Below are 54,627 nucleotides of genomic sequence, written 5' to 3' on the forward strand. Positions count from 1 at the left end.
GCCACCACCGGCACCACCCCCGACATCAACGAACTCAACGTCCTCGCCGACCAGGACGACACCAACATGCCCCTCGCCGCCACCCACAACTTCCCGCTCACCAGCGACACCCGCGTCCTCAACCCCCACCTGGGCAACTACCGCGCCACCATCACCGACGCCGTCACCTCCATGACAGCCGCCGGCAAGTAACCCCGACCACACCACCGGTACCCACCCACGGCCGGACCCGGGTGAGCGACGAGGTCACGGGCCCGGTCGGTGTTCCGGTGCGACGGTGATCAGCGGGTGGAAGTGAGCGAGTTCGGCGGGCTCGTCGACGGGTTCGCCGTCGGCCTCGATCCACGCGTGGGCGCGGAAGGGCGCGGTTCGCACGCCCGTGCGCCAGGTCGGCCAGGTGCCGCGCGTGCGGCACAACAGCGCTGCGGCGATCGAGCGTTGGAGACATCCCTGGCCGGCGCAGCGCATGCTGAGGGCGACCACGGCCTGCCGGGCGGCCAGTGCCTCGGCCCGGCCGGCGGGGCGGGCGCCGCGCCGCAGTGCGCTCATCAGCCGACGGATCCGGGCAGGGGGGAGCCGTTCGACCAGCCGCGCCGCGCCGATCGCCGCGAGCACGGCCGGCCGCAGGTGCCAGGGCGGCCGGCCCACGTGGTCGGCGTGCGCGTGCAGGCTCATCCGGTGACCAGCCCGGCGGTGCGCAGGCTCTCGTGCAGCCGGTCGACGTCGGAACGTGCCCGGGCCGCCGTGACCGGGAACCGGCCGCCGAGGTCGGCGGCGATCTCGTCGGCGGTCCGGTCCTCCAGCAGGGACCGCAGGATGAGCAGCCCAGTGCGGTTCAACTGGAAGTAGCGGCCGGAGCGTTCGTCCAGGACGACGGCGCCGTCGTCGGTCGGGGTGAGCGTCACGTCGGGGCGCAACCGAGTGGCCATTCAAGCTCCTTGGGCGGTGGTCGGGGAGGCGGGGTGCCGGCTCGTCCCGTGGGCGCGCAGCCAGTGCTCGCAGGCGAGCGTCGCGTCCAGGGCCGCGTAGGAGGTGCCGGGCGGGTACAGCCCGAGGCAGGCCTGCCGGAGGACGGCGGGGTCGACCAGTCCGGCGCGGGCCAGGGCGCTGTCGTCGATGAGCGCGGCGAGTTCGGCGCGGTGGCGGGCGAGCCCCTGGTAGGTGTCCGGACTGAAGTCGCCCTTGCCGGTGCGCCGGAGGAGGTCGGCCGGCACGTCGGGAGCGACGGCCGCGGTGAGCAGCGGCTTGTACGCGAAGGGCGTTCCGCGGGTGGCGGGGTCGGCGGCCAGGCAGGCGTCCAGGACCTGGTCGTCCAGGAAGGGCACGCTGTACGGCGTTCCCGCGCGGGCGGTGGCGTCGATCAGCTGCCGCATGGCCGCCGCGCTGTGCCGGACCATGCGCAGCGCCTGGTGCTGGGCGTGCTCCGGCGCCAGCGGTTCCGAGCCCTGGCCGGCCCGCAGCTGTTCGCGTACCAGTTCGGCGGTCCGGGCGGTGGCCCAGGGCGGCAGCCGGGGTGCCATCCCCCAGCCGAGCAGTTGGGTGGTGCGCGGCGGGTCGGGGTGGGTGAGGCGGTCGGCGGCGCGGGCGAGCCAGGCCGAATACGGCCGGGGGTCGCTGAGGGCGCTCAGGGCGTCCGGCAGCGTCCAGCGCAGGCGGGCCCGGTGTCCGCGCAGGTGGCGGGCGGCGGTGGCCGGGTGCCGTGGCAGGACGGTGCGCAGGTAGGCGGGCAGGGCCTGCAGCACCTCGTCGCCGCCTTCGCCGCTGATCCGCAGCCGGGCGCCGTGCGTCGCGAGCAGCCGGGCGACGGCTTCGTCGCGGGCTCTGGTCCGGGTCCAGGCGAACGGTTCGTCGCCCTGCGGTCCGGGTGTGTCGATGTCGGCGAACATCGCGGGAATGTCCTCGGCCGCCAGCACGAGTCGTCGGCCGGGCAGGTGGTGCGCGGCTCGCTGCGCCCAGGCGGCGTCCTCGTGGTGGGGGTCGACGGAGCCGATGGTGACGGTGAGCAGTTCGGCCGGGCCCGTGGCGGCCAGGAAGCACAGGGGTGTGGAGTCCAGCCCGCCGGAGAGGTCGGCGGCGATGAGCCCGCCGTCCCTGGTCCGGGTGTCGACGGCCCGGCGCAGGGCCTGGCCGAGCGCCGTCGCGGCTTCGGGCCGGGCTCGCCGCGGGGCCGGCGGGTGCCAGTGGGCGAGGGTGCGGGCGGGGCGTCCGGGGGCGAGCACGGCCGCGTGGTTCGGCGGCACGGCGGCGAGTCCCGGCCACAGGGGCAGCGCGTCGACGGGGTGCGGCAGCGGCTCGGCGAGCCTGAGGGCGAGCCGGTCGAGGGACGGGCTGAGGCCGGCGGCGGCGGCCAGGACGTCGGCCCGGTCGGACAGCACGGGGACGCCGTCGACCTCGGCCAGGTGGAGTCGGCGCAGTCCGGACAGCGAGCCGCGCGCGGCCACGGTGCCGTGCACGGTGGCGAGGAGGTGGAAGCTGCCTGCGAGGTCGCCGCCGAGGGCGAGCACGTCCCGCGGGTCGCGAACGCGTTCGGCGTGGCGGCGCAGGCGGTGCGGGTCGGCGTCGGAGGTGCCGAACACGGCCAGCGCGACCGGTCCGGCCTGGGCGGTGACCGGCTCGTCGGCCGGCCAGTGGCCGAGGATCCAGGGACGCCCGCTGGGGTGGTGCAGGGCACGGCACTCGGCCGTGCCCCACACCGCGGCCGTCGCGGCCCCGGCTTCGGTGTCCGGAAGGACCACGAACCAGGTCCGCGGGTGACCGCTCATCGGCCGGTTCCTCAGGGGGCGAGGTAGTAGCCGTGGACATCGGACTGGTTGCCGATGTCGAAGCCCCGGGTGAGGTCCGCGAAGTCACCGAGTTCGATCAGCATCGGGGGCTCGTACACGTCCAGCGTCGGGGGCTCGTACACGTCGGTCATGACGATGTCCTCTCGTTCACAAGGAGTGGGACGCGATCACCGGCCGGTCGAGTACAACTGTTCTCTGCCGACTCCCCGATGGACAAGCGGTGCCGGAGGCTTCGGCCGGAACCTGACGGTCTCCCACCTGGGCGGCCGGTGCCGCTCCCGGGGCTGCCGGGCACGTGAGTGCCGGTCCGCGCGCACGGAGGGCGGAGGGGCTGGATCCGGCCAGAGGGAAACGCGGGAGAACGCGGGCCCGCCGCTGCCGTGGCCGCCGGCGGGCGCCGCGAGCCCTCGAAGCCCCGGACGTCACCAGAGGACCGGCATGCTCCGCAGGCCGAAGACGATGTCGTTGTGCTTGAACGCGGACTGCGCCAACGGCTCGGCCAGCCGTAGCCCCGGCACGCGGCGCAGCAGTGTGGTCAGCGCGACCTGCAACTCGATCCGGGCCAGCTGCTGGCCGATGCACTGGTGCGGACCGAACCCGAACGCCAGGTGTGTGCGGGGCGGTCGGCGCAGGTCGACGGTGTCCGGGGCCGGGAACACGTCCTCGTCCCGGTTTCCGGACGGGATCGCGGCGACCAGCCAGCTTCCCGCCGCCACCGCGGTACCGCCGACGGTGACGCCCTCCGTGGCGTACCGCAGCAGCCCGAACTGGATCACGGACAGGTAGCGCAGCAGTTCCTCCACGGCCGTGCCGATGGTGTCCGGGGCGGCCCGCAGCGCGGCCACCCGCTCCCGGTCCGCCATCAGCACCAGGGCGCTGAGCGCGATCATGTTGGCCGTCGACTCGTGCCCGGCGACCAGCAGCAGTACGCCGAGCGTGGCCAACTCCCCTATGGTCGGGGGGTGTTCGGTCGCCTCGCCGCGGACGATCAGCCGGCTCAGCAGGTCGTCCCGCGGCTCGGCCCGGCGCCGAACGATCAGCTCGCCGAGGTAGCCCTCCAGCCGCCGGGTGGCCGCGTCGCGGGTGGCCGCGTCGGCCCCGAAGCCGATCAGCACCTCGCTGTCGTGTTGGAAGGACTCGTGGTCGTCGTAGGGCACGCCGAGCAGCTCGCAGATCACCAGCGACGGGATCGGCAGCGCGAAGTCCCGTACCAGGTCGGCGCTCGACCCGGCGAGCATCGCATCGACGTGCCGGTCGGTGATCCGCTGGACGGACGGACGCAGCGCCTCCATCCGTCGCACGGTGAACTCGCCGATCAGCAGCCGTCGCAGCCGTGCGTGCTCTTCCCCGTCCAGCTGGATCATCGAGCCCGGGGCCGGGTCGCGCCGGTCGTAGGAGGGCAGCATGTGCATCGATCCCGCGCCGCGGGAGCTCAGCCGGGGATCCGTGAGCACGCTCCGGATGTCCTCGTAGCGGCTGACCAGCCATGCGTCCATCCCGGCCGGGCAGCGCACCGGTGACACCGGCGCGTGGGCGCGCAGCCGGGCGTAGGTCTCGTCGGGGTCGAGGGGGCAGGAGTCCGGCCGGGTGACCGGGAATTCGGGGAGTCCGAGGAGTCCGGGAAGTTCTGATGCCGGGTCAGGGCTGGGTTTCGTCATGGGTGACGGCTCCAGGATGACGGAGGGAGAGCTCATCGCGCCGACGCGTACGGGGCCGGCCGTCCTCACGGACCGGGGTGGGTCCGGCGCGGCGGCCGCGCGGCCGGCTGAAGCGTCGGACCGCCGGGCGTTCGACCAGTGTGTAGAGGGCCGCCGCGAGGACGAGGCTGATCGCGACGGTGAGCAGGATGTGCACCAGCCGCGTCGACGCGGCGCCGCCCGCCGTCCCGCCCGTGGCGTGCACGCCGTCGATCGGGCCGTACTGGATCACGAGGTAGTGCACGAGGTAGAGGGCGAACGAGATCTCGCCGAGCCACACCATGGTCCGGCCGCTGAAGGGGGTGCGTGCGGTGCGTACGTCGGCGGAGGCGGCGGCCGCGATCAGCAGGGCGAGTGCGGCCGCGGTCGGTCCGGCGCAGAGGCGGAACACGCCGGGCAGGTGGGACTGGACCACCACGCAGGCGATGGTCAGCAGGAACGCCGGCGTCATGCCCAGACGGATCCACTTCCCCGAGATCACGATGCGCGCCATCAGGATGCCGAAGACGAATTCGAGCATCCGGTCAGCCCGCCGAGGGCGTCGAAGTCGGGAATCCAGGGCTCGATCAGCAGCAGCGGCGGGATCGTGTTGATCACCATGATCGGAACGCCCGCAGCGGCCATCAACGCCACGGTGGCCGTGAAGGTCGTCAGGTGATTCGGAAGGATCTTCACCAGGCGTCGGCGCCAGAACAGTCCGGCGGTGTCGTTCGGGTCGGCGACCCAGGTGAGGATGAAGCCGCTGAGCACGAAGAAGAACGCCACCCCGACCGGTCCGAGGGTCGTGATCAGGTACGGCAGACCGGGGTGTATCGATCCGACGATCTGACCGGCCAGGTGGGATACCAGCACGGCGAACGCCGCGATGAACCGCATACCGGTCAGCGACGGCAGGCGGCTCGGACGAGCGGACGGTTCCGGCGTCTGCATCACCGCTTCCCTGTCGATGACGACATCCACGCCACCAGGGCTTCCCGGGTGGAATCCGAGCATGTGCGCAGACTGTTTGGGCCACTATCAAATGGCCCCGCCGGAACGGTCAAGCGGATTTCCTCGATGCACCGCATCGCACCGTGCGACCCAGCGGATCGACCCAGCGGATCGGCCCAGCGGATCGGCCCAGCGGATCGGGCAGGCAGGTCGGCCCGGGCCGGCGGACAGGCGACCCGGCACACGTCCCGTCAGAGGCGGAGGGCAGGGAAGGGAATTCACCCACGTCAGGCCCCGTATCGGTCGGCGAGTGCGCGGGCGGTCGCGGCCAGCCGGGCACGCAGCTCCGGTGGTTCGAGGACCTCCACGTCGGTGCCCAGTCTCAGGAACTCGTTGTGGGCGTGGCCAAGGGACTCGATGGGCACGGACGCTCTGGTCCAGCCGTCCGCCTCGGTCACCCCCGAATCCGTGACCGCCCGGTCGAACGCGCGGCCGAGCTGCTCGCGGCCCCGGGCGACACCGCGCGGCGACAGTCGCACCGTCGCCTCCGCGGTGTGCAGTCGGGCATGGAAGTCGGCGAGCCGGTCCCGCCAGTGTGCAGCCAGGTCGAAGCTCGCGGGTATCTGGAACTCCTCTTCCAGTTCTCGCAGTTCGAGGATCTGGTCGACCCGGTACGTACGCGGGGTGGCACCGCCCGCGGCAGCGACCAGATACCAGCGGCCGGCCTTGAGGACCAGTCCGTACGGCTCCAGTCGCCGTTCCACCTCGGTGGGCGCCTTCCACCGTCGGTAGCGGACCCACACCCTGCGCCGGTCCCAGAGCGCGGCCGCGACGGCCGCCAGGTGCGGCGTCTCGTCCACGTCCCCGTACCAGCCGGGCGCATCGAGGTGGAAGCGCTCCTGGATCAGCCCGGCCCGCTCGCGGAGCTCCGCCGGTAGGGCGGCCCGCAGCTTGAGCTCGGCGGCCGCCAGGACCTCGCCCAGGCCCAACTCGGCCGCCGGGCCGGGCAGCCCGGCCAGGAACAGGGCCTGCGACTCATCGGCGGTCAGGCCCGTCAGCCGGGTGCGGTACCCGTCGAGCAGCCGGTAGCCGCCGCCGTGACCGGCCTCGCCGAACAGCGGGATCCCGGCGGCGCCGAGCGCTTCGAGGTCCCGGTAGACCGTGCGGACCGACACCTCCAGCTCGTCGGCGAGCTGCCGGGCCGTCATCCTTCCCCGGTTCTGGAGGAGCAGGAGCAGCGAGATCAGTCGGCTGGCGCGCACAGCTGTCAGTATCCACTGACAGGAGGTGTCAGTGGACCGGTTCTAGCCTGCGGCCATGATCGATTCCGACTTCCTCCACGGTTCCCGGGGCATGGCCGTCCGCAGACTCACCGGGGTTCCGGCCGGCGGTGACAGCCGGGCGCAGGAGTTCTCCGTGAACGGCGGACACAGCCGGGCGCTCGACCGGGTCACGGAACTCAGCCGTGTCCAGTTGCAGGACGCCTCGTGAGCATCGTCGAACTGCGCCAGTACACCCTGCACCAAGGTGCCCGCGACACTCTGATCGACCTCTTCGAGCGGGAGTTCGTGACCGGACAGCAGGCAGTGGGCATCACCGTCGGCGGCCGGTTCCGGGACCTGGACGACCCGGACCGCTTCGTCTGGCTGCGCAGCTTCCCGGACATGGCGTCGCGGGCACGAGCACTGCACGCCTTCTACTACGGGCCGGTCTGGAAGGAGCACCGGGACGCCGCCAACGCGACGATGGTGGACTCGGACGACGTCCTGCTGCTGCGCGGCCCGGGCTTCACCACCCCGGCCGACGCCGGTCCGGTCGTCGCGACCATCTGCCACCCCCTGGACCCCGCCGCCTTCGCCGACCACTTCGAGCGGCGTCTGCGCCCGGAACTGGCCGTCCGGACCCCGCCGTTGGCGGTTCACCGCACCGAACACGCGGAGAACGACTTCCCCGCCCTGCCCGTACGGGCCGGCGAGGACGTCCTGGTGTGGTTCACCACGGGCGACACCGCCCCCCTGCCGGACCTCTCGACACACCTGCACTCCGCCCCGCAGCAACTGCACCTCTCGCCCGTGCGGCAACACTCCCGCTGAAGCCTGTCGCAGCGGGCCGTGGGTGGGCAGGCCGACGTCCGGCCTGACCTGCTGCGTCACCCGCCGAGCACGGGGTCGTGCGAGGTGGCGACGGCCTGCACCGCGCTGGTGCGGGCCGTCGCTCCCCGCTTTCGGGCCGGTGGCCGGCGGGAACGGAGCAGTCCGGCTGGAGGACTACGAAGCGGCCGGTGGTTCCACCCGGGCGTGCGTCTCCGGCGGCACCGGGAAGCGCCTCAACAACTCCTCCATCCAGGCGGCCGGATGGGTGGCCTTCGCCGCCCCGCCGGGGAGGGCACGCGCTTTGCGGATGCCCTCGATCAGTGCCTCGACGGCGGCCCGGGTGGTGTACCGGTCGGCGACCCACTGACGGCCCGCCCGCCGCACCTCGTCCTGGCCGGGCAGGTCGAGCAGCTCAAGGGCCTTGTCCGCCAACCGATCCGTTTCGAGCTCCGGGATCCGCCACGCGGACGGCGAGTCGAACAGTTCCGCTCCGCCGCCGGCGGCGTAACCCGTCACCAGGCAGCCGCTGGCCATCGCCTCGGCCGGCGGCAATCCGAAGCCCTCGCCCTCGGGCGCTCCCAACGCGATGAACACCGACGTGTCGGACAGGACGCGAGCGACCTCCTCGTGGGGGACCGCGTGGATGTCGTACAGCTCCACGCCCTCGAACCGCGGGTCGGCGTGCAGCAGACGGCGGAGCAGAGTGGTCTCGATCGGGCGCTTGCGGGACATCCACGCGATGCGCCGAACCCGCTCGGTCGACGCCGGTCGGAACAACTCGGTGTCAATGACGTTCGGCACCAGGTGCGGTTCGAACTCGGGCAGGGCGCGGCGGAACATGTCGACGCCCGCCTTCGAGATCGTCCACAGAGCCGGCCGGTCCGACCATCCCGGATACGGGCCGGGTTCCGGGCAGGTCAGGAAGTTGACGTAGTGCCCCTGCGAGTAGATCACCTTGTGGCCGCCGGGCGCCGGGTCGTGGCCCGGGACCACGCTGACCTCGTGCAGCACCAGCACGTCCTCGGGCCCGAGGTCCAAGGTCATGCCGGACAGCGTCGGCACGTCGTCGTCGAACCACGTGTAACGGAATCCCGGCGTTGGCGTCCAGCGGAACGCCTCGACGCCGACGGCCCGCAGCAGCGAGACCTGCTGGTTCAGCACCCGAATGCCGCCCAGCGGGAACTGGAACTCGAACGACGCGTAGATCACTCGGCCGGTCATCGTGCCTCCCTGAGAAACAACGATCGGTAGGACCAGACCACGGGGGTTACGGGCGTGGGCGGTTGGGCCGGGGAGGCGGCATCGCCTTCCCGGTGCCGTGGAGCAACGTCCGTGCACAGCGGCTGGGCCTGGCCCGTACTCATACGCTCAGGGTGGCAGCAATGCCCCCGCGTGTCACCGGCCCGACGCGGTCGAGGGACCGGCGCTACCCGGGGCGCTCTCCGGGCTGCCGCCCCTGCCAAGGAGTGGGACGCAATCACCGACCGGTCGAGTACAACTGTTCTCTGCCGACCCCCCGATGGACATGCGGCGCCGCGGGCTTCGGCCGGAACCTGACGATCTCCCACCTGGGGGGCCTGTGCCGCTCCCGGTACCGCCGTCGGCGGACGGAAGGCAGAGGGGCTGCACACGGGCACGGAACCCCGTCGCGGCCAGGACCGGAGAGGGGCGCCGAGCGCAGGACCACAGACGAAGCCGCCGATGCGAGAGTTGACTCTCACGCCATGGCCTCCAACAATCGCCTGGACGATATCGAGATCACTGACCCCCAAGCCATGCGGGCCTTGGCGCATCCGGTGCGGCTGGCGATCCTTGACCACCTCCACCGACACGGGCCCGCTGTGGCGGGATCGGCGGTTCCGCCGCTTCTGGGCCGGTCAGTCGGCCTCACAGTTCGGCGACAGGACCGCCGAACTGGCCCTGCCCCTGATCGCCGTCAGCACCCTGGTGTGACTGGTCAAGGTAGTTGTCACCTGGTCGCGATGTCTGTCACCACCCCCTTCCCGGAAGCCTCCCGGAGGAGGGCGCGGGCAGCTTGGTGCTGAAGGCGAGAGCCGTGCCGCCGCCCTCGTCGGTCAGGTCGAACCGGACCCGCCCGTGCGGGTCGAGGTCCAGCTCCAACAGGGTCGGCGGATCGTAGGCCGTGACGGCGCCGGAGGCGATCACGGTGCGGCCGTCGGGATCGGTGGCCAGCAGCGCAGCACCACCGCGCCGCCCTCCGCCGGATCCAACCGGTCGGTGGCAGCCAGCCAGCGCCGCAGCAGGGTCGGGCGTGGCAGGTGCCGCCGTACCGCGGCCACCGGCTGCGGGTAGTGACGGTAGAAGCACACAGCCTGGTGACCTGCGTCGATGGCGACGATCATGCCGTCGGGCCTGGGGACGCCCGGGGAGCCGGTCACGCTCCGATCATCGCCTGCCACCACCGTTGCGGTACTCCGGACTGCGTCGTCGGAGAAGGCTGGACCCACCACGCGGGAGCCCACCACGCGGCTCACGAACGGCGAGTCCGTGAGCCGCGCGCGGGTACCGCCCCGCACCGAGCCGTCGGCCTACGCCCCGGACACCGCGCGCGACAGGCGCAGCGGCGCCTCGACGGTGTCGGCGGCGCCGAGTTCGCGCACCGCCTCCCGCCGCGTCGCCGCGACCGGAGCCGCGAGCTGAGCCAGGGTCGCCGCCGGAGCGTGGACCGTCAGCTCGAAGTCGCGGCGCGCCTTGGCGTCCGGGGCGAGCGGCAGGCGGATGCGGCCGTCCGCGACCATCCGGCGGACCCTGCTGCGGCTGAGGCCGAGGCCGGACATGAGCAGGCGTTCGACCCGGACCGGGACCGGCAGCTCGAAGCTCACCAGCACCGTCAGCGGGGTCGGATCGTCGATCGCGTGGAGCGGCGTGCGTGCCTCCAGCTCCCAGGTGCCGCTCCAGTCCAGGCGGTAGCCGTTCTTGGCGGCGAGCGACGCACTCATCGTCAGTTCCCGCACCACGGCGAGGTCGTTGTTCTCGTACGCCTCCCTGCGGGCGGGTTCCAGCGATGACGTGTGGACGCGCTCGTGGACGGGCACCTTCGAGGTCCGGTCGCAGCCCGCGCAGCTGAGCAGCAGCCAGACGTCGATGAGCTTGCCGTTGGCGTTGACACGGATCTTGCCTGAGGGCCGGTGCCGTGTGCTGGAGCAGTCCGGGCAGCTGCGGACGACGGTGGGCAGCGCGGACTGGCGCACGGCCCAGCGGGCCTTGCGTTCGGTATGCATGGTGGTCTGTTTCCTGGTTCAGCAGGAACGCGCGCAGGCCGGATCGGCTGGATCGGCCGGGGCTCCTGGGATCTGACGAGTGCTCACGAGGGCGCGTGTCATCGCCTCGGGGCGGGTGGCCGCATGGCGGGCGCCCCGAGGTCGATCGCGCGACAGGTGTGTCTCTCCGTGGCAACTCTCGACAGCGCGTCTCATCGCCTCGGGACATGGCCACATGGCGGCATGGCCGAGCGCCGAGGGCGGTCGATCGCGTGAGCGCGCGTGTCATCGACTCAGCGCGCGGCCGGTGGCCCGGCGCAGAGGTCGATCGCGTAGGGGTGAGTTGCTACGTGGCAGTCGTCAGCACAGGTACATGCCGCACATCGTGATCTGGGCCGCGCTCCCCCGCAACCGGTTTTTTCGGACCAGCGCCGTCAGACCAGCGCCGCCAGTTCCCCGCGCGAGCCGACGCCGAGCTTCGGATAGGCCTTCCAGAGGCGGTAGGCGACCGTTCGCGAACTCAGGAAGAGCTGGGCGGCGATGTCCCGGTTGGACATCCCCTGGGCGACGAAGCGGACGATCTGCGTCTCCTGGAGCGTCAGGTCGGCGTAGTGCTCTGGTGATGCACACGGCGGCCGTCCCCCGCCGGGTTGGAGCGCCGGCCTTGACCGGCCGGTTCGCTGCCCCAGGCGGTGACAACCGCCGTGACCAGGCGAGGCAGGTGACCCGTGCCGAGTGTGATCAGCGTGATCACGCGGGCACTGCTGGCGGACAGCCAGGACTCGGTCGACAGAGCAGACCAGCCGACGAGGATCGGTAAGAGGAACCGGTCGAGTGAGTCGGCCTTGGCCAGTCGGAGGTAGGCCCCCCATCCTGCGCTCCGGGCGTCGGCTACAGGCAGGGTGTTCATGGTGCGACACGAATCATCGACATAACCGAAAGTGATACATCACACGCTCTTAGCAATCAACCGAGGTGGGAGGCAATGATCGAGGCGCGGCGACGACGGCGAGCGGCGCCGGCAGGCCGACGCCGAAGCCGTGCAGGCTCTGCGCCGCGAAGTCGGTGTTCCAGCGGGTCCAGCGGCCCCTCGTCTCGCGCCGGTAGAACAGGACCGTCGCCGGCCCTTGCCAAGGTGGGTTATCACCTAATCCGCCGGTGGGAAGCCCTGTAAGTGCCTATTCCTAAAGATTCCAGCGACGTTTGCCCAGGTCAGAAATCGAACGCCGAAGTCAGGGGTTGTCGGCGAGCCGGACCCTCACCTTGATCTGTGGGGCCAGAGGTGGCCGCCGGACCCGGCCGGAGGCAGCCGGAATGGAGTCGCTCCGCCGGCCAGAGACCGTTACGGTGCGCCATTGTGGATGCTGAAGATCCGAAGGACTTGGTCCGGCGTGGGTACGATCTGCTGTCCGCGCATTACGAGCGGGTGTTCAACAGCGAGACGAAGTACGGATCGTGGATCGAGGAGTTGCTCGGGCGGCTCCCGGAGGCGGGCGTGGTTCTGGATGTGGGGTGCGGGACAGGAGTCCCCGTGGTCCGGTCGCTCGCCGCAGCGGGGCACCGTGTCACGGGCGTCGACATCAGCGACGTCCAGGTCCAACGGGCTCGGGAGCTGGCGCCGGAGGCCGAGTTCATTCGAGCGGACGCCACGACCCTGGCGTTCCCGTCGGGGACCTTCGACGCTGTGATCTGCTTGTACGCGCTGATCCACATTCCTGTCGAGGAACAGCCTGCCCTGCTGGGGCGGATCGCATCGTGGCTGCGGCCGGGAGGCTGGCTTGTGGTCACCACCGGGCATCAAACCTGGACCGGGACCGACGAGAACTGGCTCGGTGGCGGGGCTGCGATGTGGTGGAGTCAAGCGGACGCGGACACGAACCGGTCCTGGCTGCTGCAAGCCGGTTTGGAGGTATCGCACGAGGAGTTCGTCCCCGAGGGCGACAGCGGCCATATCCTGTTCTGGGCACGGCGACCCGGGAGCTGACGGGCCGTGCGGGGCCTGACAGAGTGGTCGCGGGGATGTGCGCCGCGGACGAGACCGGGCCCTGGTGGTGGACGTAACCGTGAGAACGATCAGTCCCGCTGGGCTTCGCGGGACGCCGGCTGGCCTGCCCGCCGGGGCAGAACCACGAAACCCTAGAACACGGCCCGGCCGGGATTCGAGCGGGGCAGGAGAGGGTCGGTTCATCCCGTCTGAGGCAGTGAGGCGATCCAGCGGCGAACAGGATGACATCCAGCGCCAGCAGACACGCCACCACGATCGACGTGCCGTTCGAACGATCCGACCGACCAGCCCGTCGAAGGAGTGATCGTCAATTCCTGTGGATCGCTGAGCCGTGGTGGTGGCGGGATGGTGCTCTGGACACGTGCCGGCCGGTCCGCGATCCCGTGTTGGCTCGTAGCTGTCAGTCGGCTGGCAGGACTTCCAGGCCGAGCGCTTTGAGTTGCTCGACGACCGCGTCGTGAGGGTCGGCGTCGGTGATCAGTCCGCTGACTTTCTCCCAGGGCAGGACGCGGAACCGCGAAGCGGTGCCGATCTTCTCGGAGGAGGCGAGGATGTAGGTGTCCGCGGCCCGTGCGGCCAGGGCGCGCTTCATTGCGGCCTCCTCTGCGTCTGCGGTGGTCAGTCCCGCTTCGGGGTGCACGCCGGTGACGCCGAGCAGGCAGAGGTCGGCGGAGATGTTCTGCGCGGCCTCGACCGCGGCGGCACCGCAGGCGACCGCCGAGTGCTTGAAGATCCGGCCTCCGAGCAGGAAGAGTTCCGCCTGCGGATGGTCGAGCAGGGCCGCGGCGATCGTCGGGCTGTGGGTGATCACGGTGCAGGCCAGGTGTGGCGGGAGTGCGTGGGCGACGGCGAGGGCGGTGGTGCCGCCGTCGAGGATCAGGGTGTTGCCCGGCCGCACCAGGGCGGCGGCCGCCGAGGCGACCTTCCGTTTGCCGTCTGGGGCCACGCTCTGTCGGGCGGCGTAGTCCACCACCGCCGGCGAGACAGGCAACGCGCCGCCGTAGACCCGCTGGCAGAGTCCTTCGGCGGCAAGATCGCGCAGGTCACGTCGCACACTGTCCTCGGAGATCCCCAGGTCGGCGGCGACGTCCTTGGCGACGATCTTGCCCTCGCGGGCGAGCAGACCGAGCAGGTGGTCGCGCCGTTCAGCAGCCAGCATCCGTAATCTCTCCTGTTCTTGCACGTTTCTGCATGTATCGTAGCGCGTATGCCCGACAAGCCCATGCTCATCCTCATCGCCGGCCCCTACCGCTCCGGCACCGACGGCGATCCGCAGGCCATGGCCGTCAACCTCGCCCGCCTCGAAGCCGCCGCCTGGCCCGTCTTCGCCGCCGGCCACCTGCCCGTGATCGGGGAGTGGATCGCCCTGCCCGTCCTGCGCTCAGCCGGCGCGGGCCCCACCGACCCCCTCGCCGACCAGGTCCTCTACCCGACCGCCGACCGCCTGCTCACACACTGCGACGCTGTACTGCGCCTGCCCGGCGACTCCGCCGGAGCCGACCAGGACGTCGCCACCGCCCGCCGCCTCGGCCTGCCCGTCTACCACGACGCGGCCGAGATCCCCCGCCGCACCCCGCCGGAGACCGCGTGAGCAGCCGCCCGGGCATCTACACCCCCGACCACCGCGGCCGCACCGGCCTCGACCAGGCCGGACGCGGCCTGGACCGCAACCCCGACATCCGGGTCCGCGACGTCGAGCTCACCTCCCAGGGCTGGCACGTCCTGCGGCGCACCACCTTCGACTACCGCCGCCGCGACGGACGCTGGGAGACCCAGCAGCGCGAGACCTACGACCGCGGCAACGGCGCCGTCGTCCTGCCCTACGACACCGAACGCGGCCGAGTCCTGCTCTCCCGCCAGTTCCGCTACCCGGCCTACGTCAACGACCACCCCGACGGCATGCTCATCGAAGCCGCCGCAGGCCTGCTCGACGCGGACGACCCGCCCACAGCCATCCGCCGCGAGAGCGCCGAAGAACTCGGCGTCACCCTCGGACCGCTCACCCACATCCTCGACGCCTACATGAGTCCCGGCTCCGTCACCGAACGCCTCCACTTCTTCGCCGCCCCCTACACACCGGCCGACCGGACCGGAACCGGCGGCGGACTCGAGGAGGACGGCGAGGACATCGAGGTCCTCGAACTGCCCTTCGCCCAGGCCCTCGCCATGACCCGCGAGGGACGCATCACCGACGGAAAGACCATCCTGCTCCTGCAATGGGCAGCCCTGGACGGGCCCTTCGCCCCAACGAGCGAGCGCTGACAACGCCGCCACTGCCTGGCCAGCCGGGTCACGGTGGCCGGTGACAGGCCGGCCGCCGAGCCGAGGAACTGGTCCAGCGCAGGCACGAAGCCCCCCGAGGACAAACCGTGCAGGTAGAGCAGCGGCAGCACCTCGCTCACCTTCGGAGACGGCGGAGGCTCTGTCGCCGAGGATCTTGCACCGTGACGCGACCGCGGATAATGGCCGTGGCCGCGGGCCGGCGGCGCCGGCGGCCTCGATCGATGGAGAGGCAGAGGACGGATGCCCCTGAAGGAAGGCCGGCGCGTCAGGTTGGCCGAGGACCTCGGGATCGGTGAGGCGGTCGCCGGGGAGCCCGGGGCCGTCGTCGGGTTCCTCTCACTGGGATCCGGGATGGAGGGCACCGTCGAGCGGGTGGACGGGGAACTCCCGGAGAGCCATGAGGTTCGCGAGTACCAGCGGCTCAAAGCGCTGTTCGAGGACTACGGGCACACCATGCCGGTGGCGAGCCGCGAGCGCCTGGAGGCGGAGATCGCCGCGCTGGAGCCGCAGTGGACCGCGCACCGGGAACGGGGGAACCGGGTGACGGTCCGGGTCCGGCTGGACAACGGCTTCGTCCTCGACGGGGCGGACCAGGACATCCTCACTCCACTGTGAGGGAGGACGTCTCCGGGGCCTTCGTCGGGACGGGCGGCCGCCCGGGTGCTCGTACGCCACGCCAACTGACAAACGATGGACGGGCGTTGCGAACGGTGCGGTGAACGGCGCGAGCCGCACCGTCCATCGTTTGTCTGTCGGCGCGGCGCATCGTTCACCACGGCGCGGGACACCGCCCGCGCCACCCACCGAAGGCACACGGAATCGAGGGAACCATGCGTACCTCCGCACGCTTCGCGGCGCTGGCTGCGGTAAGCGCCATCGGGCTCGGCACCATCGCCACCGGCACCGCCCAGGCCGCCCCGGCCACCACCCAGGCGGCCCGGAGCACCACGGTCCACCTGCACAACGGGACCGGCTGCTCGCTCTACCGGACCGGCTACGCTCTGGCCCACGGCATCTGGACGCAGGGCCAGGAGCCGCCGCAGACCCTGGGGAACACCGGCGACGCCACCTTCCAGTCGGAGAGCAACGGGTTCCTGACCGGCACCGAGGGCTGGGCGACGTTCAGCACGTACGGCTGCGAGGAAGGCTGGCGCAACAACAACACCGTCCAGCTGCACTGGGCCAACCCCTACACCGGTTCCAACAGCTACGACGAGAATGGCACCAGCAGCGTCTTCCGCACCACCCGTGAGAGCGGCTCCGGCGACAACGCCGACGTCTACTGGGGCGTGTGGAAGAACTGATCCCGGCCGTCGGGCACCGCCAGGGTCGCGCAAGCGCCGCCAGATAGTCCAGGATCTGTCCGGCCCCCGCCCCCCGGCGCCTGTATCGGGTGATCCGGCGCCTGTACCGCCGCACCGCTCGCCGCACGCCGCCGCATGAAAAGCATGAGAAGACGGTGCCCCGCCACTGGGTGCCGAACGGCCCGGGCCGTTCGGCACCCGCCGGCCGGCACCGCCGGGAAGCGGAGGAACCCGGGAACACCTCCACCACGCGCTCACCGCAGGTGCCGCAGCGACCGCCGAGCGCCGCACCAGCGGCCTCGCCGGCGAGGCCGCCGAGCGCTACGCGGAGCAGTGGATCGTCTCGATCGACGACGTCACCGCACTCGCGCACACGGTCCAGGCCCAGGTAAGGGACGGGGCTCTGGATGCCGCCCGGCAGCTCCTTCCCGCCGAGCGCCCCTATCCGGCGGGCGACGCGCTGCTGAACCACCTGCGCGGCTGAGCCGGTCCCGAGCGCTCGGGGCCACGGGCTGCTCGTTCCGTCGCCGTCCGCCAGGGCAGCTCGCGACGGTCCGAGACGTGGTGCACCATCAGTTGACACCGGGACCGGGGTAGCGTTGCCCGTTCCAGCCGCCGGTGGTCAGCCGTCGGCGGCGAGGCGGTTCAGCCACTCCCCCAGCAGATGCTGCTCGGCGCCGCTGAGCGTCGTCTGTTCGGGCAGTGCGGCGCGCAGGGCGCGGGCTGCGCCGGCCGGGCCCGGCTCGTTCACGGCCGGCTGCCGGTTGGTGACGGCGGCGACCATGCACTCCCGAAGGGTGGTCAACAGGGCCGGGTCGCGCCGGTCCCGGGGCAGGGACAGCCAGGTGAGCACGGCGCCGCGCGCCGTGGCGTGGATGATCTGGGCCGCGAGTTCCTCGTCGACGCGGAGCCAGCCGCCGGCGGCGAGGCGTCGGATGCGGCCCATCAGGATCTCCATGCCGGCCTTGAAGGCGGCCGAGGTGGTCCCGGTGGGTTCGGTGTACATCAGCGTGTACAGCGCGGGGTTGGCCAGACCGAACTCGACCGCGACGTCCCACCCGGCTCTCAAATCCTCGATCGGGTCCCGGGGGTCGGGGTCGACGTGCTTGGTGGCGAGGAACGCGGCGAAACCGTGCTCGGCCACGGCGTCGAGCAGCCCGTCCTTGTCGCCGAACAGCCGGTAGATGGCCGGCGGCTGCAGGCCCGCCGCATCGGCGACCGCGCGGGTGGTGACCGCGTCGCGGCCCCCGCGCGTCAGCAGCCCGATGGCGGCCTCGATGACCCGCTGCCTGGTCTGCTCCCGGCCCGGGGAGGCGGGGGCGGACTCAATGGTGGACGCGGTGGCGCCGTCCCTGTCGCGTGAAGGCGATGGCATGAATCAACGATACCGCACCACTGGTTCCATCGTTATTATCGGCGATACCTTGAAAGTGTTTCCACTGGAACCATCTCGTCGCGACACGGGAGCACATCATGATCATCGTGACCGGAGCCACCGGACAGCTGGGGCGTCAGATCGTCGAGAGGCTGCTGACGCGCGTACCGGCGGCACGCATCGGCGTCAGCGTCCGCGACCCGCAGAAGGCGCAGAACTTCGCCGACCAAGGGGTACGGGTGCGCCAGGGCAACTTCACCGACGCCGCCGGCCTCGCGCACGCCTTCGAGGACGCCGCGCAGGTCCTCGTCGTCTCCGTCGACAAGATGGGCGAGGAGTGCGTCAGGCAGCACCGCACCGCGATCGAAGCGGCCGTCACGGCGGGCGCCCGTCGCATCCTCTACACCAGCCAGATGGGGGCCGGCGCGACGTCGCGCTTCCAGGCCTGCCGCGACCACGCCGCCACCGAGGAGGCCCTGCGCACCTGCGACGTGCCGTTCACCTCGCTGCGCAACGGCTTCCACGCCACCAGCGCGGCGCACTTCCTCGGCAACGCGGCACAGTCCGGCCGGCTCGCGCTCCCCGCGGACGGGCCGGTCGCCTGGACCGCGCACGCCGACCTCGCGGACGCAGCCGCCGCCATCCTGGCCGACGAAGGCCGCTTCGACGGCCCCACGCCGCCGCTCACGGGCCGACAGGCGCTCACCTTCGACGACATCGCCGCCATCACCACCGAGCTCACCGGCCGCACCGTCACGCGGACCACCGCCCCCGACGACCAGTTCCGCACGCAGCTGACGGGCCAAGGCGTCCCCGCGGAAACCGCCGACCGGTTGCTCGGCATCTTCGCCGCCAGCCGCGCCGGCGAGTTCGCCGCCACCGACCCCACCCTGGCCGACCTGCTCGGCCGCGATCCCGTCACCCTGCGCACGGTGCTGCGCGAGCAGCTGTCCGAAAGCTGATCCACCGAGGGCGCCGGGTGCCGGATGCCGGTGCCCGGTCCTGGCCGCTCGGCGGCGGTCGGGCTTCGGGCCGCCGTCCGCGCCCCGCCTACACCGCCGTCCGGGACCACCTCCCGGACGGCGGCCCGGACGGCAGGGCACCCCGCTCCTGAGGGAGCGCCCCGGGTGTGCCGGCCCAGCGGAGTCGCCCGGTCAGGAGACGCGCTTCAGCTGCCAGGCGTTGTTGTTGAGGCTCGGGTTCGACCAGGCGACGCAGCTGCTGGTGTAGTACGAGCCGGTCTGGACCCAGCCCGCCGGCGGGTAGGTGGTGGAGCAGGCCTGGACCACGGTGCCGACGGGCAGTCCGGTGAGCTGCTTCATCTGCTTGATGTTCGGGCTGAAGCTCTGCGTGCCGCAACTGCTGCTGTAGCCCCAGCTCACGTCGACGTAGCCGGCCGGGGTGAGAACGCTTCCGCACGAGGTCGTGACGTCGCCCGGGGCGGCCTGGGCGGGCGCGGCGGTCAGGGCGAACGTCGCCGCGGCGCCGGCGATGGCCATACAGGTGCGAAGACGGATCATGGGCGAAAGCTCCTTCTGATCACGGGTGGGTGGCCGATCAGGCCGTGGAGCCATTCCTACGGTTTGATCACCGGCTTCGGATAGCGGCTTTCAGGCCTAAAGGCCCCCCGGGCAGGACGGCGTCCGGGCACCGGAACGGCGGCGTGGCAGGGGCGGCGTTGTGGTAAAGGGCGTTGTGGTCGACGCCGTCGGGCGGGACTGCGGGGAGTTGCGGATCCGCTCCGCCGCGGGGGTCCGGACGCTCCGGGCATCGGGATTTCTCCTGCGGTATGCGAACTTGTGCGGTCGTATCCGAACTTGATGCGATTTCCGGCCCTTCACCTGTCACACACACCAGTGAATGCGCCCCGAAACCAGGACGTGGACGACCGGTTGTCGCTCTCCTGGGGGTCCTGTCCGGATCGGGCAGATGTCCGCCGACCATGAGAGTGGGGATCAGGTGGGGACGAGAAGGAGAAGGAAGGGCGTCGCGCGGGCCGCGGTGCTCGCCGCCGCGCTGTGCGGCGGCGGGGCGCTGACGGCGCCGGCGGCGTTCTCGCAGACGGAGGACGGGACGGTGACGGTCCGGGTGATCCGGGCCGTGGACTCCTCCGGGGTGTGGACGCCCGCGCTGGAGCCGGGGCTGGCGGGCGTGAAGGTGACGCTCACCGGCGAGGCGCGGGCCCACGTCGAGGGCACCACCGGGGCCGACGGGACGGTGACGCTGGCGCCGCCGCGGAGCCGGGAGCACGGCGGCACGTACCGGGTGCAGGTGGTGAATCCGAAGCCGGGCGTGCTGTTCCCGGCGTTCGCCTCGCGGCAGGGGCTGGACGGCGCGCCGAACCAGCTGAGCTCCAACGAGGAGTTCGTCGACCTCTCCGACGGCAAGAACGTCTCGTACACCACCGGGCTGTGGTACCCGGGGGACTACTGCCAGCAGAACGCGCCGCTGGTGACGACCTGCCAGAACACCACCTGGGGAGGCGGCGCGCAGCGCACGCTGGTGTCGTTCCCGTACCGCGCGCGCGGCCAGGACGGCGTGGACGTCAACGTCACGAACCTCGCCACCGACGCGCAGACGGGCACGCTCTACGGCATCGCGTGGAACAAGGCCGACCGGCGGATCTTCTCCTCGGCGGCGGCCAAGCGCACCACGGACTACGGCCCCGGCGGCGCCGGCGGCATCTACGTGACCGACCCGGCGCAGGGGCGGACCACGCTGTTCACCACCGTCCCGGACGCCGGCAGCACGGCGCACGGACCGGGGACGGACGACGCGTTCCTCGTCGCGCCGGGCAAGGAGAGCCTCGGCGGCCTCAAGGTGACGAACGACGGCAGGGACCTGTTCGTCGTCAACCTCAACACCCGCACGCTGTACCGCTACGACGCGACCGCGCCGACGGCCGCGCAGCCGAGGGGCGTCTACCCGGTCCCGGACCCGGGCTGCGCCTCGGCCGGGGACTGGCGGCCGTTCGGCCTGGGCCTCCAGGACGGCGTCGGCTACCTCGGCGGGGTCTGCTCGGGCGAGTCGACGGGCAAGGCCTCGGACCTGCGGGCGGTCGTGCTGCCCTTCGACCTGGCCACCGGCCGGTTCCGCGCGGCCGTGCTGGACCAGCCGCTGGACTACCCGCGCCAGTCGACCGTCGGATCGGGCCCGTGCGACGGCGCGGGCTGGTTCCCGTGGACGAACACCTACCCGACCACGCAGAACGGCCAGACCTGCGCCGGTTTCCGCGCGCAGCCGGAGCCGGAGCTGGGCGAGGTCGGATTCGAGACGGACGGCTCGATGCTGCTGGCCTTCCGCGACCGCATGGCCGACCGGGCGACGGGCCAGTCGGGGTCGGGCGCGGCGGTGGGCGAGGTGCTGTCGGGCGGTGACCTGAACAAGGCCTGCCTGAGCGGCGGCACCTACGTGCTGGACGCCAACACCGGCTGCGGGCTCTCGCCCCGGGGCGCCCGCTTCTTCGACACCAGCCGGATGGGCGTCCACCACAACGCGGCCTACGCCGGGATGGCGCTGTCCAAGGTCGAGAACACCATCGGGACCTCCGGGTTCGACCCCAACAGCACGGCCTTCGGCTACGGCACGTCGTTCGTCCAGCGCGACGGCAGGCAGGACCCGGCGTTCGGCCTGCGGCTCAACCCGGCGAACGTGCCCGCGCCGTTCGGCAAGGGCGCCTCGATGGGGGACCTGGAGGTGCTCTGCGACCAGGCGCCGCTGCAGATCGGTAACCGGGTCTGGTACGACGCCGAGCACAAGGGCATCCAGAAGCCGGGCCAGCGCCCGGTAGAGGGCGCCACCGTCCACCTGTACGACGGGCCGGGGAAGCTCGTCGGCACGGCGCGGACGACGGCGCGCGGCGAGTACTACTTCGACGACTCGAACGTGGACGGCGGGCTCAAGCCGCACACCAAGTACACGATCCGGCTGGACAATCCCGCCGACTTCGCCGAGGGTGGCCCGCTGTACCAGTGGGTGCCCACCCGGCACGACGTCGGCGACAACCCGTTCATCAACTCCAAGGGCGTCGTCCCGCCGGGCGGAACGTACGCCGAGCGGGAACTGACCACCGGCGGGCCGGGCCAGGACGACCACACCTTCGACTTCGGCTTCCGGCCGCAGGAGGGCGCGCTGACGCTGGTCAAGCACGACCAGGACGGCAGGCCGCTGGCCGGGGCGACATTCCAGCTGTGGCGCTGGAACGGCGGGCCCGGCTGGCCGCAGACCGCCGGCGGGCACCAGGACTCGCCGGTCGGCGATCCCTGCACCACCGGGGCGGACGGCATCTGCCGGATCGTCGTCGGGCCGGGGACGTACTACTGGGTGGAGGTGAGCCCGCCCGACGGCTACGCGGCGCCGGCCGTCGCGGTCTTCGGGCCGCTGGTGCTCACCTGCGAGACCCTGGACGACGGGATCACGGTGACGGTCGTCAACCGGCTGCTCCCGTCGGCCGGTTCGGGCGCGGCCCCGTCGTCGCCGGATGCGGTCTCGACCCCGCCGCCGACCCCGCCGCCGAGCCCGACGTCGTCCTCGGTGGCGGCGGTGGCGTCCTTGTCGCCGCCGTCGCCGCCGTCGCCGAGCGCCTGGCCGTCCCGGCCCGAGGAGCGGCCCGGCGGCGCGCTGCCGACCACCGGGGCCGGCAGCGTGCTGCCGCTCGGCGTGACCGGTGCGGCGGCGCTGCTGGGTGCGGGCGGCGTGCTGGTCGTGGTCGCGCGCCGGCGCGGGGCGCGGCACGCGTAGTGGAACCAGGCCGGGCCCGTGGCGAGTTCGACGGCCACGGGCCCGGCCGGGCGGCCCGTACGGCTTCACCCAGGGCAGAACGCCACTCCCTTCCCCTGGTGCCCCGGATCCCTAGGCTGGAGGGGTGAGCACTCATGCGCCGAACGAAGCCCGCGTCATCCCCCTGCGCCCGCACACCTCGTCGCCCGGTTCCGGCGGGGCGACCCGCGCCCCGCAGCGGCCGGCGGGAGCGTCACCGGCGCCCGCGCCCGCGCCGAGGGAACCCCTGTGGCGCGACCTCGTCGGCGACGCGTTGCGCCGCGAACGGCTCGCCCAGGAAAGGACGTTGAAGGACGTGGCGGAGGCGGCCCGGATCTCGATCCCGTACCTGTCGGAGCTGGAGCGCGGGCGCAAGGAGGCCTCCTCCGAGGTCCTCGCGGCCGCCGCCCGGGCCCTCGGGTTCGGCCTCGCCGACCTGCTCTCGCTCGCGCAGGACGAGCTGACCCGGCACACCCGGAGCCAGATGGGCCGGGGCGCGGTGGGCCGAAGCCGGTTGGACCGGAGCCGCACGTCGCCCACGGCGCAGTACGACGGGCTCTGCCTCGCCGCCTGATCGGACCTGCCCCGACCGACGGCCGGTACGACGGTGGCGCGCCCCGCCGTACCGGCCACGCCCGCGCGGAGTCAGCCGAACGCGAGCCGTCGGCTCAGCACCTCGTCGGCGAGCCCGTAGGCGACGGCCTCCTCGGCGGTGAACACCTTGTCCCGGTCCATGTCCGCGCGCAACGTCGCCACGTCGTGGTGCGTGTGCCGGGACAACACCTCCTCCACCTGCGAGCGGGTGCGGACCATCTCCTTCGCCGCGAGGCTGAGGTCGGACACCGTCCCCTGCCGGCCGCCGCTGGCCGGCTGGCCGAGCAGCACCCGCGCGTGCTGGAGCACGAACCGCCGCCCGGGGTCTCCGCCGGCCAGCAGCACCGCCGCCGTCGACGCCGCCTGACCGACGCAGAACGTGGAGATCGGCGCCTGCACGAACGTCATCGTGTCGTAGATCGCCATCAGCGAAGTGAACGATCCACCGGGCGAGTTGAGGTAGATCGAGATCTCGCGTTCCGGGCTCTCCGACTCCAGGTGCAGGAGCTGCGCGATGACCACGTTGGCGACCCCGTCGTCGATCTCGGTGCCGAGGAAGATGATCCGCTCGTTCAGCAGCCGGCTGAAGACGTCGTAGGAGCGCTCGCCCTGCGCGGTCCGCTCGATGACGTAGGGAACCGTGTACGACCCCATGTCACAGCCCCATCCGTCGGCGCGACGCGGCCGGGCGGATGTCGGCGACCGACTCCACCACCCGGTCCACGATCCCGTACTCCCTGGCCTGCTCGGCCGTGAACCAGCGGTCCCGGTCGCCGTCCCGCGCGATCGTCTCCTCGCTCTGACCGGTGTGCTCGGCGGTGATCCGCTCGATGGCCTTCTTGGTGAACTGGAGGTTCTCCGCCTGGATCTCGATGTCCGCGGCGGTGCCGCCGATGCCCGCCGATGGCTGGTGCATCATGATCCGCGCGTTCGGCAGCGCGAACCGCTTGCCGGGCGCCCCCACGGTGACCAGGAACTGGCCCATGCTGGCGGCGAACCCCATCACCAGCGTCGAGACGTCGTTCGGGATGAGCCGCATGGTGTCGTAGATGGCGAGCCCCGCGGTGACCGACCCGCCGGGGCTGTTGACGTACAGGCTGATGTCGGTGCGCGGGTCCTCCGCCGACAGCAGGAGCAGCTGCGCGCACACCCGGTTGGCCGACACGTCGTCGACCTGGGTGCCGAGGAGGACGATCCGCTGGGCGAGCAACTGCGCCGCGAGGTGGTCGTCGAAGCGGCTGGGCGGCGTGCCGCCCTCCTCCGCGCGGGGCGCGAGCGTGGTGAGGGGAGTCATCCGGTCTCCTTGTCGAGATGCCGAGGTGTCGAAGTGTCGAAGTGTCGAGTCGAGGTGTTGAGGCGGGCTTGCCCTCGACTCCACTCTTGACCCCGGGAGACCTCCGGATGCGTTTTCTCTGCCCGCCGCAGATTCGCCACGGGCAGAGGCGACGGCCCGGGCCCGGCTGCGCACGGCCCGGCGGCCGGCCGGGAGAGCCCCCCGACCGGCCGCCGGGCGGGACCGGTCAGAGCGGCAGGCCCTGCCAGCCGCCGAAGGTGGTGGGCGTCGTGCCCGTGCGGTAGTAGACGCGGCCGTCCGAACCGATCGCGAACACGTGGAGGACGCCGCCGCCGTCGACGAGTGCGGCCGGGTAGTCGAGGACGGTGCCGCCGAGGTCCTGCCAGGTGCCGTAGCCGGAGTTCGGGGCGGTCTGGGCGGTGGTGCTCACGCCGCCGCCGCGGTTGCGCTCGAACAGGACGACCCGTCCGCCGACGGTGGCCGCCGCCGGCTCGCCCACTCCCCCGTCTCCGCCGAGGGGGGCCGGGGACTGGCTCCACTCGCCGCCAGGCCGGGTCTGGTAGCTGACCAGCATCGCGCCGGTGCCGGCCTCGCGGTAGGCGAGTTCGATGCGGCCGTCCTGGTCGAGCGCGGCCTTGGGCGGGCTGGCCGGCCGGGCGCCCGGGATCGGGCCCGGGCCGCCGAAGGCACCGTTCGGGGCGCCCTGCCACCAGCCGAGGATTCCGGTGCGGGTGCTGGCGAACACCTCGATCGCCCCGACGCCGTTGCGGATCGCGGTGACCGGGTCCTGGAGGTCGGTGCCGCCCAGGTCCGTCCACGTGCCCGTCCACGCCCCGCCCGGGGTGGTCTGCCAGATGCTGCTGAGGCCGCCCCCGCCGTTCTTGACGAACAGTTCCAGCCGCCCGTCCTGGTTGCCGGCCACCACGGGCACGCCGACCTGGTCCTCGTTGCCGAGTCCGGTGTTGGGGTTGCCGTGGTCGGCCCAGCTGTTCCACCACCAGCCGTTGGGCGCACCCTGGGGCAGGGAGATGATGTGGTGATCGGTCAGGCGGCGGGCGAAGACCTCCAGCCGGCCGTCGGCGTTGGTCCCGACCGCGATGCCCGGCGCCAGTCGCCCGCCCGGGTCGGCCATCCGCACCGGACCGCCCCAACTGCCGTCCGCCTGGCGCCAGTAGGTGTAGAGGGCGCCGGCCCGGACGACGAAGACCTGAGGCCGGCCGTCCTGGTTCAGCCCGGCCCAGGAGGTGCCCCGCGACCAGCGGTAGTACATCCGGGAGAACCAGGCGTCGGAGTAGTTCCCCGAGTGGTCGTGGCTGGCGTACTCGGAGACGAACACGCCCTTGGCGCCGGTCGTCGCCGGGTCGAGGTTCACCGGGGAGTCGCTGATGTTGTAGTCCCGGTAGTTCACCTGGATCAGCGGGCCGCCGTACAGCAGGGCCGCCTGGCCGGCGAACTTCGCGGCGGAGACGTGGTCCGAGTGGTCGCCCGAGTAGCGGCTGTCCGGGAGTTCGTCCTGGGCCCGGAGCACGGTCGGCTGGTACGTCACCATCAGCTGCCGCAGCACCTCGACGACGTCCGCCGCCGTGTAGGTCGACGGCCCGGACAGCGGGCTGCCGACCGGGACGACCGTGGTGTCGGTGCCGCCGGCCAGGACTGCGCCGAGCCCGGCGTCGTGCAGGTTGAGGAAGATCAGGTGCACCGGGCGGCCCTTGAGGACGTACCGTTCGACCTGCTTGCCCGCGACCGTCCACGCCTCGGCCGTCCAGTGCCCGACCTCGTCGGTCGCCGGGTCGGTGTCGCCGACCCCGGTCATCCGGGAGTAGGCGTTGATGGCGCCCATCTGCCGGTTCCAGGTGCGCAGCGGCTCGCCGGCCGTGTCCCAGCAGGACGTGGCGCACGGGTCGCCGGTCGCGTTGCCCGCGGTGACGAACACCGTGACGGACGGGGTGCCGATGGCGAGCGCGTTGGACAGGTCCGGGTTCATGAACAGGATGTCGTCGTCCTCGTGCGCGACGACCTGCATGAACAGCGGCCCGGAGGGGGCGGCCGGGGCCGCCCCCACGGCCGCGGCCGCGCGGGTCGCGGTCCCCTTGGCCAGGACGGGCGCGGCGAGGGCGGTGAGCGCGACGGAGGTGAGGAGTTGCCGTCGTCCGATTGCCATGTGATTCCCCCCAATTCGAGATCGGCATGTGATCACGCCAGGACGAGGCTAGCGCATATCGGGAAGGCAATACCCTGGACCGCATCGCGCAAATTGCCATCGGGGGAAGTCAATTGACGCATCATCAAATTACTTCAACCGCTCCCCGCCCATCGGGCCTCTTTCCGGACGATCCCGTTCCTTTCGGAGATGGAATCGGCCCAGCGAGCGATAAGACGACAAGCCGAGTCCAACCCGTGCGGCCGGGTGGGGCAGGAGGCCGGTCGCGCGAGGTGACGGTGTGTCGGCAAATCCCGCCGGTCGATCCTCCCGAGCACCCGGCGGCGCCCCGCGGCGGTCAGCCGAGCGAGTCCACCAGTTCGGCGATCGCCGTCAGCGGCTGGTGGGCCGCGAGTTCGGCGGCCAGGTCGGCGGCGTTGGCGCGGTAGGCCGGGTCGGCCAGGACCAGGTCGACGGCCTCGCGCAGCTCCGGCTCGCCCGGGCGCCCGGTGCGCAGGTCGATGCCCACACCGCGCCAGGCCACCCGGGCGGCCACCTCGGGCTTGTCCTCGCTGCCGCCCGCGACCACCAGCGGCACCCCGAAGGCCAGCGCGGTGTGGACACCGCCGTAGCCGCCGTTGCTGATCAACACGTCGGCGTGCGGCAGGAGCCGGTCGAACGGCAGGTAGCCGGCGGCCCGCACGTTGTCCGGCAGGCCGCCGAGCGCCTGCGCCAGCAGCTCGGGCCCGTCCGGGCGGACCGTGGCCGCGACCACCAGCAGGTCGGGGCGGTCGGCCAGCGCCCGCACCGCGGGGACCAGCAGCTCGGTCAGGTCGTCATTGGCCAGGGTGCCCTGGGTGACCACCACGACCGGGCGGTCGGAGGCCAACTCCGGCCACCACTGCGGCAGTTCCACCTCGCTCCGGTTCTGCGGCGCCAGCGCGCCGATGTAGCGCAGCGAGGCCGGCGCGTCGCTGCGCGGGTACTCGAACCCCGGGACGGTCAGCTGCAGGTAGTGGTCGGGCCCGGTGACGGCGGCGTTCACCCGTGGCCCCGGCGGCAGTTCGGCCCCGACCCCGGCGAAGACCTCGGCCGCGTACTGCCGCAGCGGCTCACCGCGCAGCGCCGCCTCGGCGTTCAACTCCCGGTTGCGGGCCAGCCCCTCCGGTCCCGCCTGGGGCGCCAGCGCAAGCCCGAAGGGCGCGGTGTCGACACTCTGCAGCATCGGCGGGGACACCCCGATGCCCACCACGGCCGGCCGCTCGCCGCGCGGATGGGCCAGCGCCAGAGCCACCGCGCCGTGGAAGAAGCAGTCACCGAGCACGACCGTGGCCGGGAACTCCGCCAGCAATGCGCGCAGCGCCCGGTACTGCACGGGCACCGGGTCGATGAAGATGTTCCGGGCGTCGAAGGCCAACCGCTGGGGCCCGGGCGGCAGTTCGGCCCGCCCCGGGAAGGAGTCGTTGATCCGGCGGTCGTCGAAATCCGCCTCCGGCGGCAGGGCGACGAAGCGCGCCCCGGTCTCCTCGGCGGCCCCGGCGAACCGCGCCCCGCCGAGGAAGACCACCTCGTGCCCGCGCGCCACCAGGTCGGCGGTGATCGCCAGCATCGGCGCGGTGTGCCCGTGCGCGGGCATGGCGGCAGTGATGATCCTGGACATGTGAAACCCCCCATAGTCGTTCGTCGGCCGGTCCGTACGCACCCCGTGGTCGCCCCCGCGCACCCGGCCCACAGCGCAGGCTAACCCACCACGCCGCGTCCGCCCGGCACCGACACCGGCGGCGGGACGGCGGGGCGGCGGGGCCAGGCGGGACGGGCGGGGGTACCCGTCCCGCCGGCTCGTCAGGCAGTCAGGCAGTCAGGCAGTCAGGCAGTCAGGCAGTCAGGCAGTCAGGTCCTCAGCTGGTCAGCTCCTCAGCTCGTCAGCCACGGTCGTCAGGAGACCACGTCAGCCGGGCAGAGCCGCTGGGTGCCAGGGCGTCCGCGCACGGTGGCGTCCACGCAGCCGCCCGGCAGGCCGTCGTGGACGGTGGTGCCGAAGTTGGCGGTGACGGTCAGCGTGCCGTCGCCGAAGACGGTCCGCTGCACCAGGTGGTCGCCGGTCAGCCAACGGAAGGAGGTCAGCTGCTGGGCGCCGGCCGCCTGGTGCAGCGGCGCGAAGTACTGCTGCAGGGCGGCCAGTTCCCGAAGGTTCTGCCCGTCGTGCGGGTCCTTGTCGCTGAGCACGAAGTTGAGCGGGGTGTTGTCGAGCATCGCCAGCAGCGCACGCGTGGTCTTCTGCTCCGGCAGCTTGCTGAAGGGCAGTTCCCAGCGTTCGACGTTGACCAGCGAACCGTGCAGCGCCGTCTCGTACAGCGGCACCCGGTACCGCGGGTCGTACATCGCCTTCAGGGCGGCGGCCACCCGGGCCTGGTGCTCGGGCTTGAAGTCCGTGGTGCGCACCGGCTTGAAGAAGGTGGCGGCGGCCTGTTCCGGGGCGTAGCCGCCCCAGGCGCCGTCGTCCTTGGGGTCCTGCGGCCCGTTGTCGAAGTGCCCGGACTCCATCGCCCACAGCCGCCCGTCCACCGGGGTGCCCGAGCCGTGGTCGAAGGCCAGCACCTGGTTGGCCCAGGAGCCGGCGGACTCCGAGCCCAGGACCAGCGGGGCGGGCCGGCCCGTGGACGCGTCGTACGAGCCGTCCGTCAGGCGCCGCATCCGGGCGAGCCGGTTGGCGCGGTCCTCGTCCATGGTCATCGCGTGGCCGGGGTCGAAGTCCTGGAAGAGCTCGCCCGCCGCGTCCACGTCGAGGAAGTAGCTGTCGGCCCCGTTGGCGACCAGCGAGCGGGTGCGGTCCGCGAGGTAGTGCTGCTGCGGCTCGGCCTGCTCGAACGCCTGCGAGCTGAGGTAGCAGCCCTTCTTGTGGAAGCCGGGTTGCGGCGTTCCGTCGGCCCTGAGGACGCAGAACCGGGGGTAGACGTCGTCCGGCCAGACGGAGTTGGGGGACGAGTCGTCCGTCTTCTGCTGGCCGTTGGCGAAGGAGTCGTACGGCCCGACCAGGTAGCCGGCGGCCTCGGCGGCCTTGACGTCCTCGCCCGTCATCGGGGAGTCGTCGGAGTCGTAGCCGAGCCAGAGCCGGGAGACGCCCAGTTCCTTGAGCCGGTCGAGGTAGGCGGGCCGGCGGGCGCCGCCCCAGGCGTAGGCGTGGAAGGCGCCGAGCAGCTTCGCGGTCTGCGGGTTCTGCTTGATCTTCTCGCTCAGGCTGCCCAACTGCCCGTGCTCCGAAAGCCAGTTGCGGTAGTCCACGGCCGGGGCCACCGGGGAGCCGTCGGTGAGGGAGAAGGCCACGGTGTACGCGCCGGTGCCGTTCCCGGCGGAGAATCCGTGCTCGGCCGTGGCCCGCAGCCGCCCGTCCTGGGAGGCGAACGTCAGCGACGTGCCGATGTCGGTGGGGACGATGTAGCTGACGCCGGCCCGGCCGGAGCGGAGCGTGTAGCCCCACATCGGCATGGACAGCTGCGAGCTCAGCTCCTGCTCCTCGCCGACCAGCGCCCCGTCGGAGGAGTTCCAGAACGGGTCGTCGACGGGAACGGACAGCCCCTCGCCGCGCGGGAGCTGGACCTCGGCGGCGGCCGGATCGGTGGCGGTCACCGGCCACCGCACCGAGGTGTCGCCGCCGCTCCCGGTGAGGGCGGTCCCGGTGAGGGTGACCAGCAACCGGCCGTGATCGGCGCGGACTTCGGCCCGCAGGCCCTTCTCCGGATACGACCAGGCGGCGCCGCTCGCCGTCCTGACCGGGGCGCTCGCCCTGCCCAGCCCCTGGGCGGCCGGAGCGGACAGCAGGACCACCCGCCCGTCCTCGGTCCGGGCCTCGGCCCGCAGCGTGGCCGCGTCGATGGTGGCGGTGCCGCCGCGCACCGGCACGTCGACGCGCCCGTCATGGACCCGCACCCGCATCGGCGAGGCGGAGCTGCCGGTGGCGCTCGCCACGGTTGCGGACACCAGCGCGGTGGCCATGGCGAGGACGAGAACGGCGCGCGGAACGTGCCGGCGGGCGGGGCCCGCAAGGGATGACGTATGAGTACCGGTGTGCATGACACAGTGATACGGAGGACTCCTAAGAAGTCCTTAAGAAACGACCATTGACCACCGGTCATGCTGACGCGGCACCCGAGCTTGGACCTGCTGGTCCGGCAGTCCGGCGGTCCGGCGGTCCGGCAGGGCGCTCGGTGGGGTGAGGGACGCCGTCAACGCCTCCGCAGATCGAGCGAGACGACGGTCAGCCGACGCAGTTCCTCCGGAGCGTCCGGGTGCCTCCCGTCGGTGATCTCCGAAAGGGTGCCGAACGAACCGGGGTAGACCATGACAGAAAGGCCTTCCTGGACAAGACACGCGAATATTGCGGACTCCTCCAGAAAGTACTGTGCGGACATTTCGACCCGCCTCTCCAGGTCGGCCTCGGCAAGTTGGCCGGAATGCCTGGTGTGGAAGCTCCGCCCGAACGCGTCCACGGACTCCCGGAAGTTCCGGTCGGCCCGGTGGTAGTCGGTGAGGCTTCGATGCTGCTTTGCGTAGGAATCCCACCGCTGCACTTCGGAGCAGCGCAGGAACGTGAATTCGGTCTGCTCGCGTTCGGCCGCGAACAGGGCCCGGGTGTCGGCGATGAAGCGGTCGCCCAGGGCCAGCGCCCGGGAGAGCGCCTCGTCCTCCGGCAGGCCCCGGGTGGACGCCAGGGTGATCCGGTGGATGCTGTCCCCGACCAGCACCGTGCAGCGGGGGAACCGCCTGGCTATCCAGCGGAGCATCGCGGCGATCTTGCCCGGAGCGAAATTGCCGTTCTCCAGACTGACGCCGAGGAAGCACTGCCCCTGATCCGCCAGTCCGGTCCGCCGGGCCGGAGGGGAGACTGAGTCAACACTCGCCTTGTAGGAGGTTTTCGGTTGATTCTCGGAAATTCCTGATATGCCGACAGGGGTCTGTTCGTAAGGAGGCATGCGAAAACCCCTCCGGGCCATCGAACGAGTGAGCGACGATCGGTACGGGGTCGACGTTAGATTTTGTCTGACTGATCGTCAAATTGCTTCAACTCACCTACGAAACAAGGGCGGTGGGGCATGGGCGTGACAGAGGCCCTGACCTTGACAGACAGCCGATGACAACGGGGACGACCGTCGCGGGGAAGCCGGCGGCCCGTCAGCGCGCGGCGTGTCCGAGGCCGTCGAGGATTCGGCAGACTGGCACTCACCCTGCCCGACGAATGATGTCCACGGCCGCCGCCGACAGCGCACCACCCACCGGCAGCCCCTGGGAGCTCCGATCCTTCGGCTCTGCGCGGCACGACACGGGTGATCCAACTTCGGGGTCCCAGCTGGCAGTTCTCGATTTCGGCGAAATGCTCAGACGGTCCTCAAATCCGACCGGAAGGTCTTGCCCCGCCGCGTCGGATGAGTGACGGTATGTACCGGCTTCGTTTACAGAACGCAACCTGAGTCGCCCGGATGGCGGCGTGTCGTGGGGGAGATCAGCGTGGCCGAAGACGCCGACTACATCATTTCGCCGCCGACGGGCCCGGGCGGTGGTGGCCCGGCAGGCGCTGGGGCCCGTCCTGCTGGGCCGCCTTCGGCATCCGGCGCGGCGCCGTCGCCGTCGCCGCAGTCGCAGTCGCAGCCGCAGCCGCAGCCGCCGGTTCCGCAGCACGCGCCGACGGCAGGCCCGGGCAGACCCCGGCTCGCTCGGGTACCGCGCCACTGGCAGCTGATCGTGGCCGCGGTCGTGCCCTGCCTCGTCCTGGCCGGCGTCGGGTGGTGGCTCTGGCCGCAGCAGCCGACGAGCCTGCCGCCGCACGTGGCCGCGGGTACGGTCCAAGCGGACCTCGTGAGCCCTGACAGCGTCAGTCGGCTGGCCGGGACGACGCTGGTCGCCGGCCCGCAGTCGAACCGTCCGCACGCCCCGCTCGCCGTGTCGCCGTCGGAATGCGCCGTCGCGGCGGGACCGACGACCCAGTCGGTCTACGGCCAGGCGTGGACCGCGTTCCTGTCGGCGACCTACCAGGACGCGGGGGCCACGGGCGCCTACACCGTGAACCAGGTCATCGGCGTGTTCCCGGACAGCGAGAAGACCGGCGCGGCCTTCCAGACGCTCACCGACGGTCTCACCAAGTGCCCGTCCTCGACGGTCACCGACCAGGCAGGTCGTACCGCGAAGTGGGCCTACACGGCCCACCCTCCCACCGAGGTCGCCGTGGCGTGGACGGCGGCGCAGGACGGCGCGCAGGACGGCGGCGCGCAGTGGGCCTGCCACCACCAGGCGCGGGTGAAGGGCACGAGTCTGGTCCAGGTCGCCGTCTGCCAGGCGGGCGACGGCCAGCCGACCACCGCGAAGCTCGCCGACGAACTCACCGGAAAGGTGAGCGGATGACCGCGTCCCCGTACGGCCCGGCCGCTCGCCGCCGGCGAACCGTACGGACGACTGTGCGGATGACCGTACGGACGGCCGTACGGCGATTCGTTCTCCTGGCGCTGGCGGCCGTGCTGGTGCCGGTCGTCGGCGCGGGAGCGCCCGCGTTCGCGGCCACCGGCGCTGCGGCCGTCCTGGCCCAGTCGGGCGGCGTCGCCCTCCTGGTCCCGTCCGGGGACGTCGCGGCCGCCTCGGCGCAGCTCATCCGGGAGGTCGAGGACTTCAACCGGCAGGAGGCGGAGATCGCGCAGCAGGAGAAGGCCGTGGTCGCCGAGGCGGAACAGATCACCAAGGATGCCGCCGCCCTGCGCAACGACACCGCGGCGTTCGAGAGCAAGGCCGCCGCCGCGAAGCAGAAGGCCGGCAGCTTCGGGACGCGCGCGGCGGCCCTGGCCTCCAGGATCGATGCCCACAACAACAAGCCGCACACCTTCGAACTGCCCGCGCAGGCCGCCGCGTCCAGCGCGTACGACGCCGAGGCGAGCGAACTGAGGACCGAACAGGCCCAGCTCCAGGCCGAGAAGGGCAGCCTGGAGAACGAGCAGTCCCAGCTCGGGCAGGAGGAGTCCAAGCTCAGTTCCAGGCAGTCCCAGCTCAGCGCCGCCGCCAAGGCCCAGGAGGCGAAGGCCAAGGAGCTCCAGGCCAAGGAGCAGCAGCTCCAGCCCCTGGCCCAGCAGTTGCTCCAGCAGATGGCCCAGGCCACCCAGAGCCTCGCCGACAACCCACCGGACCCGGCGGCGGCGATGGACCAGGGCGGTGACGCGGCCGCCCCTCCGCAGCACCGCGCTCACGCCCCGTCCCAGAGCCAGAACCAGCGCCAGAACCAGGGTCAGAGTCAGAGCCAGTCCCAGAGCCGGAGGCGGGGGGTCGACACCGTCGACACGGCCGACGCCGCCGGCACCGCCGACAGCCCGTACCAGCAGCCGCGAACCTCCGCCCTGAAGGCCTACGCGAAACAGGCCGGCACCACCGTCGACATGCGCCCGGGCACGGCGTACCTGCTGCCCGAGGCCGTCGGGCAGCTTCCCGCCGCCCAGGCGGCGCAGCTCGGCAGCCCGTCCATCGCCTACGACGGGCTGGTCCGCAAGCCCGACGGGAACTACACGGCCCTCCAGGTGCAGATGCCGGGGGCTGCCGCGGCCCCCGCCCTGGAGGTCTTCAGAACCGCCATGGACCGCCGGGGCCGGCTCGTCGCGTACAAGGCCGGCGTGAAACTCGTCATCGACGAGATCAAGACCGTCCAGCCGGCGCCGGAGCCCCCGGAGACCGGCCCCGGGAGCCCGTCGCCCTCTCCTTCCGGCAAGGCCGCCTGCCTGACGCAACCCCGGGGCAGGCCGAGCGGCAGCGGATGGATCCTCAACACCGAGCAGCCCGTGCCCAGTCGCAACCGGACCGCGGGCCCGAGCCCCTCCGGCTCCCGGGCCCCCGCGCCGGCCACCAGGGCTGGCAAGGCGGAGGCCTGCCTGACGAACCCCCTGGTCAAGGGTGACGAGGCCGGCGGCGACATCACGGGCTGGGAGGACGCGAACGCGCAGTCCCCCGGCGGCGGCCTCGCCCGCTGCCACCTGATCGCCAACGTCCTCGGGGGAAGGGGCAGTCACAAGGAGGACTGGATCAACCTCGTCCCGTGCTACCAGCTCGGGATGAACATCAAGGGGATCAGCATGAGGATGTTCGAGGCCAGGGTCCAGAAGGAGGTGAACGCGCTGTCCGCGGACGGGGACGCCGCCGTGTACTACGTGGTGACGCCCCTCTACCGGGACGACGGCAGCACGATCCCGTGGGGCGCGAGCATGAGCGCCACGGTTCAGCTGCCCGACGGCGCGTCATGGCCCGTCTTCAACGAGCAGACCCTCCTGAACGTCCCCGGGGACGGCGGGCCCAGTCTGGGGAACTGAGACCGGGAGACCGGGACAGGGGAACCGAGACCGGTACGGCTGGGAGGCCGGAATGACCCGCACCACCCCGCCGAGGCCGGATGACATCGTGGCGGCCTTCCCACGGCTGGCCCCGCTGGCCCGGACGGCGACCCGGCTGCACCCGCGGCCCGGATCGCCGTCCCCGCGGGAGAGCTCGGTCGGAGGTCCGCTGCTGTGGCCCGCCGCCGAGCCGTGGCCGCACTGCGAGGGCACGCACCGGGTGCCGGCCGTGCTGCCGGCGACCTCCCCGGCGGATGTCCGGCTGTTGCGCGAGATCCGGGCGGCCGCCCGGTCCCGGCCACCGGGCGCCCGCGCCTACACCCCGCAGGAGCGCGCCGTGCTGGCTCGGGCCGGCGCCGGCCGCCCGTGCCCGCCGGGGCCGGTCGCGATGCTGGCCGTGGCCCAGCTGTACGTCCGCGAGGTGCCCGACCTGCGTCCGCCCGAAGGCGCGGACCTGCTCCAGGTGCTGTGGTGCCCCTTCGACCACCCCTTCGACCGCCCCTTCGACCGTCCCTGGGGGAACATGCCGAGGACCGAGCTGTTCTGGCGGTCCGCCACCGCGGTCGGCGAGGTCCTCACCGCGCCTCCGCAGCCGCCCGCGATCCAGTACGAGGACTACCTGCCGCAGCCGTGCCTGGTCTCCCCCGAGCAGGTCACCGAGTACCCGCTGGCGATGGAGCTCGACCCGGACCTGCGCGCGCAGGTCCGGGCGTGGAGCGCGCGGCGGAAGACCGGCGCGGAGCCGGGCAGCGCCTACGACGGGGCGGAGGACGGCTACTACGACCGGGAGTTGTCCGTCGCCCCCGGTTGGAAGGCCGGCGGCTGGGCTCCCTGGAGCTTCACCGATCCCGCTCCGCAGTACTGCCGCGCCTGCGGCTGCCGGATGGACCCGATGCTGACCATCGCCACGAAGGAGCACCGCGCGGACGTCCACAGCTGGATCCCGTACGAGGACCGGGCCGCCGCGAACCGGGCCGCCGTCCACCCCGACCCGGCGGCACCGACCATGATCACCGTCGGCGACGGGTACAACCAGCAGATCTACGCGTGCCCGGCGGCCCCGGACCACCCGCACACCGCACTGCTGCAGTAGCCGGCCGGAGCCGCCGCGCTGCGCCCGGGCCGACGCCCCGTGACCCGAACGGAGTATGCCGCGCCCGGAAACTCGGCAGCGCCCGCCGCAGGCGACGGGCAGCGGGAACGGCCGCGCCGGTGCGTGGACGTCGAGCGGCTGGTGGGGCGGTCCCGGACGCGGATCGGCAGAATCGAGGCGTGGGGGCGGCCCCGGCTGCGCCGCAGGCGGCTACGTGAGAGGACCATGCCATGCCCGACTTCCACCCGAAGCACGATCATCTGATCGTCAAGCCGATCGGGGTTCCGACCCCGCAGGACCCGGAGACGTGGACGGGCGAGGTGGTGGCGGTGGGGCCCGGCCGACAGCTGGGGAGCGGCAAGCCGCACCCGGTGGACGTCAAGGTCGGCGAGAAGATCCTCTTCAACAGGCTCTCCGGTTCGGAGATCCGGGTGGAGGGCGAGGAGTACGTCGAGCTTCCCGAGGACGAGATCCTCGCGCTCTCCGCCGAGTAGTCCCGACAGCCCCGACAGTCCCGAGTCGCTGTACCACCGTGCCCCCGAGACCCCCTTGGAGATTCCCGCCATGACCGAGCAGGCACCGGCCCGGATCGGCGTCACCGGATTGGCCGTGATGGGCCGCAACCTGGCCAGGAACTTCGCCCGCCACGGCTATCGGGTGGCCGTGCACAACCGCACGCTGGCGCGGACCACGGCGCTGCTGGAGGAGTTCGGGCACGAGGGCGAGTTCGTGGCCGCCGAGACGACGGAGAAGTTCGTCGCGGCCCTGGAACGCCCCCGCCTGATCGTGATCATGGTCAAGGCCGGGGCGCCGACCGACGCGGTCATCGACGAGCTGGTGCCGCTGCTCGACGAGGGCGACGTGGTGGTGGACGGCGGGAACGCGCACTTCCTCGACACCAGGAGGCGGGAGGCGGCCCTGCGCCAACGCGGCCTGCACTTCGTGGGCAGCGGCATCTCCGGCGGCGAGCAGGGCGCCCTGGAGGGGCCGAGCATCATGCCCGGCGGCACCCCGGAGGCCTACCGGGTCCTGGGACCGCTGCTGGAGGACATCGCGGCCAAGGTCGACGGCAAGCCCTGCTGCACCCACGTCGGACCGGACGGCGCCGGCCACTTCGTCAAGATGGTCCACAACGGCATCGAGTACGCCGACATGCAGCTCATCGCCGAGGCGTACGACCTGCTGCGGCACGGCGCCGGACTGCAACCCGACGCGATCGCCGAGGTCTTCCGGACCTGGAACGGCGGGCGCCTGGAGTCCTACCTGATCGAGATCACCGCCGAGATCCTCGCCCACACCGATGCGGCGACCGGGAAGCCCTTCGTCGACATCGTGCTGGACCAGGCCGAGCAGAAGGGCACCGGCCGCTGGACGGTGCAGAGCGCGCTGGAGCTCGGCGTGCCCGTCAGCGGGATCGCCGAGGCGGTCTTCGCCCGGGCGCTGTCCGGCAGCGTGCCGCTCCGGCAGGCCGGCCGGGGGCTGCCCGGCCCCACCGAGACCTGGCTCGACAGCGCGGCGGCGGACCGGTTCGCGGAGGATGTCGAGCAGGCGCTGTACGCCTCCAAGATGGTGGCCTACGCCCAGGGCTTCAACCAGATCCAGGCCGGCAGCGCGGAGTACTCCTGGCAGATCGACCCCGGTGAGATGGCCGCGATCTGGCGCGGCGGCTGCATCATCAGGGCCCGGTTCCTGGACCGGATCAGGGCCGCGTACGAGGCCGACCGGGAGCGTCCCACGCTGCTGACCGACGCGCACTTCCGGGAGGCGCTCGGCTCCGCGCAGTCGGCCTGGCGGCGGGTCGTCTCGACGGCGGCCCAACTGGGGGTGCCCGCCCCCGGCTTCGCGACCGCGCTCGCCTACTACGACGGCCTGCGGGCGGAGCGCCTCCCGGCCGCACTCGTGCAGGGACAGCGGGACTTCTTCGGCGCGCACACCTACCAGCGTGTCGACCGGGAGGGGACCTTCCACACCCGTTGGGAGCTGGAGAGGCGCCCGGAGGAACAGCGCTGAGACACCTGAGACACCCGCAACCACCGTGCGGGAGCGACATACGGACAGACCGGCGCCACAGAAGGTGATTCCGCGGTCACCATGGGTAGGAGCGTGGCGCAAACCCCTACCTCCAGGAGACCCGCATGGCCCAGCAGGCCGACCTCATCCTCCACGGCGGCGAGATCGTCACCGTCGCCGAGAGCACCGGAAGCACCGCGAGCAGCGAAAGTGACGCCCGGCGCCCCGAGGCCGAGGCCGTGGCCGTGGCCGTCAAGGACGGCACGATCGTCTTCGTCGGCCCCCGGCAGGAGGCGCTGGACCAGTGGCGCGGCCCGCACACCGTCGTACGGGACCTCGAGGGCCGCGCCCTGCTGCCCGGCTTCGTCGACGCGCACGGGCACCTCGGCGGCATCGGCCTCCAGGCCACCATCGCCAACCTGCTGGCCGCGCCGGACGGCGACGTCACCGGGCTCGACTCGCTGAAGGACAAGCTGCGCGACTGGGCCGGGAGCACGGTGGGCGCGGACTCCGAGTGGATCGTCGGGTTCGGGTACGACGACGCGATGCTCGCCGAGGGCCGCCACCCCACCCGCGACGACCTCGACGAGGTGTCCACGGACCGCCCGGTGCTCGCCATCCACCAGTCCTTCCACCTCGGCGCGGTGAACAGCCTCGGCCTGGAACGGCTCGGCTACTCGGCCGCCACGCCCGACCCCGAGGGCGGGGTGATCCGGCGGCGCGAACTCGCCGTCCCGCCCGCGTACGGCGAGCCCGACGGGGTCCTGGAGGAGAAGGCGTTCACCCCGGCCTCGGACCTGGCGCTCGCGGGGCTGCCGGAACGGGCACAGCTGATGCTGTTCATCACCGGCGCGGCCACGGCGGCGAGCTTCGGCTTCACCACCGTCCAGGAGGGCGGTACCACCCTCGCCAACCTCAAGGCGCTGCGGGACACGGCCGCCGCCGTGCCGTTCGCGGTCGACGTGGTCGCGTACGTGAAGGCCGGCGAGGCGACCTCCTCCGCACTGGACGACCCGATCGGGGTGAGCGACGAGTACGTGGACGGCGTCCGCGCGGCCGGGGTGAAGCTGGTGCTGGACGGCTCGCCGCAGGGCCGCACGGCGTGGCTCACCGCGCCGTACCTGACGCCGCCGGCCGGTCAGCCCGAGGACTACTGCGGGTACCCGGCGGAGCGGGACGACGCGGTGGTGGCCAAGCAGGTCAGCACGGCGGTCGAGCGGGGCTGGCAGGTCCTGGCGCACGTCAACGGCGACGCGGCGATCGACCAGTTCCTCCGGGCGGTCGAGGCGGCCGGGCCGGGCCGGCGCCCGACCGTGGCCATCCACGCGCAGACCGCCCGCGAGGACCAGGTCGAGGCGTTCGCCCGGCTGGGGATCGTGCCGTCCTTCTTCTCCATGCACACCTACTACTGGGGCGACTGGTACCGCGGGACCGTCCTCGGCGAGGAGCGGGCGGCCGCCATCTCCCCCGCCCGCTGGGCGCTCGACCGCGGCCTGCGCTACACCTCGCACCACGACGCGCCGGTGGCGCTGCCCGACTCGATCGCCGTGCTGTCCAGCCAGGTGACCCGGCGCACCCGAACCGACGGGGTCGTCCTCGGACCGGAGCAGCGGGTGTCGGCCCTGGAGGCGGTCCGCGCGATCACCCTCGACGCCGCCCACCAGTACGGCGAGCAGGACCGCAAGGGCAGCATCGAGGTCGGCAAGCTCGCGGACCTGGTGATCCTCAGTGCCAATCCGCTGACGGTCGACCCGGAGGCGATCCGCGACATCGAGGTCGTCGAGACGATCAAGGCGGGAACGACCGTCCACCCGCCGGCACCCGCCGCCCGGGCCTCCGCGACCCCGGCCACCGCGCCCACCCCGCAGTGGGGCTGCTGCTGAGCGTCCGGAGCCGGGCCGGGGAGCTTCCGACACACGCATTCCGACACGAGACGAGGGCGTAGAGCAATGGTGTCAACCACGCAGCAGGGACGGTTCGCAGGCAAGGCGGCCGTCGTGACCGGTGGGAGCCGCGGGATCGGCGCGGCCGTCGCCCGGCGGTTGGCGGGCGAGGGCGCGGCCGTGGCGATCGGCTACCGGGGCAACCAGGAGGCCGCGGACGCACTGGTGGCCGAACTCGCCGCCGCGGGCGGCCGGGCGATCGCCGTCCGGGCCGACGTCGCGGAGCCGGAGCAGATCGCGGCGCTGATCGAGCGGACGGTGGCCGAGTTCGGGCAGTTGGACGTGGTCGCCTCCTGCGCGGGCATCGAGTACTTCGGCGCACTGGAGACCATCACGCCGGCCGACTTCGACCGGGTCTTCGCGGTGAACACGCGCGGGCAGCTGTTCACCGTGCAGCACGCCGCGCCGCATCTGCGCGAGGGCGGCCGGATCGTGCTGACCTCCTCGGTGAGCGCCGGCAAGGCCGTCTTCCACCACACCTTGTACGCGGCCAGCAAGGCCGCCGTGGAGTCGATGGTCCTGAACCTCTCCGCCGAGCTGGGCACGAGGGGTATCACCGTCAACGCCATCGCCCCGGGCGGGACCGACACGGACATGGCCGCCGAGAGCGCGCCGCACTACGTGCACCCCGACCTGGCCGGCACGCAGGACCTGGCGCGGCTGCTCGGCACGCTGACCGCACTGCGGCGGCTGGCCCGGCCCGAGGAGGTGGCGGCGGGCTACGCCTTCCTCGCCTCCGACGACGCCGCCTACATGACCGGCCGCACCCTCCAACTGGACGGCGGGACGTTCTGAGCACCCCGCGCGGACCTTCTCCAGGGAACCGGGGCCAACCGACGCGGGCGGGCCGGCGGGGGGTGGCAGGCGGGGGGTGGCAGGCGGGAAGCTGCCGGTGGATCTGCCGATCGGCGGCGCGGCGCGGACCTAACGTTCGGTGCGGCGCCGGACGCAGCGGGGCGGGCGCCGCAGGAATCCCCCGCTGGCTCGTCAACTCCGCTGTCCCCGGAAGGACTTCAAGCCCACCCATGTCCAGACTCCGCTCCCGGGTCGCCGCCCTGGCCGCCCTCGCCACGATCGGGTTCGGCGCCCTCACCACGGGTACCGCCGACGCCGCCCAGGCCGCCGCCCCCGCCCCGGCCCAGGCCGCCGTGACCGCCGCGCCGTCCGAGCCCACCCACATCCCGATGAACAGCCTGCTGAACCGCGACCAGGCCTGGTACTCGCCGAACGGCCACATCATGCTGGCCATGCAGGGCGACGGCAACGTCGTCCTGTACCGCGACACCACCCCGATCTGGGTCGCCAAGGGCGCCGTCCCCAACGGCAACGTCCTGGTCATGCAGGGCGACGGCAACCTCGTCGTGTACTCCGCCGCCAACACCCCGCTGTGGGCCAGCAACACCGGCGGCAACCCCGGCGCCGAACTGGCCGTCTACAACGAGGGCGCGATCGCCGTCCAGCTGAACGGCAAGATCCTGTGGACCAGCGCCCCGTCGACGCCGACCCTGCCCAAGTGCCCGCCGTGGGGCCCGCCCTACCCGGGCCAGGTCACCTGGCCGTGGTGCCCGACCTGGCCCTTCCCGAGCTGACCCCCACCCCGGACGGTCACGCGACCGGCCCGTGCCCCCGCCGCCCGAACGGCGGCAGGGGCGCGGGCCGGTGCCGTGACGGTCGACCGGCGCACCGGCCGGCGGCCGTCCGCGCCTACGCGTCGGGCCCGTGGATGTCCTGGAGCGCGAGCCACAGCAGCACGTGGTCGGCGACGGAGCGCCAGCCGCTGTCGACGGTCAGCGAGTGCGCACGGTCGGGGAAGTGTTGAGGTCGCTCGTCGCCGTCGAGTCGTCGTACAGCTTGTACACCGAGCGGGTGACACTGTCGGGCACCATGCGGTCCTCCTGGCCGGAGATGAGCAGCAGGGCGCCCGCCGTGCGTTCCCGGTGTCCACCCTCCGGCGCGGGTGTGCCGCGCCGTCCGCACAACGCGTGCAGTCAGGCACCGTGGATGAGGACGACGGGGGTTCGGGTCACGGAACAGTCCCTCCGCGGGGCGTCGGTGGGTACCCGGCACAGGTGTGTGCGGGAGCGGAAGGGACCAGGGTCGTCCATCGGTGCCCACGGCGGAAACAGTCGAATGACGTAACGTCACCGAACAATGTCCCCGACCATGTCGCCGACCGTACGATGCCCTGTCGGCGCCGCCCCGCCGTGTCGGCGCTCCCTGCCCGCCCGTCGGGGATGGTCGGGAATGGTACTGCACGGCCCCGGGGGAATGCCGCACACTGCCGGCACCCTCCTCCACGGAAGCTCCGGCGTGGGTACCATGCGCAACGTCATCCATTACTAGGGAGTGAACGGTTGTGACCAGCCAACCAGCCAGCACGCTCCGTACGCGGCTCGTCGATCAGGCCGCATCGGATCTGGAAGAGAACCGTCGGCGTCAGCAGGAACTGGCCGAGGAGGCCAGGATGCTGAAGCAGGAGGAAGCCCTCCTGGTCGACATCCTCCGCCTCGCCGAACGGTACGAGGGCCTGTCGGAGCCCGCGCCCCTGCCCGAGCAGGCACAGGACGAGCCCGTGCTCACCGGGGCGAAGCGACGCCGGGCGTCCGCTTCGGCCCCCGCCCGCACACCCGCGCCGCGCTCGCCGCGCTCGGCACGGACGGGAAAGACCGCGAAGACCGGGAAGACGGGGAAGAGCGGGGCCACGGCGCGGACGGCGCGGACGGTGCGGACGGGGAAGCCGGCACAGGCCGCCGCGGCCGGGACGTCGCGGCAACCCCTGCTCGGAGAGCTCCTGTTGTCCCTGCTCAGCGGTCACGACGAACCGCGCCTGGCGAAGGAGCTGCGGGAGGAACTGCTGGCGAAGCACCCGGACCGCGCCCCCACCCCGCAGGTCGTGCGCAACACCCTGGAGTCGCTCGTGGCCAAGGGGAACATCCAGCGCCACAAGCAGCAGCGGTCCGTGCTGTACACCCTCGCCGAGTCCGGCCGGCACGCGCTCGCGGCGCAGGAGGACGCTCAACGGCCTTGATCTCAACTGCCGTTGAGTACGGGAGGTCCCCGATCCCGGGCTTCTCCTCACTCGGCGCCCAGGGACGCGTATGTGTGTCCAACGGCCTCGCGTATGACAGTCATGTGTCTCGCCGATGCGGTCACGTGACTGTCATACGTGTGAGAGAGCCGGCCGGACGTCGCTCCATCCGTGCCTCCGGGGCGGGCGCTCTCCGCCGCCCCGTCCTCATCGCGGACCGGCCGTCGCCACCCCCTCGCGCCGGAGCGGACGCTGCCAGCCCGTCGCCCGTGCCGTCTCGGACGCGGCAGGGGCATGCTCCTCCAGCCTGTTCAGGGCGTCCCTGAGGGCGACCCACGTCGTGATGCCCGGCTTGGGGAAGATGCGGTACAGGTGGGCGCTGACGGTACGCGGGGATGCCGCCCGCCGGGGAAAGGGCGTTGGTCGCCTCAGGTCGCGAGGGGCAGGTCCAGGACCCGGCGCGCGGCGCGCTCGCCGGTGGCGAGCGCGGCGTTGGTGGTGCTGTAGGCGAAGTGGTCCCCGGCCAGTTGGACGGGGGAGGCCGGATCCAGGCTCGCGGTGAAGGCGGCGAGGTCCCGGTACCCGCCGGCCGGGCGGGCGAGGACCGCGTTCTCCCAGCGCTGGACGACGGCCATCTCCCGGTGGTCGTCGATGTGGGCGGCCAGACCCGGCATCACCTCGCCCACGGCCGCGCGGGCGTCGGCGATCACCGTGTCGTCGTCGAGGGCCATCCGGGCGGCGTTCCAGTGGTGCCGGAAGACCAGGGTGACCAGGCCCCGGCCGGCGGGGGCCCGGCCGGGGCCGAGGTTGTGCTCGTACAGCGCGACGCACAGGTCCGGGTGCTCCCGGCGCGGCACGGCGACGCCCAGGGCCGTCTCGGCGGGAGGCCGGCGCAGCCCGAAGGTGACGTGGACGTCGCTGGTGTACCGGACCCCGTCGAGGTAGCGGCGCTGGTCGTCGTCGAGGGTGGTGACGATCCGGGCCGCGACCGGGGCGGGCACGGCCACGACGCAGGCGCGGGCCCGCTCCGTCCGGACCTCGCCGTCCCGCTCCCACACCACCACGGCCCCGCCCCCGTTCCCGTCCCGGCGGACCTCGGTCACGTGGGCGCCCAGTTCGACACGGGTGCCCGGGGCGCGCATCACGGGGGTGTCGAGGAGGTGTCCGGGGAGGCTCCCGACGCCGCCGTCGAAGGTGAAGCTCGCGGCCCCGAACGTGCCCCACATGATGCAGAAGGCGCCGACGGCGGCGACCTCCTCGGCGGGTACGAGGAACTGGGTGCTGCACAGGGGCTCGATCAGGTAGTCCAGGAGCTCCCGGTCGAGCCTGCGCAGGGCGTGCTCCCGAGCGCTCTCCCCGTCGATCCCGGCGGCGCCGGACATGTCCTCCCAGCGCAGCCGGCGGCGGGCGGCCGCCAGGTCGCGCAGCAGGTTCAGCGCCTTGAACTTGGCGCGCCACCCGAGCAGTCCGGTCCGCAGGAGTCCCGAGGCCTGGACGAGTGAGAGCCGGTGCACCCGGCCCTCGCGCAGCACGCCCAGCTCGTCCGAACACGGGAGCATGCGCGTGGCGAGCCCCGCGTCCTCCAACAGTCGGATCATGGGCGCGTAATTCCGGGAAAGCCAGCTCGCGCCGCGGTCGACGCGATATCGGACGTCTCCGACCGGCACTTCGCGGGTGGACATCCGGCCTCCGACGTGGTCCTCCTTTTCGAACAGAGTGACGTCGCAACCGGCCTGGCGCAGCCGAAAAGCGGCGGCCGCTCCCGCGATTCCGGATCCGACCACGATCACGCGGTCCTCACGGTCCTTTTCGGCCATGTGGCGCCTCCTCGGACATCCCGGTTCCCCGGGTTTCTTTTCGCGTGGGCAGAAACACTCTGGGACGACGCGGAGTTGTCCGTCAACCCCACCGGACCTCCTGCGGCACGACCACCATGGCGCTCGTGCCAGCACCTTGACGCCCCGTTGACACCCGTGGACACCGGTGTTGAGATCGATGCGAATCGAGGGCGGCGGCGGTGCGCCGCCGTCACCGTCGCCGTGTTCACGGCCTCCCACGCCAGAAACCGCGAGAAACCGCGAGAAGCCACAAGAAGCCGCGAGAAGCGAAGCACGAAATCCGGTGCGCCGCACCGAACGGACTGGCGTGTCGCCAGGGGGCGGTACAACGGCACTGATCCAATCGGCGAGGAAAAGGAGGTACCGCATGCGGAAGGAACCGCCGACGGAACGCGAACTCCCGGCGTACGGGGACGAAGTCCTCGCCTTCGCCCACCCCGCGCAAATGGAACGTCTGAACGCCCTGGCCGATTTGTGCGATCCCGCGACGACCGGCGATCTGGCGCGTTGGGAATTACCGGCCGGGGCCCGTTGTCTGGAAATCGGGGCGGGGGCCGGGACCTTGGCCCTGTGGCTCGCCCGCCGTCACCCCGAGGGCGAGGTGACGGCCACCGACACGGACCTCCGCTTCCTCGCGGGCCCGCGCCACCCGGCCCTGCGGGTGCTGCGACACGACGTGCGCACCGAAGGGTTCCCGCCCGACACCTTCGACCTCATCGTCGCCCGCAGTGTCCTGTGCCACCTGCCCGATCGTGCCTCGTTGCCGGGGCGCATGGCGTCCTGGCTGAAGCCGGGCGGCCGCCTGTACATCGAGGACCCCTCGTTCTTCCCCTCCGCCTCCTCCCCCGATCCGGTCGTGCGGCGCCTCGGGGCCGCCGTCACCACCACCCTGGCCACGACGCTCGGCAGCGACGTGGCGGCCTGGGCCCGGTCGTTCCCCGCCCCGCTGCGGGGGCTGGGGCTCGGCGAGGTGGGGATGCGGGTCCACTGCCCGACGCTGACGGCGACCAACGCGGCGGGGCGGGCCTGGGCGCTCTCGATCGCCGATCTCCTGCCCGCGATGGCACGCTCCGGCGCCCTCGGGGAGGCGGAAGGCGCCGAGGCGCTGGCCCACCTGCGCCGCCCAGGGTTCGTCGACACGGCGCACGCGATGATCGCCATGTGGGGCGTTCGCCCGGCGCGACGCCAGCCGGAACGACAAATGGCGCGACAACCGAAGGCGGGGGCCGCATGACGATCGACGTGCTCAAGGGCTCCGCGATCCGGGACGTCCCGGCCCGCCACGGCGACCACGCCGGGACCGCCGACGCGCAGACCCTGCGGTGGGTGGAGGCCGCCGGCCTCTGCGAGACGTCGGCGGAGCTGCGCAACCTCGCGCGGATCCGTCCCGGGCTGTTGGCGGCGTGGTGCCATCCGCGGGCCGACCGGTCGGACAGCGCCCTGGTGGCGATGTGGATGGCCTGGCTGTTCCTCCTCGACGACCGGATCGACGAGGGCGACCTGGGGCGTGACGCCGATCGCCTGGAGGAACACCTGCACGAGCCGCTCGGCATCGTCTCGTACGGGTCGGTTCCCACCTCGCCCATGGGGCGGGCCCTCGCGGAGATCGTCGAGCGGGCCTCGGACGCCATGCCCGACGCCTGGGTCCTGAGGTTCCGTCGCCACGTGGCCGACTACCTGTCCGGCTGCGTCTGGCAGGCCGCCCACCGGCAGGCCGGCCACGTCCCGTACCCGGACGGGTTTCCCGCCTGGCGCCGGGCCTTCGGAGCGATCATGCCCTCGTTCGACCTCGTCGAGCGAACGGACGGCTGCTTCCTGCCCCCGTCCCTGTACTACTCCCGCCCCTTCCAGGAACTCCTCGTCGCGGCGGCGGACCTGGTGTGCTGGACCAACGACCTGATGACCGTGGACAAGGAGGCCGCCCAGGGCGACCCCCACAACCTGGTGCTCGTCACCGCCCACCACGGCGGCATGGACCGGCACGCCGCCGCCCTCCTCGTGACGGACGCCTTCGAGGACCGCCTGCGCGCCCACGCCCGGGCCCGCCGCGAACTCACCGGCCTCGCCCGCGCGCTCGCCACGCCACCCGCCCTCCGGCGGCAGGCCGACCACTGCGCCGAGGCGCTCCTCGACTGGGCCCGGGGCCACCTGGAATGGGGCCTGAGCACGCCCCGGTACCGCACCGGAACGACAACAACCGCGCCTGCGCCCACGGGAGAGGACCACCATGCCGACACCCCCTGACCCCACCGGCCGCCGCCCGGCCCGGGTGCCGGGCGGCGTCCCGCTCCTCGGGCACGCGATCCGGCTGGCCAGAGCGCCCCTGGCCTTCCTCGACGCCCAACGCCGCTACGGGGACGTGGTCGAGTTCCGCATCGGCCCCCGGCCCGCCTACCTCCTCAACCACCCCGACCTCGTCATGGCCCTGCTGACCGGACCCGGGGGACGCTTCGACCGCGGCGAGATCTTCACCAAGTCCCGTCCCCTGTTCGGAACCGGCATCGCCGTGGCCGACGGCACCCACCACCGGGACCGCCGCCGCGTCGTCCAACCCCTGCTGAGCGCCGCCCGCCTGCCCGGATACCTCGACACCATGGCCGAACTCGCCACCGCCCGGGCCGACTCGTGGCACCACGGCCAACGGATCGACCTCAACGCCGAGATGGCCGAACTGACCCTGAACGTGGTCGCCGCGACCCTCTTCGGCCGTCCGCTCCCCGCCGGCGCCGCCTCCGTCGTCCACCACGCCCTGCCGGTCGTCGTGGCCGGACTGGGCCGCAGGGCCTACGGGCCCGCCGCCGCGTTCCTCGACCGGCTGCCCGGCCCGGAGCGGCGCAGCTACCACACCGCCCTGAACGACCTCCACGGCGTCGTCGACGCCCTCATCGACGCGGACCCGCACAACGCCGCCCTGACGCACCTGTCGGTCGGCGCCGACCGGCGGCAGGTCCACGACGACGTGACCTCCCTGCTGGTCGGCGGCTCCCACACCAGCGGCGCGGCCGCCGCCTGGCTGTTCATCCTCCTCGCCCGCCACCCCGAGCTCCGCCGCCGGGTCCGCGAGGAGGTCCGCCGGGTCGTCGGCGACCGCCCCGTCGAGCCGGCGGACCTCCCCGCGCTCGTGCTCACCCACCGCGTCGTCCAGGAGACCCTCCGGCTCTACCCGCCGATCTGGCTGTTCCCCCGCCGTACGGGCAGTGCGGTGGAACTGGGTGGCCACCGACTCCCGCCCGGGGCCCAGATCTTCTACAGCCCCTACGCCCTGCACCGGGACCCGCGCTGGTACCGCAACCCGGGCGCGTTCGACCCCGACCGCTGGGACCCGCAACGGCACCCCGCTCCCCCGCGCGGCGCCTACCTGCCCTTCGCCGCCGGTGTGCACGGCTGCCCCGGCGGCGACTTCGCCCTGGCGGAGCTCACCCTCCTGACGGCGGCGGTCACGGCCGCCTGGCACGTGGACCCGGTCCCGGGCAGCCGCCCCCGCCCGATGGCGGCGGCCACCCTCGGCCCCGCGCCCCTCACCGCGACCGTGACCGCTCACTCCTGAACCCGCCCCTGAGCGGCTGGTCACCCGGCCGTCGACCTCCCCGCGCGGGCCCTCACGTCACCTCCGCCAGAACAGGTGGTGCGCCACCCCGCTCGGGCTGGGCACCACCTCCAGGTGGAACCGGTCCAGCAGCTCGTCGGGGGACTCCCAGAGCCGTAGCCCGGGGCCGAGTTCCACCGGCGACACCGCCACGTGCAGGGTGTCGACGAGGTCGGCGGCGAGGAACTGCCGGATGGTGCCGACCCCGCCACCGAGCCGGACGTCCTTGCCCTCCGCGGCCTCCCGCGCCCGGGCCAGGACCGTGGCCGGCTCGCCGTCGACGAAGTGGAACGTGGTGTCGGAGAGCGTGAACGACGGACGCTCGTGGTGGGTCATGACGAACACCGGGGTGTGGAACGGGGGTTCGTCACCCCACCAGCCGCGCCACTCGTCGTCCTGCCAGGGCCCGCGCTGGGGCCCGAACTTGTTGCGGCCCATGATCTCGGCACCGATGTTGCGCGCGAAGTCCCGCGTGAAGTAGTCGTCGAGGCCCCGGCTCCCCCCGGGAGCCGTCCGCATGGGCCAGCTCGCCGTGGCCCCGGCCCAGGCGAACAGCTTCTCGGGATGGTCATGGCCGAACGGCCGCTCGAAGCTCTGGTGCTCACCGGCACCGGCACCGACGCCGTCACTGGAGACGTTGAAGTTCATGACTCTGAGCAGTTGGTCCACGTGTTCCCTCGTCAGGTCTCGTCGTCGCGTCACCGTGCGGCGAGGCGCCGCACATCATGACGTCGCAGCGGACGCGGCCGAATCGACATCGGCCCGAAACTTCTTCTCGGGGTCCTGCTCATCACTCGGGGTTGGTGGGGGCGGTGGTGACGGCGACCGCGTTCGCTCCGACGATCACCAGCATGGCGAGCCAGGCCGCCGCGCCGAGGTGCTGGCCGAGCACGACGAGGCCGATCAGCGCGGCGAAGACCGGGTTGACGCTCATGAACACGCCGAAGAACTGCGTGGGCACCCGCCGCAGCGCCAGCAGATCGGCCAGGAAGGGCACGGCCGAGGACAGCACGCCGGCGGCCAGCGCGCAGGCCAGGGCGGCGGCGGTCGGGGGACGGAGCCACAGCACCACGATCCCGACGGGAAGGTAGAGCACCCCCGAGAGCGCGGCGGCGGCGGCCGAGCCCTCCAGCCCGGGCAGGCGGCGGCCGACGACACGGTTGAGCAGGATGTAGCCGGCCCAGCACACCGCCGCGAGCAGGGCCAGGGCGATGCCCGGGTAGTCGGTGGACGGCGAGGGCCGGGCCAGGACGACCACCGCGGCCGCGGCGGCCACCGCGCACAGGGCGTCGAGGCGCCGGCGCGAGCCGATCAGGGCCACCGCGAGCGGACCGAGGAACTCCAGGGTGACGGCCAGCCCGAGCCCGATGCGGTCGATGGCCGTGTAGAGGGACAGGTTCATCACGGCGAACACCACCGCGAGCCCGAGGACCGGACGCCACTGCGCCGCCGTGAACGACCGCGGCCGCGGCCTGCCGACCGCCCACAGCACCCCGGCGGCCACCCACTGACGGACGGCCACCACACCCGCGGGGCCGATCACCGGGAAGGCGAGCGCCGCCATCGAGGCTCCGGCCTGGTTGGACAGGCCGGAGCCCAGCATCAGCGCCACCCCGGCCAGGCGCCCGTCACCCCGGGCGGTAGCGGCGTCGTGAGAGCTCTTCAGCACCATGCCCTCCACAGTGGAGCCGACGTAGTCATACGCAAAATGCATTCACCGGCCCATTGATACGCTGGGCGTATGGATGAGCGACGACAAAGTCCCGCCGATCTGGAACTGAAGCACCTGCGCTGCCTGGTCGCCATCATCGACACCGGCAGCTTCACCGACGCCGGCCCCGAGCTGGGCATCTCCCAGGCCGCCGTCTCCCGCAACCTGCACGCCCTGGAACAGTTCCTCGGGGTGCGGCTGCTGCACCGCACCAGCCGCACGATCGCGCCCACGCCGGCCGGCGTGCGGGTCCTCGCCCGCGCCCGCGTCCTGCTCGCCGGCGCCGACGACCTGGTCGAGGAAGCGACCGCCGGCCACGCCCGGCTCCACCTCGGCCACGCCTGGTCCGCCTTCGGCCGCCACACCACCGACTTCCAGCGCCGCTGGCACGAGCGCCACCCCGAGGTCGAGCTGCGCCTCGTCCGCCACAACTCCCCCACCGGCGGGCTGGCCGAAGGCATGTGCGACCTCGCCGTCGTCCGCGCCCCGCTCGACCTGAAGCCCTGGTCACACGCCCTGATCGGCCACGAACACCGCATCGTCGCGCTCGCCTCCGACGACCCGTGGGCCCGCCGGCGCAGCATCCGCCTCGACGAGATCCCCGCCCGCACCCTCGCCATCGACCGCCGAACCGGCACCACCGCCCTGAACCTGTGGCCCGAGGAGCAGCGGCCCGCCGTCATCTACACCCACGACATCGACGACTGGCTCGCCGCCATCGCCACCAGCCGCTGCATCGGCGTCACCCCCCAGGCCACCGCCGCCCAGTACCGCCGCGACGGCATCGTCTACCGCCCCCTGCGCAACGCCGCCCCCGTCCCCGTCCACCTCATCTGGCGCCGCCAGGACCCCCACCCCGCGACCCACGCCGCAGTCGCCCTCGCCATCGACCTCTACCGCGAGAAACCCGACTCCCCGCCGCCCCCGCGAAAGTGACAGCGGCACCCCAGCAGGGCCGCCTCGCTCTCCCGGGCACACGAGATCCGTGACAGGGCTACGGCAGCGGGCCGAGGTCGCCTTCGATGACGGTCTCCGTGATCAGGGGGCGCTCCCAGAGGGTGAGGAGTTCGTTCGCGAGGGCCATGATCGGGCGCAGGTCGTGATCGCTCGGGGCCTCGATGGCGGCGGCCGACAGGCCGCGCGGGACGGCGCCGGCGTCGAGGAGGCAGCGCCAGTCCTCCGGGGTCAGCTCCAGGAACTCCAGTCCGGTCAGCCGGGCGACCTCCCGGGGGTCGGTGAGCGCCCCGGGGCCGGCGTAGAGGGTGCGGAGCCGGGGCAGCCCGACGAGAGGGTTCAGACTGACCGGTTCGCCGCGCCACCCTCCGAGGGTCAGGACCTCCAGGTCCACGGACGGGGCCGGCCTCGCCCCGGGCACCGGCTCGGGCAGGCGCCGCCACGGCTCGGGCACCGCGCCCTCGACCAGAGTGAGCGCGCCCGGGTGGGCGTTGCCGATGCCCGGGTCGACGGCCGGGCCGTGGTCGAACAGATGGAGCACCGCCTTCCCGCTCGGCGGGATCTCCGCGGCGAAGGCGACATCGCCGATCCCGGCCTCGGTGAGCGCGGCCCGGACGCGGTCGATCGCGTCGTGCGCCTCCTGGTTGTCGGACACCAGCATGGCTCGCCCGGCCTCCGGGAACCGCATCCTCACCGGCACGCTCCACCCCTGCCGTCCGATCAGCCCCGCCACCTCGCCGCCCGGCGCGGCGAGCGCCTGCACGTGGTCAGCCCGCAGGAGCCGCAGCAGGGGCTCCCAGGTCGCGAAGTCGTACAGCGAGGACGACGAGGGCCGCAAGGACGGCAAGGACGACGACGAGGACAACGAGGGCCTCCAGCAGGTCCGGTGATCACGGCAGTGGCGATTATGACGCCCGCCCCCGACAGTTCGGAGTGCTCCGGGAGGCCGATGCACCCGGGCCCTACCCGTGCTGCCCCAGTCCGTCGCGCAGCAGGGCGAAGGCCCGCTCGGCGGCGCGGACGGCCTCCGGGTAGTGGTCGTCGGCGGACGTGCCGTCGGCCAGGCGTTCCTGGTTCATGACCGCCAGTTCCCGCTGCACCACGATCACCTGGGTGGCCACGAGACGGGCGTCGAGCGGGTCGACGTCGGCCTCCAGCAGTGCCTCGGCCAGCTCGTCGCTGCCGCGTGCCGCGTAGCGGATGATCCGTGCCGCCAGGCTCTCGGTCTCGACGATCATGCGGAGGAAGGCCATCACCTCGGGGTCGTCGCACAGGCCGGTGTTCGGGTCGCGACGGGCCAGGGCGTCGAGCATGGCCGCGCGCAGCGCCTCCAGCGGCGGCTGGTCGGCCGGGCGGGCGCGCACCGTCCGGGCCGCTTCGCTCTCGTGGTCGGCGAACCGCTGGAGTACGAGGTCTTCTTTCGTCGGGAAGTACGCGAAGAGGGTCCGCCGGGAGACCTCCGCCGCCTCCGCGATCTCGGTGATCGAGACCTGGTCGAAGCCCCGGTCGAGGAAGAGGCGGATCGCCGTCGCCGCGATCGTCTCCCGGGTGCGTTCCTTCTTGCGTTCCCGCAGGCCCATCTGCTGATTCATGCACTCAGTCTACCTTGTGGTAGACTGAGTGCAGAATTGCACCCAGTTTCTTCTTTCGGGAGGTCATCGTGCGAACCGAGGTCATCGTGGTGGGGGCGGGCCCGACCGGGCTGATGCTGGCGTACGAGCTGACGCTGGCCGGAGTGCCGGCCGTCGTCGTCGAGAAGCAGCGCACCCACAGCACCCAGTCCCGGGCGGGCGGACTCCAGCCGCGCACCGCCGAGGTGCTCGACCTGCGCGGGCTGCTGGAGCCGCTGCTCGCGCGGGAGCCGTCCGACAACACCACCGGCGGGCACTTCGCCACCCTGCCGGTCGAGCTGGACTGCCGGCCCTGGCGCACCCGGTACCCCCACCCGGTCAACGTTCCGCAGATCCGGCTCGAGGCCCACCTCGAACGGCTCCTCGGCGAGCAGGGCGTGCCCGTGCTCCGCGGCCACGAGGTGACGGCGGTCGCGCAGGACGCGGAGGGGATCACGGTCACGTGGCACGCCGACGGCACCCCGGGCGGCGGTGACGCCCCCGACGGCGGTGAGGTCCGGGGCGACGGTGAGATCCGGGGCGACGGTGAGATCCGGGGCGACGGTGAGGTCCGGGGCGGCGACGGTGAGATCCGCGGCCGCTACCTCGTCGCGTGCGACGGCGGGCACAGCACGGTCCGCCGGCTGCTGGGCGTCCCGTTCCCCGGCCGGGAGCGCCGGATGTCCGCCGTGGCGGCCGACATCACCCTCGCCTCCCGGTCCGAGACGGTCCCCACCGAGCGCAAGCACTTCAGCCAGTACACCCGCGTGGCCGGCGGCTTCCACTCGATCCTGCACCCCATCGGCCCGGACCTGTACCGGATACTGTTCGGCAGGCTCTCCGGACAGGGCCCGGACCGCGAGACGCCGGTCTCGGCCGACGAGGTCCGCGAGGCGCTGCACGCCGTGTACGGCCCCGACACCGAACTGGGTGAACTGCGCGCCGCCTCCCGGTTCGGCGACGCCGTCCGCCAGGTCGAGCGCTACCGCGAGGGCCGGGTGTTCTTCGCCGGGGACGCGGCGCACATCCACATGCCGATCGGCGGCCAGGGCGTGAACCTGGGCCTCCAGGACGCGGTCAACCTGGGCTGGAAGCTCGCCGGCACGATCCGCGGCTGGGCGCCCGCCGGCCTGCTCGACAGCTACCACGAGGAGCGGCACCCCGTCGCCGCGCGCGTGCTGCGCCACACCCGGGCCCAGGCCGTGATCATGAATCCCGGCCGGGACGAGGAACTCGGCACGGTCCGCGAGCTCGTGACCGAGCTGCTGGGCCTGCCCGACACCAACCGGTACGTCTCGGGCATGATGTCCGGCCTGGACCTCCGGTACCCCGGCGTCGGCCCCCGGCTGATCGACCTGGACCTGACCACCGAGGACGGCCCGACCCGGGCGAGCCGGCTGATGCGCTCCGGCCGGGGCCTGCTGCTCTCCCTCGACGGCAGGCGGCGGTCGGTCGGCGACCGGTCCGACCGGGTCGAGCACGTCATGGCGAAGACCGACGAGGACGTGGACGGCGCCAGCGCCCTCCTGGTCCGCCCCGACGGCTACCTCGCCTGGACCGACACCGACGGCACCCCGCTCGACACGGCCCTCGCCCGCTGGTTCGGCTGAGGCCCCGGGCGGTTCGTCGGTGCGCCACGATCCACGGCGCGCCGACGGACCGCCCGTCGCGCTGTCGTCACCTGCCGCACGGGGCGTCCGCCGGTTCTGCGGAGCCCTCGCCCCGGGAGGAGCGCGGCTCGCTCTATCTGGAGCATCCGATCCAGATAGGCTACGGTGAAACCATGGCAAGGACCCGGGAGTTCGACACCGAGGCGGCGGTGAGCCGCGCCATGGAGCTGTTCTGGACGCGCGGCTACGAGGCGACCTCGGTGCGCGACCTGACCCAGCACCTGGGGATCGGGCAGGGGTCCCTGTACGCGGCGTTCGGCGACAAGGCCGGCCTGTACCGGGCCGCGCTGGACCACTACCGCGCCACCCTCGCGGCGGATGCCCTACGCAGCCTGGAGGAAGGGGCGGACGCCCGC

55 protein-coding genes and 3 pseudogenes (1 of these 58 only partly in view) are annotated in these 54,627 nt (G+C 72.5%); 29 read left to right on the top strand and 29 right to left on the bottom strand.

The window, feature by feature from the left end:
- Positions 1 to 192 (top strand): annotated as a pseudogene (locus AB0P03_RS02930) (hypothetical protein); the annotation flags it as partial.
- A gap of 54 nt (positions 193 to 246) precedes the next feature.
- On the opposite strand, the gene AB0P03_RS02935 reads toward AB0P03_RS02930, so the two are convergent.
- The 8 genes from AB0P03_RS02935 to AB0P03_RS02970 all read right to left on the bottom strand — a co-directional run bounded on the left by AB0P03_RS02935 (position 247) and on the right by AB0P03_RS02970 (position 6,672).
- Positions 247 to 675, bottom strand: a complete 429-nt coding sequence (locus AB0P03_RS02935; RefSeq protein WP_331745183.1) for a lasso peptide biosynthesis B2 protein — start codon at positions 673 to 675, stop codon at positions 247 to 249.
- Positions 672 to 929 carry a lasso peptide biosynthesis PqqD family chaperone gene (locus tag AB0P03_RS02940; RefSeq protein WP_363586890.1) on the bottom strand — a complete coding sequence of 86 codons (258 nt, stop codon included), beginning with the start codon at positions 927 to 929 and terminating at the stop codon, positions 672 to 674. Before AB0P03_RS02940 ends, AB0P03_RS02935 begins: the two co-directional genes overlap by 4 nt.
- A complete protein-coding gene (locus AB0P03_RS02945; RefSeq protein WP_363627643.1) occupies positions 930 to 2,762 on the bottom strand; it encodes an asparagine synthase-related protein in 1,833 nt (610 codons plus the stop codon).
- Positions 2,763 to 2,773: 11 nt separating this feature from the next.
- Positions 2,774 to 2,914 carry a lasso RiPP family leader peptide-containing protein gene (locus AB0P03_RS02950; RefSeq protein WP_350878647.1) on the bottom strand — a complete coding sequence of 47 codons (141 nt, stop codon included), beginning with the start codon at positions 2,912 to 2,914 and terminating at the stop codon, positions 2,774 to 2,776.
- 291 nt (positions 2,915 to 3,205) lie between these two features.
- On the bottom strand, positions 3,206 to 4,441 hold the full coding sequence (locus AB0P03_RS02955; protein WP_363627644.1) for a cytochrome P450: 1,236 nt from the start codon (positions 4,439 to 4,441) through the stop codon (positions 3,206 to 3,208).
- Entirely contained in the window at positions 4,422 to 5,000 is a 579-nt protein-coding gene (locus tag AB0P03_RS02960; protein ID WP_363586893.1) for a hypothetical protein, read from the bottom strand. Before AB0P03_RS02960 ends, AB0P03_RS02955 begins: the two co-directional genes overlap by 20 nt.
- Positions 4,973 to 5,440 carry an acyltransferase gene (locus AB0P03_RS02965; protein ID WP_363586894.1) on the bottom strand — a complete coding sequence of 156 codons (468 nt, stop codon included), beginning with the start codon at positions 5,438 to 5,440 and terminating at the stop codon, positions 4,973 to 4,975. Before AB0P03_RS02965 ends, AB0P03_RS02960 begins: the two co-directional genes overlap by 28 nt.
- Positions 5,441 to 5,697: 257 nt before the next feature.
- Positions 5,698 to 6,672 (bottom strand): WYL domain-containing protein, encoded by a 975-nt coding sequence (locus AB0P03_RS02970; protein WP_363627645.1) that lies wholly within the window; start codon positions 6,670 to 6,672, stop codon positions 5,698 to 5,700.
- Between the two features lie 55 nt (positions 6,673 to 6,727).
- On the opposite strand from AB0P03_RS02970, the gene AB0P03_RS02975 reads away from it, so the two are divergent.
- Entirely contained in the window at positions 6,728 to 6,901 is a 174-nt protein-coding gene (locus tag AB0P03_RS02975) for a hypothetical protein (RefSeq protein WP_363586896.1), read from the top strand.
- Complete coding sequence (locus AB0P03_RS02980; protein WP_363586897.1) at positions 6,898 to 7,503, top strand: NIPSNAP family protein; 606 nt, start codon at positions 6,898 to 6,900, stop codon at positions 7,501 to 7,503. Before AB0P03_RS02975 ends, AB0P03_RS02980 begins: the two co-directional genes overlap by 4 nt.
- 174 nt (positions 7,504 to 7,677) lie before the next feature.
- Here the strand turns inward: AB0P03_RS02980 and AB0P03_RS02985 are convergent, their stop codons facing one another.
- On the bottom strand, positions 7,678 to 8,724 hold the full coding sequence (locus AB0P03_RS02985; RefSeq protein ID WP_363586898.1) for a glycosyltransferase: 1,047 nt from the start codon (positions 8,722 to 8,724) through the stop codon (positions 7,678 to 7,680).
- Positions 8,725 to 9,315: 591 nt separating this feature from the next.
- Between AB0P03_RS02985 and AB0P03_RS02990 the strand changes: the two genes are divergently transcribed.
- Entirely contained in the window at positions 9,316 to 9,456 is a 141-nt protein-coding gene (locus tag AB0P03_RS02990; protein ID WP_363586948.1) for a hypothetical protein, read from the top strand.
- A gap of 36 nt (positions 9,457 to 9,492) precedes the next feature.
- Here the strand turns inward: AB0P03_RS02990 and AB0P03_RS02995 are convergent, their stop codons facing one another.
- From AB0P03_RS02995 to AB0P03_RS03015, 5 genes are all read right to left on the bottom strand, one after another.
- Positions 9,493 to 9,669 carry a hypothetical protein gene (locus AB0P03_RS02995; protein WP_363627646.1) on the bottom strand — a complete coding sequence of 59 codons (177 nt, stop codon included), beginning with the start codon at positions 9,667 to 9,669 and terminating at the stop codon, positions 9,493 to 9,495.
- The gene (locus tag AB0P03_RS03000; protein ID WP_363586900.1) at positions 9,666 to 9,902 is read right to left on the bottom strand and encodes a hypothetical protein; all 237 of its coding nucleotides are present in this window, start codon (positions 9,900 to 9,902) and stop codon (positions 9,666 to 9,668) included. The genes AB0P03_RS02995 and AB0P03_RS03000 overlap by 4 nt, the downstream gene beginning before the upstream one ends.
- Before the next feature lie 150 nt (positions 9,903 to 10,052).
- Positions 10,053 to 10,745, bottom strand: a complete 693-nt coding sequence (locus AB0P03_RS03005; RefSeq protein WP_363586901.1) for a DUF1062 domain-containing protein — start codon at positions 10,743 to 10,745, stop codon at positions 10,053 to 10,055.
- Positions 10,746 to 11,158: 413 nt separating this feature from the next.
- Complete coding sequence (locus AB0P03_RS03010; RefSeq protein WP_363627647.1) at positions 11,159 to 11,281, bottom strand: LuxR C-terminal-related transcriptional regulator; 123 nt, start codon at positions 11,279 to 11,281, stop codon at positions 11,159 to 11,161.
- Positions 11,282 to 11,322: 41 nt separating this feature from the next.
- Positions 11,323 to 11,634: a hypothetical protein gene (locus tag AB0P03_RS03015; RefSeq protein WP_363627648.1), complete on the bottom strand. Its 312-nt coding sequence runs from the start codon at positions 11,632 to 11,634 to the stop codon at positions 11,323 to 11,325.
- Between the two features lie 447 nt (positions 11,635 to 12,081).
- Here AB0P03_RS03015 and AB0P03_RS03020 point away from each other — a divergent pair, with 447 nt between their 5' ends.
- Positions 12,082 to 12,708 (top strand): methyltransferase domain-containing protein, encoded by a 627-nt coding sequence (locus AB0P03_RS03020; protein ID WP_363586902.1) that lies wholly within the window; start codon positions 12,082 to 12,084, stop codon positions 12,706 to 12,708.
- Between the two features lie 421 nt (positions 12,709 to 13,129).
- On the opposite strand, the gene AB0P03_RS03025 is transcribed toward AB0P03_RS03020, so the two are convergent.
- Complete coding sequence (locus AB0P03_RS03025; RefSeq protein ID WP_363627649.1) at positions 13,130 to 13,888, bottom strand: DeoR/GlpR family DNA-binding transcription regulator; 759 nt, start codon at positions 13,886 to 13,888, stop codon at positions 13,130 to 13,132.
- Between the two features lie 48 nt (positions 13,889 to 13,936).
- Between AB0P03_RS03025 and AB0P03_RS03030 the strand changes: the two genes are divergently transcribed.
- The gene (locus AB0P03_RS03030) at positions 13,937 to 14,320 is read left to right on the top strand and encodes a DUF4406 domain-containing protein (RefSeq protein WP_363586903.1); all 384 of its coding nucleotides are present in this window, start codon (positions 13,937 to 13,939) and stop codon (positions 14,318 to 14,320) included.
- Positions 14,317 to 14,991, top strand: coding sequence for an NUDIX domain-containing protein (locus AB0P03_RS03035; RefSeq protein ID WP_363627650.1), 675 nt, complete (start codon positions 14,317 to 14,319; stop codon positions 14,989 to 14,991). Before AB0P03_RS03030 ends, AB0P03_RS03035 begins: the two co-directional genes overlap by 4 nt.
- Positions 14,992 to 14,996: 5 nt before the next feature.
- Here the strand turns inward: AB0P03_RS03035 and AB0P03_RS03040 are convergent.
- Positions 14,997 to 15,140: pseudogene (locus AB0P03_RS03040) on the bottom strand (IS256 family transposase); the annotation flags it as partial.
- 112 nt (positions 15,141 to 15,252) lie between these two features.
- Here AB0P03_RS03040 and AB0P03_RS03045 point away from each other — a divergent pair.
- The 3 genes and pseudogenes from AB0P03_RS03045 to AB0P03_RS03055 all read left to right on the top strand — a co-directional run.
- Positions 15,253 to 15,627, top strand: a complete 375-nt coding sequence (locus AB0P03_RS03045) for a hypothetical protein (protein ID WP_363627651.1) — start codon at positions 15,253 to 15,255, stop codon at positions 15,625 to 15,627.
- Positions 15,628 to 15,842: 215 nt separating this feature from the next.
- Positions 15,843 to 16,316, top strand: coding sequence for a hypothetical protein (locus AB0P03_RS03050; RefSeq protein WP_363627652.1), 474 nt, complete (start codon positions 15,843 to 15,845; stop codon positions 16,314 to 16,316).
- Between the two features lie 295 nt (positions 16,317 to 16,611).
- Positions 16,612 to 16,800: pseudogene (locus AB0P03_RS03055) on the top strand (DUF4291 family protein); the annotation flags it as partial.
- A 138-nt stretch (positions 16,801 to 16,938) separates the two neighbouring features.
- Here the strand turns inward: AB0P03_RS03055 and AB0P03_RS03060 are convergent.
- Positions 16,939 to 17,691, bottom strand: coding sequence for a TetR/AcrR family transcriptional regulator (locus AB0P03_RS03060; RefSeq protein ID WP_363627653.1), 753 nt, complete (start codon positions 17,689 to 17,691; stop codon positions 16,939 to 16,941).
- Positions 17,692 to 17,789: 98 nt separating this feature from the next.
- Between AB0P03_RS03060 and AB0P03_RS03065 the strand changes: the two genes are divergently transcribed.
- Positions 17,790 to 18,653 (top strand): NAD(P)H-binding protein, encoded by an 864-nt coding sequence (locus AB0P03_RS03065; RefSeq protein WP_363627654.1) that lies wholly within the window; start codon positions 17,790 to 17,792, stop codon positions 18,651 to 18,653.
- A 192-nt stretch (positions 18,654 to 18,845) separates the two neighbouring features.
- On the opposite strand, the gene AB0P03_RS03070 is transcribed toward AB0P03_RS03065, so the two are convergent.
- A complete protein-coding gene (locus AB0P03_RS03070; RefSeq protein ID WP_363586909.1) occupies positions 18,846 to 19,211 on the bottom strand; it encodes a hypothetical protein in 366 nt (121 codons plus the stop codon).
- A 409-nt stretch (positions 19,212 to 19,620) separates the two neighbouring features.
- Between AB0P03_RS03070 and AB0P03_RS03075 the strand changes: the two genes are divergently transcribed.
- Together AB0P03_RS03075 and AB0P03_RS03080 are read left to right on the top strand one after the other, a co-directional pair.
- Positions 19,621 to 22,431, top strand: a complete 2,811-nt coding sequence (locus AB0P03_RS03075) for an SdrD B-like domain-containing protein (protein ID WP_363627655.1) — start codon at positions 19,621 to 19,623, stop codon at positions 22,429 to 22,431.
- Positions 22,432 to 22,555: 124 nt separating this feature from the next.
- Positions 22,556 to 23,023 carry a helix-turn-helix transcriptional regulator gene (locus AB0P03_RS03080; protein WP_363586911.1) on the top strand — a complete coding sequence of 156 codons (468 nt, stop codon included), beginning with the start codon at positions 22,556 to 22,558 and terminating at the stop codon, positions 23,021 to 23,023.
- A gap of 71 nt (positions 23,024 to 23,094) precedes the next feature.
- On the opposite strand, the gene AB0P03_RS03085 is transcribed toward AB0P03_RS03080, so the two are convergent.
- From AB0P03_RS03085 to AB0P03_RS03110, 6 genes are all read right to left on the bottom strand, one after another.
- Positions 23,095 to 23,697, bottom strand: a complete 603-nt coding sequence (locus AB0P03_RS03085; RefSeq protein ID WP_331745151.1) for an ATP-dependent Clp protease proteolytic subunit — start codon at positions 23,695 to 23,697, stop codon at positions 23,095 to 23,097.
- 1 nt (position 23,698) lies between these two features.
- Complete coding sequence (locus tag AB0P03_RS03090) at positions 23,699 to 24,337, bottom strand: ATP-dependent Clp protease proteolytic subunit (protein WP_363623848.1); 639 nt, start codon at positions 24,335 to 24,337, stop codon at positions 23,699 to 23,701.
- Between the two features lie 226 nt (positions 24,338 to 24,563).
- Positions 24,564 to 26,498: a PIG-L family deacetylase gene (locus AB0P03_RS03095; RefSeq protein ID WP_363627656.1), complete on the bottom strand. Its 1,935-nt coding sequence runs from the start codon at positions 26,496 to 26,498 to the stop codon at positions 24,564 to 24,566.
- 337 nt (positions 26,499 to 26,835) lie between these two features.
- Complete coding sequence (locus tag AB0P03_RS03100) at positions 26,836 to 28,137, bottom strand: nucleotide disphospho-sugar-binding domain-containing protein (RefSeq protein WP_363627657.1); 1,302 nt, start codon at positions 28,135 to 28,137, stop codon at positions 26,836 to 26,838.
- Positions 28,138 to 28,412: 275 nt separating this feature from the next.
- Positions 28,413 to 30,470 carry a glycoside hydrolase gene (locus AB0P03_RS03105; protein ID WP_363586915.1) on the bottom strand — a complete coding sequence of 686 codons (2,058 nt, stop codon included), beginning with the start codon at positions 30,468 to 30,470 and terminating at the stop codon, positions 28,413 to 28,415.
- Between the two features lie 230 nt (positions 30,471 to 30,700).
- A complete protein-coding gene (locus tag AB0P03_RS03110; RefSeq protein WP_363627658.1) occupies positions 30,701 to 31,447 on the bottom strand; it encodes a tRNA-dependent cyclodipeptide synthase in 747 nt (248 codons plus the stop codon).
- A gap of 850 nt (positions 31,448 to 32,297) precedes the next feature.
- On the opposite strand from AB0P03_RS03110, the gene AB0P03_RS03115 reads away from it, so the two are divergent.
- From AB0P03_RS03115 to AB0P03_RS03155, 9 genes are all read left to right on the top strand, one after another.
- Complete coding sequence (locus tag AB0P03_RS03115) at positions 32,298 to 32,870, top strand: sensor domain-containing protein (RefSeq protein WP_363627788.1); 573 nt, start codon at positions 32,298 to 32,300, stop codon at positions 32,868 to 32,870.
- 59 nt (positions 32,871 to 32,929) lie between these two features.
- Positions 32,930 to 34,807, top strand: coding sequence for a DNA/RNA non-specific endonuclease (locus tag AB0P03_RS03120; protein WP_363627659.1), 1,878 nt, complete (start codon positions 32,930 to 32,932; stop codon positions 34,805 to 34,807).
- Positions 34,808 to 34,859: 52 nt separating this feature from the next.
- Positions 34,860 to 35,921, top strand: coding sequence for a hypothetical protein (locus tag AB0P03_RS03125; protein WP_363627660.1), 1,062 nt, complete (start codon positions 34,860 to 34,862; stop codon positions 35,919 to 35,921).
- A gap of 230 nt (positions 35,922 to 36,151) precedes the next feature.
- Positions 36,152 to 36,415 carry a hypothetical protein gene (locus AB0P03_RS03130; RefSeq protein WP_363586919.1) on the top strand — a complete coding sequence of 88 codons (264 nt, stop codon included), beginning with the start codon at positions 36,152 to 36,154 and terminating at the stop codon, positions 36,413 to 36,415.
- A gap of 70 nt (positions 36,416 to 36,485) precedes the next feature.
- Entirely contained in the window at positions 36,486 to 37,931 is a 1,446-nt protein-coding gene (gene gndA, locus AB0P03_RS03135) for an NADP-dependent phosphogluconate dehydrogenase (RefSeq protein ID WP_363627661.1), read from the top strand.
- A 125-nt stretch (positions 37,932 to 38,056) separates the two neighbouring features.
- Entirely contained in the window at positions 38,057 to 39,814 is a 1,758-nt protein-coding gene (locus AB0P03_RS03140) for an amidohydrolase (protein WP_363627662.1), read from the top strand.
- A gap of 114 nt (positions 39,815 to 39,928) precedes the next feature.
- Positions 39,929 to 40,669, top strand: coding sequence for an SDR family oxidoreductase (locus AB0P03_RS03145; protein ID WP_363586922.1), 741 nt, complete (start codon positions 39,929 to 39,931; stop codon positions 40,667 to 40,669).
- Positions 40,670 to 40,899: 230 nt separating this feature from the next.
- Positions 40,900 to 41,463 carry a hypothetical protein gene (locus AB0P03_RS03150; protein WP_363627663.1) on the top strand — a complete coding sequence of 188 codons (564 nt, stop codon included), beginning with the start codon at positions 40,900 to 40,902 and terminating at the stop codon, positions 41,461 to 41,463.
- Positions 41,464 to 42,230: 767 nt separating this feature from the next.
- The gene (locus AB0P03_RS03155) at positions 42,231 to 42,902 is read left to right on the top strand and encodes a hypothetical protein (RefSeq protein ID WP_363627664.1); all 672 of its coding nucleotides are present in this window, start codon (positions 42,231 to 42,233) and stop codon (positions 42,900 to 42,902) included.
- Positions 42,903 to 43,330: 428 nt separating this feature from the next.
- On the opposite strand, the gene AB0P03_RS03160 is transcribed toward AB0P03_RS03155, so the two are convergent.
- Positions 43,331 to 44,719 carry an NAD(P)/FAD-dependent oxidoreductase gene (locus AB0P03_RS03160; protein ID WP_363627665.1) on the bottom strand — a complete coding sequence of 463 codons (1,389 nt, stop codon included), beginning with the start codon at positions 44,717 to 44,719 and terminating at the stop codon, positions 43,331 to 43,333.
- A 388-nt stretch (positions 44,720 to 45,107) separates the two neighbouring features.
- On the opposite strand from AB0P03_RS03160, the gene AB0P03_RS03165 reads away from it, so the two are divergent.
- Genes AB0P03_RS03165 through AB0P03_RS03175 form a run of 3 tightly spaced genes read left to right on the top strand, consistent with a single transcriptional unit; the run spans position 45,108 to position 48,287 of the window.
- Positions 45,108 to 45,974 (top strand): methyltransferase domain-containing protein, encoded by an 867-nt coding sequence (locus tag AB0P03_RS03165; RefSeq protein ID WP_363586926.1) that lies wholly within the window; start codon positions 45,108 to 45,110, stop codon positions 45,972 to 45,974.
- Positions 45,971 to 46,984 carry a terpene synthase family protein gene (locus tag AB0P03_RS03170; protein WP_363627666.1) on the top strand — a complete coding sequence of 338 codons (1,014 nt, stop codon included), beginning with the start codon at positions 45,971 to 45,973 and terminating at the stop codon, positions 46,982 to 46,984. The genes AB0P03_RS03165 and AB0P03_RS03170 overlap by 4 nt, the downstream gene beginning before the upstream one ends.
- The gene (locus tag AB0P03_RS03175; RefSeq protein WP_363627667.1) at positions 46,968 to 48,287 is read left to right on the top strand and encodes a cytochrome P450; all 1,320 of its coding nucleotides are present in this window, start codon (positions 46,968 to 46,970) and stop codon (positions 48,285 to 48,287) included. The genes AB0P03_RS03170 and AB0P03_RS03175 overlap by 17 nt, the downstream gene beginning before the upstream one ends.
- Before the next feature lie 57 nt (positions 48,288 to 48,344).
- Here AB0P03_RS03175 and AB0P03_RS03180 read toward each other — a convergent pair whose 3' ends face one another.
- Both AB0P03_RS03180 and AB0P03_RS03185 read right to left on the bottom strand, forming a co-directional pair.
- Positions 48,345 to 48,995: a dihydrofolate reductase family protein gene (locus AB0P03_RS03180; RefSeq protein WP_363627668.1), complete on the bottom strand. Its 651-nt coding sequence runs from the start codon at positions 48,993 to 48,995 to the stop codon at positions 48,345 to 48,347.
- A 121-nt stretch (positions 48,996 to 49,116) separates the two neighbouring features.
- On the bottom strand, positions 49,117 to 49,929 hold the full coding sequence (locus tag AB0P03_RS03185) for an EamA family transporter (RefSeq protein ID WP_363586946.1): 813 nt from the start codon (positions 49,927 to 49,929) through the stop codon (positions 49,117 to 49,119).
- A gap of 138 nt (positions 49,930 to 50,067) precedes the next feature.
- On the opposite strand from AB0P03_RS03185, the gene AB0P03_RS03190 reads away from it, so the two are divergent.
- Complete coding sequence (locus tag AB0P03_RS03190) at positions 50,068 to 50,973, top strand: LysR family transcriptional regulator (RefSeq protein WP_363627669.1); 906 nt, start codon at positions 50,068 to 50,070, stop codon at positions 50,971 to 50,973.
- A gap of 58 nt (positions 50,974 to 51,031) precedes the next feature.
- Here the strand turns inward: AB0P03_RS03190 and AB0P03_RS03195 are convergent, their stop codons facing one another.
- Positions 51,032 to 51,679 (bottom strand): hypothetical protein, encoded by a 648-nt coding sequence (locus AB0P03_RS03195; protein WP_363586947.1) that lies wholly within the window; start codon positions 51,677 to 51,679, stop codon positions 51,032 to 51,034.
- Here AB0P03_RS03195 and AB0P03_RS03200 point away from each other — a divergent pair.
- Positions 51,651 to 51,881: a hypothetical protein gene (locus tag AB0P03_RS03200; RefSeq protein WP_363627670.1), complete on the top strand. Its 231-nt coding sequence runs from the start codon at positions 51,651 to 51,653 to the stop codon at positions 51,879 to 51,881. The two genes, AB0P03_RS03195 and AB0P03_RS03200, sit on opposite strands and share 29 nt — an antisense overlap.
- A gap of 72 nt (positions 51,882 to 51,953) precedes the next feature.
- Here the strand turns inward: AB0P03_RS03200 and AB0P03_RS03205 are convergent, their stop codons facing one another.
- Positions 51,954 to 52,583, bottom strand: a complete 630-nt coding sequence (locus AB0P03_RS03205; protein WP_363627671.1) for a TetR family transcriptional regulator — start codon at positions 52,581 to 52,583, stop codon at positions 51,954 to 51,956.
- Between the two features lie 68 nt (positions 52,584 to 52,651).
- Here AB0P03_RS03205 and AB0P03_RS03210 point away from each other — a divergent pair, with 68 nt between their 5' ends.
- Together AB0P03_RS03210 and AB0P03_RS03215 are read left to right on the top strand one after the other, a co-directional pair.
- The gene (locus AB0P03_RS03210; protein WP_363627672.1) at positions 52,652 to 54,211 is read left to right on the top strand and encodes an FAD-dependent monooxygenase; all 1,560 of its coding nucleotides are present in this window, start codon (positions 52,652 to 52,654) and stop codon (positions 54,209 to 54,211) included.
- 173 nt (positions 54,212 to 54,384) lie between these two features.
- Positions 54,385 to 54,627 carry the 5' portion of a TetR family transcriptional regulator gene (locus AB0P03_RS03215; RefSeq protein WP_363627673.1) on the top strand. Its footprint extends 336 nt past the window's final position, so 243 of the gene's 579 nt are visible here — the first part of the coding sequence; its start codon is at positions 54,385 to 54,387; its stop codon lies beyond the right edge, outside the window.

Origin of the sequence: Kitasatospora sp. NPDC088779 (assembly GCF_040685395.1) — a bacterium.
Lineage (GTDB): Bacteria > Actinomycetota > Actinomycetes > Streptomycetales > Streptomycetaceae > Kitasatospora.

Bases quoted from the DNA above. Each gene is read 5' to 3' on its own strand.
- AB0P03_RS02935 (WP_331745183.1), bottom strand. From the start codon at position 675: ATGAGCCTGCACGCGCACGCCGACCACGTGGGCCGGCCGCCCTGGCAC.
- AB0P03_RS02940 (WP_363586890.1), bottom strand. From the start codon at position 929: ATGGCCACTCGGTTGCGCCCCGACGTGACGCTCACCCCGACCGACGAC.
- AB0P03_RS02945 (WP_363627643.1), bottom strand. From the start codon at position 2,762: ATGAGCGGTCACCCGCGGACCTGGTTCGTGGTCCTTCCGGACACCGAA.
- AB0P03_RS02950 (WP_350878647.1), bottom strand. From the start codon at position 2,914: ATGACCGACGTGTACGAGCCCCCGACGCTGGACGTGTACGAGCCCCCG.
- AB0P03_RS02955 (WP_363627644.1), bottom strand. From the start codon at position 4,441: ATGACGAAACCCAGCCCTGACCCGGCATCAGAACTTCCCGGACTCCTC.
- AB0P03_RS02960 (WP_363586893.1), bottom strand. From the start codon at position 5,000: ATGCTCGAATTCGTCTTCGGCATCCTGATGGCGCGCATCGTGATCTCG.
- AB0P03_RS02975 (WP_363586896.1), top strand. From the start codon at position 6,728: ATGATCGATTCCGACTTCCTCCACGGTTCCCGGGGCATGGCCGTCCGC.
- AB0P03_RS02985 (WP_363586898.1), bottom strand. From the start codon at position 8,724: ATGACCGGCCGAGTGATCTACGCGTCGTTCGAGTTCCAGTTCCCGCTG.
- AB0P03_RS03005 (WP_363586901.1), bottom strand. From the start codon at position 10,745: ATGCATACCGAACGCAAGGCCCGCTGGGCCGTGCGCCAGTCCGCGCTG.
- AB0P03_RS03010 (WP_363627647.1), bottom strand. From the start codon at position 11,281: ATGTCCAACCGGGACATCGCCGCCCAGCTCTTCCTGAGTTCGCGAACG.
- AB0P03_RS03015 (WP_363627648.1), bottom strand. From the start codon at position 11,634: ATGAACACCCTGCCTGTAGCCGACGCCCGGAGCGCAGGATGGGGGGCC.
- AB0P03_RS03025 (WP_363627649.1), bottom strand. From the start codon at position 13,888: ATGCTGGCTGCTGAACGGCGCGACCACCTGCTCGGTCTGCTCGCCCGC.
- AB0P03_RS03030 (WP_363586903.1), top strand. From the start codon at position 13,937: ATGCCCGACAAGCCCATGCTCATCCTCATCGCCGGCCCCTACCGCTCC.
- AB0P03_RS03045 (WP_363627651.1), top strand. From the start codon at position 15,253: ATGCCCCTGAAGGAAGGCCGGCGCGTCAGGTTGGCCGAGGACCTCGGG.
- AB0P03_RS03050 (WP_363627652.1), top strand. From the start codon at position 15,843: ATGCGTACCTCCGCACGCTTCGCGGCGCTGGCTGCGGTAAGCGCCATC.
- AB0P03_RS03060 (WP_363627653.1), bottom strand. From the start codon at position 17,691: ATGCCATCGCCTTCACGCGACAGGGACGGCGCCACCGCGTCCACCATT.
- AB0P03_RS03065 (WP_363627654.1), top strand. From the start codon at position 17,790: ATGATCATCGTGACCGGAGCCACCGGACAGCTGGGGCGTCAGATCGTC.
- AB0P03_RS03070 (WP_363586909.1), bottom strand. From the start codon at position 19,211: ATGATCCGTCTTCGCACCTGTATGGCCATCGCCGGCGCCGCGGCGACG.
- AB0P03_RS03075 (WP_363627655.1), top strand. From the start codon at position 19,621: ATGTCCGCCGACCATGAGAGTGGGGATCAGGTGGGGACGAGAAGGAGA.
- AB0P03_RS03085 (WP_331745151.1), bottom strand. From the start codon at position 23,697: ATGGGGTCGTACACGGTTCCCTACGTCATCGAGCGGACCGCGCAGGGC.
- AB0P03_RS03090 (WP_363623848.1), bottom strand. From the start codon at position 24,337: ATGACTCCCCTCACCACGCTCGCGCCCCGCGCGGAGGAGGGCGGCACG.
- AB0P03_RS03095 (WP_363627656.1), bottom strand. From the start codon at position 26,498: ATGGCAATCGGACGACGGCAACTCCTCACCTCCGTCGCGCTCACCGCC.
- AB0P03_RS03100 (WP_363627657.1), bottom strand. From the start codon at position 28,137: ATGTCCAGGATCATCACTGCCGCCATGCCCGCGCACGGGCACACCGCG.
- AB0P03_RS03105 (WP_363586915.1), bottom strand. From the start codon at position 30,470: ATGGCCACCGCGCTGGTGTCCGCAACCGTGGCGAGCGCCACCGGCAGC.
- AB0P03_RS03110 (WP_363627658.1), bottom strand. From the start codon at position 31,447: ATGCCTCCTTACGAACAGACCCCTGTCGGCATATCAGGAATTTCCGAG.
- AB0P03_RS03120 (WP_363627659.1), top strand. From the start codon at position 32,930: ATGACCGTACGGACGGCCGTACGGCGATTCGTTCTCCTGGCGCTGGCG.
- AB0P03_RS03125 (WP_363627660.1), top strand. From the start codon at position 34,860: ATGACCCGCACCACCCCGCCGAGGCCGGATGACATCGTGGCGGCCTTC.
- AB0P03_RS03130 (WP_363586919.1), top strand. From the start codon at position 36,152: ATGCCCGACTTCCACCCGAAGCACGATCATCTGATCGTCAAGCCGATC.
- gndA (WP_363627661.1), top strand. From the start codon at position 36,486: ATGACCGAGCAGGCACCGGCCCGGATCGGCGTCACCGGATTGGCCGTG.
- AB0P03_RS03140 (WP_363627662.1), top strand. From the start codon at position 38,057: ATGGCCCAGCAGGCCGACCTCATCCTCCACGGCGGCGAGATCGTCACC.
- AB0P03_RS03150 (WP_363627663.1), top strand. From the start codon at position 40,900: ATGTCCAGACTCCGCTCCCGGGTCGCCGCCCTGGCCGCCCTCGCCACG.
- AB0P03_RS03160 (WP_363627665.1), bottom strand. From the start codon at position 44,719: ATGGCCGAAAAGGACCGTGAGGACCGCGTGATCGTGGTCGGATCCGGA.
- AB0P03_RS03165 (WP_363586926.1), top strand. From the start codon at position 45,108: ATGCGGAAGGAACCGCCGACGGAACGCGAACTCCCGGCGTACGGGGAC.
- AB0P03_RS03170 (WP_363627666.1), top strand. From the start codon at position 45,971: ATGACGATCGACGTGCTCAAGGGCTCCGCGATCCGGGACGTCCCGGCC.
- AB0P03_RS03175 (WP_363627667.1), top strand. From the start codon at position 46,968: ATGCCGACACCCCCTGACCCCACCGGCCGCCGCCCGGCCCGGGTGCCG.
- AB0P03_RS03185 (WP_363586946.1), bottom strand. From the start codon at position 49,929: ATGCTGGGCTCCGGCCTGTCCAACCAGGCCGGAGCCTCGATGGCGGCG.
- AB0P03_RS03190 (WP_363627669.1), top strand. From the start codon at position 50,068: ATGGATGAGCGACGACAAAGTCCCGCCGATCTGGAACTGAAGCACCTG.
- AB0P03_RS03200 (WP_363627670.1), top strand. From the start codon at position 51,651: ATGGCTCGCCCGGCCTCCGGGAACCGCATCCTCACCGGCACGCTCCAC.
- AB0P03_RS03195 (WP_363586947.1), bottom strand. From the start codon at position 51,679: ATGCGGTTCCCGGAGGCCGGGCGAGCCATGCTGGTGTCCGACAACCAG.
- AB0P03_RS03205 (WP_363627671.1), bottom strand. From the start codon at position 52,583: ATGAATCAGCAGATGGGCCTGCGGGAACGCAAGAAGGAACGCACCCGG.